The 57,671-nt window shown below is 37.4% G+C and carries 54 protein-coding genes, 2 pseudogenes and 1 other annotated feature (1 of these 57 running past the window's edge); of the genes and pseudogenes, 18 read left to right on the top strand and 38 right to left on the bottom strand.

Annotated features, from left to right (window positions below; translation table 11 throughout):
• The 4 genes from JFU50_RS15730 to JFU50_RS15715 form a co-directional block, all read left to right on the top strand.
• Positions 1-858 carry the 3' portion of an MFS transporter gene (locus tag JFU50_RS15730; protein WP_201223268.1) on the top strand. It extends 375 nt beyond the left edge of the window, so only the last 858 of its 1,233 coding nucleotides appear in the window; the start codon falls outside the window, past its left edge; its stop codon occupies positions 856-858.
• A 118-nt stretch (positions 859-976) separates the two neighbouring features.
• Positions 977-1,357, top strand: coding sequence for a VOC family protein (locus JFU50_RS15725; RefSeq protein ID WP_201223266.1), 381 nt, complete (start codon positions 977-979; stop codon positions 1,355-1,357).
• A gap of 267 nt (positions 1,358-1,624) precedes the next feature.
• Positions 1,625-2,305, top strand: a complete 681-nt coding sequence (locus JFU50_RS15720; RefSeq protein ID WP_201223265.1) for a copper homeostasis protein CutC — start codon at positions 1,625-1,627, stop codon at positions 2,303-2,305.
• Between the two features lie 381 nt (positions 2,306-2,686).
• Positions 2,687-3,559, top strand: a complete 873-nt coding sequence (locus JFU50_RS15715; protein WP_201223264.1) for a DMT family transporter — start codon at positions 2,687-2,689, stop codon at positions 3,557-3,559.
• Positions 3,560-3,638: 79 nt separating this feature from the next.
• Here JFU50_RS15715 and JFU50_RS15710 read toward each other — a convergent pair whose 3' ends face one another.
• Together JFU50_RS15710 and JFU50_RS15705 are read right to left on the bottom strand one after the other, a co-directional pair.
• Complete coding sequence (locus JFU50_RS15710) at positions 3,639-4,097, bottom strand: VOC family protein (RefSeq protein ID WP_201186423.1); 459 nt, start codon at positions 4,095-4,097, stop codon at positions 3,639-3,641.
• 158 nt (positions 4,098-4,255) lie between these two features.
• Entirely contained in the window at positions 4,256-4,762 is a 507-nt protein-coding gene (locus JFU50_RS15705) for a GNAT family N-acetyltransferase (RefSeq protein ID WP_201186424.1), read from the bottom strand.
• Between the two features lie 204 nt (positions 4,763-4,966).
• Here JFU50_RS15705 and JFU50_RS15700 point away from each other — a divergent pair, with 204 nt between their 5' ends.
• From JFU50_RS15700 to JFU50_RS15690, 3 genes are all read left to right on the top strand, one after another.
• A complete protein-coding gene (locus JFU50_RS15700) occupies positions 4,967-5,533 on the top strand; it encodes a sigma-70 family RNA polymerase sigma factor (protein ID WP_201223263.1) in 567 nt (188 codons plus the stop codon).
• Positions 5,530-6,669: a DUF4179 domain-containing protein gene (locus JFU50_RS15695; protein WP_201223262.1), complete on the top strand. Its 1,140-nt coding sequence runs from the start codon at positions 5,530-5,532 to the stop codon at positions 6,667-6,669. Before JFU50_RS15700 ends, JFU50_RS15695 begins: the two co-directional genes overlap by 4 nt.
• Positions 6,670-6,905: 236 nt before the next feature.
• Positions 6,906-8,294: an L-cystine transporter gene (locus tag JFU50_RS15690; protein ID WP_053347509.1), complete on the top strand. Its 1,389-nt coding sequence runs from the start codon at positions 6,906-6,908 to the stop codon at positions 8,292-8,294.
• Positions 8,295-8,471: 177 nt separating this feature from the next.
• On the opposite strand, the gene JFU50_RS15685 is transcribed toward JFU50_RS15690, so the two are convergent.
• The 14 genes from JFU50_RS15685 to JFU50_RS15640 form a co-directional block, all read right to left on the bottom strand.
• A complete protein-coding gene (locus JFU50_RS15685) occupies positions 8,472-9,149 on the bottom strand; it encodes a phosphatase PAP2 family protein (protein ID WP_201186427.1) in 678 nt (225 codons plus the stop codon).
• A gap of 296 nt (positions 9,150-9,445) precedes the next feature.
• Positions 9,446-10,795, bottom strand: coding sequence for an amino acid permease (locus JFU50_RS15680; RefSeq protein ID WP_053347511.1), 1,350 nt, complete (start codon positions 10,793-10,795; stop codon positions 9,446-9,448).
• A gap of 58 nt (positions 10,796-10,853) precedes the next feature.
• Positions 10,854-11,089: a binding site (T-box leader), on the bottom strand.
• 160 nt (positions 11,090-11,249) lie between these two features.
• Positions 11,250-11,945, bottom strand: coding sequence for a cupin-like domain-containing protein (locus JFU50_RS15675; RefSeq protein ID WP_201186429.1), 696 nt, complete (start codon positions 11,943-11,945; stop codon positions 11,250-11,252).
• 13 nt (positions 11,946-11,958) lie between these two features.
• Positions 11,959-13,032: a TldD/PmbA family protein gene (locus tag JFU50_RS15670; RefSeq protein ID WP_201223261.1), complete on the bottom strand. Its 1,074-nt coding sequence runs from the start codon at positions 13,030-13,032 to the stop codon at positions 11,959-11,961.
• Positions 13,029-14,267, bottom strand: a complete 1,239-nt coding sequence (locus tag JFU50_RS15665) for a UPF0489 family protein (protein WP_201186432.1) — start codon at positions 14,265-14,267, stop codon at positions 13,029-13,031. The genes JFU50_RS15670 and JFU50_RS15665 overlap by 4 nt, the downstream gene beginning before the upstream one ends.
• Positions 14,257-15,051: a hypothetical protein gene (locus tag JFU50_RS15660; RefSeq protein ID WP_201186433.1), complete on the bottom strand. Its 795-nt coding sequence runs from the start codon at positions 15,049-15,051 to the stop codon at positions 14,257-14,259. Before JFU50_RS15660 ends, JFU50_RS15665 begins: the two co-directional genes overlap by 11 nt.
• On the bottom strand, positions 15,036-16,001 hold the full coding sequence (locus tag JFU50_RS15655; RefSeq protein WP_201186434.1) for a multinuclear nonheme iron-dependent oxidase: 966 nt from the start codon (positions 15,999-16,001) through the stop codon (positions 15,036-15,038). The genes JFU50_RS15660 and JFU50_RS15655 overlap by 16 nt, the downstream gene beginning before the upstream one ends.
• A 25-nt stretch (positions 16,002-16,026) precedes the next feature.
• Positions 16,027-17,913 carry a B12-binding domain-containing radical SAM protein gene (locus JFU50_RS15650; protein ID WP_201186435.1) on the bottom strand — a complete coding sequence of 629 codons (1,887 nt, stop codon included), beginning with the start codon at positions 17,911-17,913 and terminating at the stop codon, positions 16,027-16,029.
• Positions 17,914-18,008: 95 nt separating this feature from the next.
• On the bottom strand, positions 18,009-18,143 hold the full coding sequence (locus JFU50_RS31480; protein WP_274607074.1) for a hypothetical protein: 135 nt from the start codon (positions 18,141-18,143) through the stop codon (positions 18,009-18,011).
• 55 nt (positions 18,144-18,198) lie between these two features.
• Positions 18,199-18,333, bottom strand: coding sequence for a hypothetical protein (locus JFU50_RS31475; protein WP_274607075.1), 135 nt, complete (start codon positions 18,331-18,333; stop codon positions 18,199-18,201).
• Positions 18,334-18,388: 55 nt separating this feature from the next.
• Entirely contained in the window at positions 18,389-18,523 is a 135-nt protein-coding gene (locus tag JFU50_RS31470; protein WP_274607075.1) for a hypothetical protein, read from the bottom strand.
• A gap of 55 nt (positions 18,524-18,578) precedes the next feature.
• A complete protein-coding gene (locus JFU50_RS31465; protein ID WP_274607075.1) occupies positions 18,579-18,713 on the bottom strand; it encodes a hypothetical protein in 135 nt (44 codons plus the stop codon).
• 71 nt (positions 18,714-18,784) lie between these two features.
• Positions 18,785-20,176 carry an MFS transporter gene (locus JFU50_RS15645; RefSeq protein ID WP_201186436.1) on the bottom strand — a complete coding sequence of 464 codons (1,392 nt, stop codon included), beginning with the start codon at positions 20,174-20,176 and terminating at the stop codon, positions 18,785-18,787.
• Positions 20,177-20,257: 81 nt separating this feature from the next.
• Complete coding sequence (locus JFU50_RS15640; protein WP_201186437.1) at positions 20,258-20,395, bottom strand: hypothetical protein; 138 nt, start codon at positions 20,393-20,395, stop codon at positions 20,258-20,260.
• 168 nt (positions 20,396-20,563) lie between these two features.
• Between JFU50_RS15640 and JFU50_RS15635 the strand changes: the two genes are divergently transcribed.
• Together JFU50_RS15635 and JFU50_RS15630 are read left to right on the top strand one after the other, a co-directional pair.
• Entirely contained in the window at positions 20,564-21,469 is a 906-nt protein-coding gene (locus JFU50_RS15635) for a helix-turn-helix domain-containing protein (RefSeq protein ID WP_201186439.1), read from the top strand.
• Between the two features lie 595 nt (positions 21,470-22,064).
• Complete coding sequence (locus tag JFU50_RS15630; RefSeq protein WP_201223260.1) at positions 22,065-23,228, top strand: MFS transporter; 1,164 nt, start codon at positions 22,065-22,067, stop codon at positions 23,226-23,228.
• 195 nt (positions 23,229-23,423) lie between these two features.
• On the opposite strand, the gene JFU50_RS15625 is transcribed toward JFU50_RS15630, so the two are convergent.
• From JFU50_RS15625 to JFU50_RS15600, 7 genes are all read right to left on the bottom strand, one after another.
• A complete protein-coding gene (locus JFU50_RS15625) occupies positions 23,424-24,065 on the bottom strand; it encodes a response regulator transcription factor (RefSeq protein WP_098175634.1) in 642 nt (213 codons plus the stop codon).
• Positions 24,058-25,104 carry a sensor histidine kinase gene (locus JFU50_RS15620; RefSeq protein ID WP_053347519.1) on the bottom strand — a complete coding sequence of 349 codons (1,047 nt, stop codon included), beginning with the start codon at positions 25,102-25,104 and terminating at the stop codon, positions 24,058-24,060. The genes JFU50_RS15625 and JFU50_RS15620 overlap by 8 nt, the downstream gene beginning before the upstream one ends.
• Positions 25,101-25,487, bottom strand: coding sequence for a cell wall-active antibiotics response protein LiaF (gene liaF, locus JFU50_RS30810; protein WP_242489055.1), 387 nt, complete (start codon positions 25,485-25,487; stop codon positions 25,101-25,103). Before liaF ends, JFU50_RS15620 begins: the two co-directional genes overlap by 4 nt.
• 44 nt (positions 25,488-25,531) lie before the next feature.
• Positions 25,532-25,846, bottom strand: coding sequence for a hypothetical protein (locus JFU50_RS30805; protein WP_242489054.1), 315 nt, complete (start codon positions 25,844-25,846; stop codon positions 25,532-25,534).
• A 161-nt stretch (positions 25,847-26,007) separates the two neighbouring features.
• A complete protein-coding gene (locus JFU50_RS15610) occupies positions 26,008-26,643 on the bottom strand; it encodes a PspA/IM30 family protein (protein WP_201223258.1) in 636 nt (211 codons plus the stop codon).
• A 19-nt stretch (positions 26,644-26,662) separates the two neighbouring features.
• Positions 26,663-27,007 (bottom strand): lmo0954 family membrane protein, encoded by a 345-nt coding sequence (locus tag JFU50_RS15605; protein WP_053347522.1) that lies wholly within the window; start codon positions 27,005-27,007, stop codon positions 26,663-26,665.
• A 780-nt stretch (positions 27,008-27,787) separates the two neighbouring features.
• Positions 27,788-28,402, bottom strand: a complete 615-nt coding sequence (locus JFU50_RS15600) for a TetR/AcrR family transcriptional regulator (protein ID WP_098175631.1) — start codon at positions 28,400-28,402, stop codon at positions 27,788-27,790.
• Positions 28,403-28,569: 167 nt separating this feature from the next.
• On the opposite strand from JFU50_RS15600, the gene kynU reads away from it, so the two are divergent.
• The 5 genes from kynU to JFU50_RS15575 all read left to right on the top strand — a co-directional run bounded on the left by kynU (position 28,570) and on the right by JFU50_RS15575 (position 34,058).
• Positions 28,570-29,856 (top strand): kynureninase, encoded by a 1,287-nt coding sequence (gene kynU / locus JFU50_RS15595; protein WP_201223256.1) that lies wholly within the window; start codon positions 28,570-28,572, stop codon positions 29,854-29,856.
• A gap of 150 nt (positions 29,857-30,006) precedes the next feature.
• Positions 30,007-31,428: an amino acid permease gene (locus JFU50_RS15590; protein ID WP_201186451.1), complete on the top strand. Its 1,422-nt coding sequence runs from the start codon at positions 30,007-30,009 to the stop codon at positions 31,426-31,428.
• 75 nt (positions 31,429-31,503) lie between these two features.
• Entirely contained in the window at positions 31,504-32,349 is an 846-nt protein-coding gene (kynA, locus tag JFU50_RS15585) for a tryptophan 2,3-dioxygenase (RefSeq protein ID WP_201188021.1), read from the top strand.
• 76 nt (positions 32,350-32,425) lie between these two features.
• Complete coding sequence (gene kynB / locus JFU50_RS15580; protein WP_201186452.1) at positions 32,426-33,052, top strand: arylformamidase; 627 nt, start codon at positions 32,426-32,428, stop codon at positions 33,050-33,052.
• 373 nt (positions 33,053-33,425) lie between these two features.
• Positions 33,426-34,058 carry a LysE family translocator gene (locus JFU50_RS15575; protein ID WP_201223254.1) on the top strand — a complete coding sequence of 211 codons (633 nt, stop codon included), beginning with the start codon at positions 33,426-33,428 and terminating at the stop codon, positions 34,056-34,058.
• Positions 34,059-34,265: 207 nt separating this feature from the next.
• Here JFU50_RS15575 and JFU50_RS15570 read toward each other — a convergent pair whose 3' ends face one another.
• Positions 34,266-35,117, bottom strand: a complete 852-nt coding sequence (locus JFU50_RS15570; RefSeq protein WP_201186456.1) for an MBL fold metallo-hydrolase — start codon at positions 35,115-35,117, stop codon at positions 34,266-34,268.
• A gap of 453 nt (positions 35,118-35,570) precedes the next feature.
• Positions 35,571-37,004 carry a phospholipase D-like domain-containing protein gene (locus JFU50_RS15565; protein WP_201223252.1) on the bottom strand — a complete coding sequence of 478 codons (1,434 nt, stop codon included), beginning with the start codon at positions 37,002-37,004 and terminating at the stop codon, positions 35,571-35,573.
• Positions 37,005-37,272: 268 nt separating this feature from the next.
• Here JFU50_RS15565 and JFU50_RS15560 point away from each other — a divergent pair, with 268 nt between their 5' ends.
• Complete coding sequence (locus JFU50_RS15560) at positions 37,273-37,719, top strand: hypothetical protein (RefSeq protein ID WP_201223250.1); 447 nt, start codon at positions 37,273-37,275, stop codon at positions 37,717-37,719.
• A gap of 98 nt (positions 37,720-37,817) precedes the next feature.
• Here the strand turns inward: JFU50_RS15560 and JFU50_RS31460 are convergent, their stop codons facing one another.
• The 4 genes from JFU50_RS31460 to JFU50_RS15545 form a co-directional block, all read right to left on the bottom strand.
• Entirely contained in the window at positions 37,818-37,949 is a 132-nt protein-coding gene (locus JFU50_RS31460; RefSeq protein WP_274608350.1) for a hypothetical protein, read from the bottom strand.
• 1,057 nt (positions 37,950-39,006) lie between these two features.
• Positions 39,007-39,705 carry a polysaccharide deacetylase family protein gene (locus JFU50_RS15555; protein WP_201223248.1) on the bottom strand — a complete coding sequence of 233 codons (699 nt, stop codon included), beginning with the start codon at positions 39,703-39,705 and terminating at the stop codon, positions 39,007-39,009.
• 197 nt (positions 39,706-39,902) lie between these two features.
• Entirely contained in the window at positions 39,903-42,494 is a 2,592-nt protein-coding gene (locus JFU50_RS15550; protein ID WP_201223246.1) for a polynucleotide kinase-phosphatase, read from the bottom strand.
• Between the two features lie 2 nt (positions 42,495-42,496).
• Positions 42,497-43,843, bottom strand: a complete 1,347-nt coding sequence (locus tag JFU50_RS15545; protein WP_201223244.1) for a 3' terminal RNA ribose 2'-O-methyltransferase Hen1 — start codon at positions 43,841-43,843, stop codon at positions 42,497-42,499.
• 253 nt (positions 43,844-44,096) lie between these two features.
• Between JFU50_RS15545 and JFU50_RS15540 the strand changes: the two are divergent.
• Positions 44,097-44,640, top strand: a pseudogene (locus JFU50_RS15540) (ATP-binding protein).
• Positions 44,641-44,952: 312 nt separating this feature from the next.
• Here the strand turns inward: JFU50_RS15540 and JFU50_RS15535 are convergent.
• The 6 genes and pseudogenes from JFU50_RS15535 to JFU50_RS15510 all read right to left on the bottom strand — a co-directional run bounded on the left by JFU50_RS15535 (position 44,953) and on the right by JFU50_RS15510 (position 50,854).
• Positions 44,953-45,741: an alpha/beta hydrolase gene (locus JFU50_RS15535; protein ID WP_242485384.1), complete on the bottom strand. Its 789-nt coding sequence runs from the start codon at positions 45,739-45,741 to the stop codon at positions 44,953-44,955.
• 3 nt (positions 45,742-45,744) lie between these two features.
• Positions 45,745-46,542, bottom strand: coding sequence for an ABC transporter ATP-binding protein (locus JFU50_RS15530; protein ID WP_201186464.1), 798 nt, complete (start codon positions 46,540-46,542; stop codon positions 45,745-45,747).
• 9 nt (positions 46,543-46,551) lie between these two features.
• A pseudogene (locus tag JFU50_RS15525) lies at positions 46,552-47,548 on the bottom strand (FecCD family ABC transporter permease).
• 28 nt (positions 47,549-47,576) lie between these two features.
• The gene (locus JFU50_RS15520) at positions 47,577-48,584 is read right to left on the bottom strand and encodes a FecCD family ABC transporter permease (protein WP_201186468.1); all 1,008 of its coding nucleotides are present in this window, start codon (positions 48,582-48,584) and stop codon (positions 47,577-47,579) included.
• Between the two features lie 22 nt (positions 48,585-48,606).
• Entirely contained in the window at positions 48,607-49,599 is a 993-nt protein-coding gene (locus tag JFU50_RS15515; protein WP_201223242.1) for an ABC transporter substrate-binding protein, read from the bottom strand.
• A 352-nt stretch (positions 49,600-49,951) separates the two neighbouring features.
• The gene (locus tag JFU50_RS15510; protein ID WP_057219855.1) at positions 49,952-50,854 is read right to left on the bottom strand and encodes a LysR family transcriptional regulator; all 903 of its coding nucleotides are present in this window, start codon (positions 50,852-50,854) and stop codon (positions 49,952-49,954) included.
• Between the two features lie 123 nt (positions 50,855-50,977).
• Between JFU50_RS15510 and JFU50_RS15505 the strand changes: the two genes are divergently transcribed.
• Positions 50,978-52,981 (top strand): YhgE/Pip domain-containing protein, encoded by a 2,004-nt coding sequence (locus JFU50_RS15505; protein WP_201223240.1) that lies wholly within the window; start codon positions 50,978-50,980, stop codon positions 52,979-52,981.
• Positions 52,982-53,163: 182 nt separating this feature from the next.
• Here JFU50_RS15505 and JFU50_RS15500 read toward each other — a convergent pair whose 3' ends face one another.
• Positions 53,164-54,612: a DHA2 family efflux MFS transporter permease subunit gene (locus JFU50_RS15500; RefSeq protein ID WP_201225098.1), complete on the bottom strand. Its 1,449-nt coding sequence runs from the start codon at positions 54,610-54,612 to the stop codon at positions 53,164-53,166.
• A gap of 258 nt (positions 54,613-54,870) precedes the next feature.
• Between JFU50_RS15500 and JFU50_RS15495 the strand changes: the two genes are divergently transcribed.
• Positions 54,871-55,782, top strand: a complete 912-nt coding sequence (locus tag JFU50_RS15495) for a TetR/AcrR family transcriptional regulator (RefSeq protein WP_201223238.1) — start codon at positions 54,871-54,873, stop codon at positions 55,780-55,782.
• A 317-nt stretch (positions 55,783-56,099) separates the two neighbouring features.
• Here JFU50_RS15495 and JFU50_RS15490 read toward each other — a convergent pair whose 3' ends face one another.
• Together JFU50_RS15490 and JFU50_RS15485 are read right to left on the bottom strand one after the other, a co-directional pair.
• Positions 56,100-56,780: a hypothetical protein gene (locus JFU50_RS15490; RefSeq protein WP_201223235.1), complete on the bottom strand. Its 681-nt coding sequence runs from the start codon at positions 56,778-56,780 to the stop codon at positions 56,100-56,102.
• A 151-nt stretch (positions 56,781-56,931) separates the two neighbouring features.
• Positions 56,932-57,657, bottom strand: a complete 726-nt coding sequence (locus JFU50_RS15485; protein WP_201223234.1) for a sulfite exporter TauE/SafE family protein — start codon at positions 57,655-57,657, stop codon at positions 56,932-56,934.
• Positions 57,658-57,671: the final 14 nt, after the last annotated feature.

The raw sequence follows: 57,671 nt of genomic DNA, 5'->3' as shown, positions 1-57,671 counted from the left end.
ATGAGTTGGCTACATTGTTTTTGGGGAGTTGGGGCTACACTTGGTCCCATCATTATGTCTCAGTTTATTTCAGAGCAAAATTCTTGGAGACAAGGATATCTTACTATTGCTGGAATTCAGTTCGCATTAGTTATAATCCTATTCTTCACTCTGCCTTTATGGAATAGGGTCGCAAGAAACAGCAATGTTACTTTAAGTGAAGAGCCGGAAGATTCAAAAAGTGTATTTAATGATGAAGATGCTAAAGATATAAAACCTTTGAAGATTAGGGGAGTTAAGCTAGCTCTGATATCTTTCTTGTTTTATTGTGGTGTTGAAGCAACAATGGGCCTATGGGGAAGTAGCTTTCTGGTAAATGTTAAGGAGTTACCCGTAGCGGTAGCTGCACAATGGGTTTCCCTATATTACGCAGGAATAACAATTGGCAGATTTATTACAGGCTTTATTACTTTAAAGGTCAGTAACCGTACTCTCATTCGGTTAGGCCAAATAACAGCATTAGCTGGTGCGGTACTTCTATTCTTACCATTGCCGTCTAGTTTCTCACTTGTAGGCTTTATCATGATTGGATTAGGATTAGCACCGATATTTCCGTGCATGTTACATGAAACACCAGCACGCTTTGGAAAGGAGCATTCTCAGACAATTATGGGCTATCAAATGGCAGTTGCCTATACAGGTAGTACGTTCATGCCTCCTCTTCTTGGTTTCATTGCATCTCAATCAACAATAGGAATCTTCCCGTTTTTTATTGTTGTTTTTGTTGTAGCAATGATACTTGGTTCAGAAAAATTAAATGTCTTATTGAAAAAAAAGGATTTTTTTAAGGGGAAAAATACGAATTCTAAAGTACTTTAGTGATATAGAGTTTGCATTGATAACTAAGTTGCTTATTTTTATATTAATGAGAATAAAGATTAGTAGTTGTTTAGTACGAAAGCTGATAAAGAGAAAATAAACGAATAAGGTGAAGATGATGAAAATTGAACATGTAGCTATTTGGGTGAATGATTTGGAAACAATGTGTGCTTTCTACACGCAGTACTTCAAGGGCACAGCCAATCGTTTATATCGTAATACGGAAAAGCAATTTGAATCCTATTTTATCACTTTCGAAACTGGAGCACGTCTAGAAGTTATGCGACAGAAAGGAATACAAGATAAAATGACTACCCCAATAACAGGATATGCTCATATCGCTTTTTCTGTGGGAAGCAAAGAGAATGTCGATCAATTAACAGAAACGTTAAAAGCAGCAGGATACCCTGTGTTGAACGGCCCACGTATCACTGGGGATGGTTATTATGAAAGCGTAGTAAACGACCCTGAAGGAAATCAGGTAGAGATAACAATCTAACAGAAAATCAGACCATGATAAAATTGATTGTGACTGTAGTTACATAGAAAGCTGATTTCGTTTCAAAAAAACCTCCCCTTTTTTTGAAAATGAAATGCTTATTCTTTTGTAATGAAACTTTCTTTTATAAACCAGTTTATTGTCACTGTTCTTCTGACACTTAAATTGTTTTATCCAAAAATTAATCAACAGCAACAAAATGATATACTTTTATTATTGTGATTCCTATGAAGGATACCAAAGAACTTGTCAAGAAAGGAAAATCTAATGTACATTGAATTTATTGCCACAACCATAGAAGATGCCCTTTTAATTGAAAAATCGGGTGCAGACCGTATCGAGCTCGTTTGTGCTTTAACTGAGGGCGGTTTAACTCCCAGTTACGCCCTGATAGAAGCTGTCGTCAGTTCGGTAAGCATTCCAGTCAACGTGATGGTAAGGCCTCATACCCAATCATTTCAGTATTCTCCTGATGATCTGAGTATTATGAAGAATGATATAAAGATTATTTCCTCATTGGGGGCAAACGGCGTCGTATTGGGTGTATTAAATGAAAAAAATGAAATCAATCAAATATACCTGGAAGAACTATTAACAGCATGTGAAGGTTTGGAGATTACATTCCACCGAGCCATCGATGATACTCCTGACCCAGTACGAGCTGCTGAAATGCTAGCACAGTATCCGGAAATTACAACGATATTGACCTCCGGTGGACATGGTGATTTCCCAACCCGCATGCAAACCATTCACCAAATGAAAAAAGCCTGCGGCGACATCTCGATTTTAGTCGGCAGCGGCTTAAATAAAGATAATATCCTTTCTATCCATTCCGAACTAAATACCGGTTACTATCATTTTGGTACAGCTGTTAGAAAAAATAGCAGCTTAATTGAAGGAGTTCAATTAGATAAAGCGAAAGAAATTGTAACCATGCTAAAGATTTAATGAAAAGATTCTGTTAAAAAACAATAGGAATGGGACCATTTCTTTGGTCCCTTTTCTGTCCCTTATTGAAGTAAAGTACACGTTTGTTGCATAAAAAAGGGCTGATCGTAACAGCTCATCTTGGTTCGTTACTCATATTTATTTTTCTTCATACTCCTCTATATTGATTAGTACGAATAGCCAAATTGCTGAACAGTTAATATACTTAATTCCACCAATTATTGTATGATTAAGAAAACATTATGAAAGTGAGCTGAAATCTGATGATGTATTCACCACTATTTGAAAATGATGTACCTGTAGTTATTCTCCCTTAACGGTAGAAAACTACAACTCCGTTAAGGACAGTATTATTTGTCTAGAGAAAACGGAGGGCACAAAATGAAAAACACCTTATTAGGTTCTTTATATTTATCACTCGCTGCTAGTATTTGGGGCGGGATGTATGTTGTGGTAAAGGTTGTGGTAGACTCTGTTCCACCACTTGAATTAGTATGGTTCCGCTATGTAATTGCTATTGTTGCATTGCTAATTATTGGCGTTGTAACAAAACAATCATGGCGTATTGAAAAACGAGACTGGCTGCTAATTTTCATGATTGGGCTTACTGGAAATACAATTTCCATTGTAACCCAAGAAATTGGTACGATGCTTTCTACCGCACAAATGGGTGCTATCATTACTTCAACCACACCTGCATTCATGGTGCTATTTGCGCGAATTATTTTAAAAGAAAAAATTACGTTTGAAAAAGCACTTTCAATTATTCTAGCTACAATTGGTGTCTGTATTATAGTCGGAAATGCGCATATCAATTCATCTAATCAACTTGGTGCGGTATCGTTACTTATTGCAGCACTAACATGGTCGCTTATGTCTGTTCTTATTAAGCGTGTCCCCGGGCAATATTCACAAATTGTGGTAACAACCTATGCTATTCTTGTTTCAATTATCTTACTTACGCCTTTTACAATTAATAGATTAGATAAACTCGACTTCCAAGCCATGATGCATCCAACTATTTGGGGCGGCCTTTTATACTTGGGAGTCATTTCGACAGCATGTGCCTTTTTACTATGGAATCGCGGATTGCAAATGCTTAATGCTTCAAGTGGCGGATTATTTTTCTTTTTCCAGCCTATAGTCGGTACCTTTTTAGGGTGGTTATTGCTAGGTGAGCAAATTGGCCTGCCTTTTTGGATAGGTACTATATTAATCTTTATTGGTGTTATATTTGTTATTCGAGAAGAATAAGCATCAGGAAAAAGCTGATTGGTGTTATTGCCGATCAGCTTTTTATATAACTTTGGCATTTTTATTAATAGTTAATTAGTCACTTAGTAAGTAATTCTTCCCATTCTTCAAGTGAAAGTTTATTGGTCATATGCTTATATGCATCAGGTACTTCTATTGAACACATAAGCTCCAAACTATTACCATCTGGATCATTAAAATAAACGGAAGCGTTCCCTTGATGGGGACGAACAAAAGGTTCAATGGACGTTCTTTTTCCAAAAGGGACAACTTGAATTTGCAGGGATTGAAGCCAAGTCAAAGCATTTTTCATATTTTCATAAGATACTCGAAAAGCGATATGCCGTAGTGAAGGGTGATATGGAGTTTGATATTCTTCCCCTTCCCACAGACCTACCCAACTTTTGTTTTCCTCGATCCAAAAGAAGGCAGTATCTTCATCCTTCCATGCCATTTTCAAGCCTATTTTCTTATAAAATTCCATTGAAATGGCTAAGTCTTTAACAGGTAAATGGGCTTCATATAAACCTTCTATCATAGTAGATTCTCCGTTCTCGTTCAAAGTAATGAAAGCTTTTACTATTCTTGCGAAACATTCATGCCGGTAAAATATTTTGGGAATGTTGTATGTTCTATCATTTTTTTCATTGGTTCATCTCCTAAATATCTCAATCGCCTATTTTTCAGTCCGAATTTTTATATTGTCCTACAATAATAGATAAACGTTTCCTTTTGACCGTGTTCATTTTTTTCCTCATTAATAGAAATCCGTATAAATCCGTTTCTTTCTAAAACTTTTTGAGAGGCAATATTGTTACTTGTTGTTTTCGCATGTATCTGGTTTACACTTAATTCTGCCGCTGTGTTTACTAATAGCTTTAATGCTTTATTGGCTATTCCCCTTTGCGTATACTTCTCTCCAATTCTATAACCCACATGTGCCGAGCCATTGGTATTATCAATATCCACCAAGTTAATTCTTCCGACAATAGAGCCTGAGTCATTCTTAATGAGATAAAAATATGAGATATTTTCTTCTTGTTCTTTTAATAATTCCCTATGTCTATTTTTAAACGTTTCGAAGGTATAATAATCATCTCCACGACTTGGGACCGTTTGTTCAAAAAACCTTCTATTATTGCATTCAAATGTAAATAACTCTTCCGCATCTCGTTCATTTAGCCTATCAATAAATATTTCCATCACTACTCATCCCTTTCCAAAACACTTGGCTCATCTTTACAAAGTTTGATAACTTCAATACCCTATAATTCAAGAAACCTATTTACATATCCTTCCTGATAATACCTGCCCTATCAAGTTCCCAAATCTTTTTGAGAATAAATATTTTTCCATACGTTGTATAAGGTGTAAAAGCTTTTACAAAAAAATAAGGGGAATCATTACATGAAGTCTACTGATGAAAATTTTATACAACGGCTGCAGCGACAAGAAGAAGACGCATTAGAATTTATAGTTGATAATTACTTGCCATTGATTAAGGGGATCACATTTAAAATTCTTTCCCCCCTTAAGAACGAAGGAATTATTGAAGAATGTATCAATGATATTTTTCTCTCCATCTGGAACAATTCGAAAAAGTTCCATGGCGATTCAACAGATTTCAGAAAATGGATTTGTGCGATCGCTAAGTTTAAATCGATTGATTCCTACAGAAAAGCTACTAAGAAAGTGGAATTTACTTCAAGTTATACCGATGTGAATCTAGAAAAATCAGCAGAAGACGAACTGATTATGATGGAAGATAGAACGGAACTACTTCAGTTAATCGAGCTTTTAGAGCCTGTTGATCGAGATATTTTTATCTTGAAGTTCTTTCTAGGTTTTAAGAATGAGGATATTTCGATAAAACTCGGGTTAACCAAAGCTTCGATTGACAATCGAATTTATAGAGGAAAGAAGAAACTAAATCAAAAAGCTACGAATCTTAAGTTAGGAGGCAGCGTAGTATGAAGGATATTTATGAATTATTAAATGATATAGACATAGACGAAACTGAATTTGAGGAAATGGAAGTTACTGAACTAGAAAAAGCTAAAGTCAAAAGAACTCTTAAAAAATCAATAAGCAAGAAGAAAAAAATGAAGGGTTGGCAAAAGAAAGTTCTGGCTGCTTCCATTATATTAGGATTATCCACCGCAACCATTGGATTATCATTCACAGCTTCTGCTAAAAGCATTCCTTCGATTGGAGATATTTTTAGCTTTTTTGGTAATGGAAATACTGGTCTCTATGATGATATCAAGAATGATGGAAAGGGTCTTTATAGTGATTATAAGAACTACTCCAACGAAATTGGCCTTACCGAAGAAAGCAATGGCCTTACTTTCACGATAAATGACGCCATTTATGATGGAAAAACAGTAACCATCACTTATACCATTGAAAGTGAAGAAGATTTGGGTGACGGATCATTCTATATTCCCGGCCCACAAATAAAAGAAATGAAAGCCCAAGCAGGATCAGATGGAATTACAAAAGTAGCTGATAAAAAATATGTAGGCTTACTAACGGCTAGTAATTTAGATGAGCTTAAAGAAAATACGGTAAATATAGACTGGGATATTAACAGCATTAGTATTACCGATACGAATAAAGAGATAAAAGGAAATTGGAACTTTGCATTCTCTCTAAAAGCAACGGAAAGCAACGAAAAGGTTATTAATAAAAGTGTAGATCAATATGGAGTAAAGGTGTCCGTTGAAAAAATCGCGATATCACCGATGTCCTTTGTCGTTCATTACAATCAAGAAGTTTCCGACTTAGTTAAAAACAAGTGGGATGAGGTCTATGTTGAATTGACTATTAAAGATGACTTAGGAAATGTGTACGCTGGACAAGGCAACGGAGGAAAAGGTTTCGGTTCTTATAATATGAGCTGGAGTAAAACCTTCCAAAAAATTGATCAGAACGCTACGAAACTGATTGCAACTCCTCATTTGTCCTTACGTAATTTCACTTCAGAGAACCATGGGGAAGTAACCATAACGGAAGATGGTAAAGAAAAGGTGTCATCCTTCCCAACAAAACCGAGTAGTGCTCCCAAAGAGTTGGTATTGGATGATATCGTGATTGATTTGAAGAAGTAATAATTGTATCTATGAGAGGTATACTGAAACCCTGATCCGTGAGTGGAGAAAGGTTCATGTATACCTCTCTTTTATTGTTCCTTCTTATTCAGTTCTTGAATATGGATAAATACATGAATTCCTCTCCAAGTCAAAAATAAATAATTTTCTTCTGGTAAATAAATAAAAAATGATGTATTATAATTTCAGATATTAATTAATCTTATTTGGTTAATCGGAATTGAGGAGGGAAATATATGATTGGTTATGTATTTTTAAATCTTGCTATTATGCTCGTACTTTTAGGCGTTTTATTTTATATGAATAAGAAACATGTTTCTTTTACAAAAAGGGTCTTTACTGGACTTGGATTAGGGATTGTATTCGGTCTTCTTTTGCAGTATTTCTATGAACCTCAGTCAGAAGCGATTGTTAAATCAGTCGATTGGTTTAACATTGTAGGTTCAGGCTATGTTAAGTTTCTGCAAATGATTGTTATGCCGCTTGTCTTCATCTCTATCTTGTCCGCCTTTACAAGGTTGAAACTAACTAGCAATATCGGAAAGATCAGTGTCCTGATTATCGGGATCTTGCTTGGAACGACTGCGATTGCAGCAGCCGTGGGGATTACATCCGCAACTGTGTTCAATTTAGAAGCCGTTCAAATTGAGCAAGGAGATGCAGAGTTAAGCCGTGGGGATCAAATAACGGAAACATACGGTACCATTCAAGATAAAACGATGCCGCAACAAATCCTTGAATTGATTCCGTCAAATCCGTTTCAGGATTTAACGGGAGCCCGTCCGACTTCAACTATTTCTGTTGTGATTTTTGCTGCATTTCTTGGGATTGCCTATTTAGGGGTCAAAAGGAAGCAGCCTGAACATGCTGAGTTTTTTGCTAAAATAGTAGATACATTGCACAGCATCATCATGCGCGTGGTAACGTTAATTCTACGTTTAACGCCTTATGGAATCTTGGCGATCATGACTAAAACGGTAGCGACAAGTGATCTGGACGCTATCCTGAAATTAGGAAAATTCGTGGGAGCCTCTTATGTCGCCCTAATTGTCATGTTCTTGATTCATTTGTTATTGTTGACGCTTGCCGGATTGAATCCAGTGGTATATTTGAGAAAAGCTTTCCCAGTATTATCGTTTGCCTTCACTTCAAGAACAAGTGCGGGTGCTCTGCCATTGAACATCCAAACACAGAAACAATTAGGAGTGTCTGAAGGAATTGCCAACTTTGCTGGATCCTTCGGTTTGTCGATTGGTCAAAACGGCTGTGCCGGCATCTATCCGGCCATGTTAGCCGTCATGATCGCTCCAACAGTGGGTATTGACCCTCTAACACCATCATTTATTGCCATGTTAATTGCCATTGTAGCCATTAGCTCTTTCGGGGTTGCTGGCGTAGGTGGAGGAGCAACTTTTGCTGCTATTCTAGTATTGTCAGCAATGAACTTGCCAATTGCCTTGGCGGGACTTTTGATTTCCGTTGAGCCATTGATCGATATGGGAAGAACGGCTGTGAATGTCAGCGGAAGCATGACTTCAGGTATTCTAACAAGTAAAATAACGGGTGACCTGGATAAGGAAAAATTCAGCGAAGAATCATCATTGAAAATAGAAGCTGAAATGTAAAAGCAAAAGCACCAATCTTCTTATTTCTTGAAGATTGGTGCTTTTCTCATTGATTGTAAAATGTATTTTACTTAAGAAGCCTATATAAAATGCCACTGTAAGATATACGCTCCTAAGAGCTGGTATCTTACAGTGGCATTTTTCTTGTAAACGGATCAAGGCATTTTCTCAAAATACCTATAGATCCGTATTTTTTATTTCTTTTTTTATTTGTCTCCCTGCATAATGATTGGTCCGATAGGCTGATAGTGCTTGGAACATATACTGTATCGAAACATACACCCCACATGCAAGGAGTATTCCTGCTAGTACATCTAAAACAGCATGCTGTTTCGTAAATAGCGTGGATAAAATAATCAGTGTTCCAAATGCAGTGACACTAGCAAACTCCCATTTATGCTGGTCTTTCCGTTTATACACAACGATCATCATAATAAATGTTGTCAGTACATGAATACTAGGTAAACAGTTAACAGGTTGATCATGACTATAAACAAGTCGAACTAAATTGGCAAAGATATCGTTCCCCACCACTTCTGGACGTGGTACGGTCGTTTGCCAAAAACAATATACAATAAAACAGAGAAGTTTTCCGCTAACCAAACTACCTAATGCAACAAAATAATGCTTGCGGTCAACAAAACAGTAATAAATCATCAATCCATATATATACGGATACCAAAGTAAATAAGGAACGACAAATTCTTTAATGAAGGGAATCTCCCCATCTATTAGAGTCGTAACATCGACAGCATGACCTGTTGATTGATTGATGATCGAGTAAATAGAACTAGTAAGTACCAAAAGTAATAAATAACATACTGGGTGAAAAGAGAAAAGAGTATTGTTTTTCATAGTTCGCTCCGGCTTTCAATATAATGGTTATTTTCCAAAGATTATTATACAACATTTAGCACTCAATTGGACTCATAACATGCTAGATTTAATGATTCCCAGGAACTATTAAATGATATCTTTGACTCTTTCTAATAATAGACCTTCTCATGATAAAAAAAGCCATGGTATGTTAATATATACCATGGCTTAAATAAGTTGCTTTATCCAACTCTCTCATTCGTTCGATAATACTTTTCTTGACCATATGAAACTGGAACTACACTATAAGAGAAAAAGGGTAGCCCCTCTTCCTTCTAGATTTTATTAAAGCGTCTTTTCCATACATAAGTTAAGGTAATAAAGAAGTAGATGCTAAGTGTAATAATCGTTACGATGATGGATGTCGTGAAAATGATTCCAATCAGGATCGTTATTAAAGCGATGATCGCAGCCCAAGTTGTATAAGGGAACCATTTAACCGAATAGGCACTTGTTTTTTCAGGATGTTTTTTACGTGATTTCAGATGAGCTATAGCTATGATTAACCAGATAAATAATACGGTATATCCCAGCGATCCCATTAGGAAATCGAAGGTCTTGCTCCCAGCAAATAAGGAAATCAGTACACCGCCATATAAAGCTGAAGTACACATTAATATTGCGTAAACAGGAACTTTCTTCTTGGATAAACGTGAAAAGATTTTCGGAATGCGACCGTCCACGGCTTGTGTATACAATACGCGAGATGAACCATACAGTCCAGAGTTCATCGATGAAATGATTGCTAGTAGAACAACTGCGTTCATAATATGGTCGGCACCTGGAATCCCTATCATTTGAAAGACCATCACAAACGGACTTTCAGGCACCCCGTTTACTTCGTTCCAAGGAATTAAACTAACGATGATGAAAAATGGAATGATATAGAAAGAAATGATCCTGACCAATGTACTGCGAACGGCTTTTGGAACCACTTTTTCGGGATTTTTCGTTTCAGCTAACGTGACCCCAATAATTTCAGTACCACCATATGAATAGATCACAACAAGCATCGCAGTGATTAAACCTGTTGATCCATTCGGAAAGAAACCACCATGGTCAGTCAAGTTAGAGAAACCGACGGCTGTATGATCACCAAAAGTTACGAGCAGTAACAATAATCCAGCCATGATGAACACAATAATGACGGTAATTTTAATTAACGCAAGCCAGTACTCCGTTTCAGCAAAAACCTTTACCGACAGCAAGTTAATCGCTGTAACTAACACAGAAACAGCTAATGCCAGTATCCAAATTGGATATCCAGGCAGCCAATATTGAATGAAAATCGCTGCAACGACGGATTCTGCCGTTATGTTCAATACCCACATTTTCCAATAAATCCAATCTAGAAAATAGGCAGGATACTTTCCTAGGATCGATTGAACTAAGTCCCTGAATGTTCTTGCACCGCTATTGCGGACCGCCATTTCAGCTAAACCTTGCATAATGAATAATAAGATGATTCCACCAATTAAGTACGCAATAATTACGGATGGGCCTGCCATATCAATGGCTGAACTGCTTCCTTTGAATAAACCTGCTCCAATAGCACCGCCTAATGCCATCATCGTAATATGCCGTGAAGTCATTGTCCTCTGTAAATTTCGTTTGTCCGTTTCCATATCATTACCTCCCAAAATCAAAAAAGGCATATCGTCTCTTCCTTCATAATCAAATGAAGAAAGAGACGATATGCCTTATGCTTACCGCGGTACCACTCTTATTGGTTCTTTTGAACCCTGCTTTAAAAACCTTGTAACGAAGGTTAATCGTTAAAACAAAGAGAATAGGTTTGATCTATTCTTTTGCTTTACCACTCCCAGGCAAGTTCAAAGTATTATTGGACTGCGTTACACCACCCCGCAGCTCTCTTTACCGAATAATTTGCTTTTACTACTCCTGATCTTTGCGTTTTGAAAATTATATCTGAATATTTTTAATAATATCCAATACTATACGGATTCGATGTAAATTTGTCAATAACTTTTTTAAAATAACATTTTAAAAGAAACAAATCTTAGTGAATTGTGAGTAAATACGAGTTTTCATCCTGTACACTTAAAAAGGAATGAAGAATTATTCCTTTTCATCTTTATACCAAAAATTCTCACTAACTGAGAAAGAAGTTTTGATGTTTCGAACGGCATGCCACCAATTTTTAGGTGTGTACATTAATTCTCCTGAAAACTGTTCCACAATGTAGGGCTTGGTATATTTGAAATTTGAATCCTCCTTTAAATCCAAATCGAATAAATCATGCTTAAATTCTTTCACATACTCAGTATCATCAGGACTGAAGAAAATCCACTTTTTTTGGCCAAATACTACTGCGTTCCAATTATGTGATTTCTCAAAATCCTGGTGTAGTGGGGTTCCTGTTCCAACCGAACCAAGGAAGATCCATTTTAATTTCTTGTTGTTTTTTGTCTTGATTGTATTATGGTTGAATAGAGATGGGGTTTCAAAATAACTCTCTAAATCCTCATTGCCCATTATGGAAAAAGGCCAGTCACAATACAATTTTTCGGGGTTATCATTTAATATACCAATGAATTTACCAAGTTTTGATTTGTAAAATTTTTTTTCTTGTTCGTATCCTGATTTCCTTATGATTATTTCCCTTTCTCCATAATTTGACTGTAGGTAGTCTGTATCCCAATCCCTAGAAGGCCATAAATCTACTAATCCAGTTATTATCAGTGGCTTTTTACCCGCATAATTTTCTTCAAAATTCATTAGTGATAATTCTTTATAGTGTATCTTTTCTATCAATTCGCTCATCCTTTCAGAGTACGGGATACAATGTTAGATTTTCAAAATGAATATGAGGTGAACCTTGGGTGACGCTAAGATTATTTTCACCATTTTTATTACAACCGAAAACCGGATTAAAAAAAAGCAGTTCCTTGCTAAGGGACTTAATAGCTTTAGCTGAATCAAGTTTGTTTCCTTTAATATCAAATCTTCTAAGTATTTTATTGGTTAATTTCCCATTTTTAATGACCAAACCATATGATGGCCTGATTACAAAATTCAAACCAAGTGATCCCCCACCCCAGGCACCTCTGCAATAAATACCATTTTCGATTCCTGAAATTATCTCCTGTACTTCCATATTGCCAGAATCCAAATAAGTTGTTGACATTCTGGGCATCACAATTGAAGATTTGTCAACGCTTCTTGCATTACAGGAAGATTGTAAACCTAGGAGCTTACAGGTTTTTGCATTATGCAGCAAACCTACGTTTATCCCGTCCTTTATTAAGTGAGTCCTAAATGTTTCATTCTGTTCCGCATCCAATAAATAACTACCATTTTGCCTAGGAATGGTCGGATCATCGAATACGTTAATTTTATATTCTGACCATTTGTATCCCATCGTTATTCCATTTGGCTTTAAATACTCTAGGTAATTATCTGCTTCTAAAGTATGACCAAAACATTCGTGTACATAATGAGATCCAGTCCATGGCTCAAGCACAATTTGTGTTTCAATCTTGCGTTCAAGTTGCTGACCATATAAAGCAGCTTCTATTTCCGCTAAAATAACTTCAAAATGATCCATTAATTCAGTACATGGTGACTTATTAGTTCTTGTTTGCCATAATACTGGAATAATAGATGTTGAAGTCTCTATTAAAATCATTATAAGGATGGAATACTTTAATTCATTACTGCTCAATCCAATACGAAGTTTAAAAGACTTCCAATGTCTTAAGTGATCATAGCTATCACGTTCAATGAATTTTAAACAATGATTTAATTCTTCTTGAAGAAACTTATTCTTTTCATTATCGCACCTTGGTGAAACAACCCCTTCAACAGTTGAATCATATGATATTAAATATTCATTGTTCATGGTTTCGTATCAGCTCGACTAATTATTAATTGCGAAGGATCGTAATGGATCTTGCCATCAAAATCCAGTAATTTCATTCCTAGTTTTGATGCGAATACTTCACCCAATATATAACCCTCTATTCTCATGGGTAATAATTCGATGCACTCTTTTGATAAATAATATCCTTTTTGATACAGCTCCAAACGAAGGCAACAAATTAAACTTAATATTAGGCCATGTGCCTCGATGGTATCCACTATATTTCCAGTTTTACTAAACCAATTTAAAGCCTCTTCATAATTACTATCCTTGAAAAAGTGAATTCCTAAAACATAGGCAGCCCAATATGAATCATCACCTGTTTTAGTCGCTATTTGATAGCAATTCTTAGCAAGCTCAATTTCACCAGATTGGGTATAGAGAATGGATTTCAATTTCCACCCTATTGCTCCTAATGGTTTCAATTCAAAGTTTAAATCATCTATTTCTGCTAGACTCAACTTTTTATTTGATGAAATTTTCTCCATCGTTACCTTAGGGGAAATCTTATCTTCCTTGGAATATACAATTTCCCTCCCCATTTGCCCGGCTATATATTCCCCTATCCACCTGAAACTTTCAGGTAGAAACCCACTTTTGATTGAATAGGTCATTGTTTTCACTTGATTAATGAGGCCTAGATTGTTCAATACATTTAAGGTTTCGTCTATATCATTGGATAAATCATTAGTCTTGGGATCATAAAAATAATCCAAATCAATATCTACAATAACCTGTTCATTAATTATGAATTCTCCCAGATATTCAATAGTCGTGACATGTAACTCAATATTATTTAATTGTACAGAAGCAGAATTTTTCCCATTTCTAAAGCTTGATATGAATTCTTTCCCATGATTTGGCACAAGAGATAAAAGCCCCCAAAGTAATTCACTAAATCCTTTTTCTCCTAACATATGAGGGTATACCCATATAATTTTCCGAAAAAGACCCTCTTGTATTGCGGCGTACAAAAAGTCATCAATTCCATAAGAATATCTTCCATCTTCCCGACAAGGAATATCTTTTTTTAATTCATCAATACACAGACCCTCTTTAATGAACTGACTAATTCTGTTCATTTTTGAATTTTCTATGAACTTTAAATCTAAGTGTTGATCTAAATAAACCAAGGTACTATTCCTAGGAATTTCATTGACCCAATATGAAAATACTTCACTATGTTCCTCATATACATATATTTTATCCATCATTCTTGATTAATCCTAAGTTTAGAATCCAATTTATCTGGTCTTGATTGAACTTTTGTTGGCGGTTTATTTCCCTTGAACCTCCTATTTCTACCATTTCTAATATACTTGGGTGAATGGGGCCCCTAATTAAATTTTTTTCGGTCGCTGCATATAGCCATATAACCTTTTCGGAATCACTAGCTACTTTTTTTCCACTTAGTGCCTCGGATATTTCTTTAGAATATGTTTGATACGCATAGTAAATATGACCATTATTTTTAACAAGGTCACTATCTATTCTAAAAAATGGGTGTTTATTGACTGTTAGTATAGATAAAATGGCATTTAAAAATTCGTGTTTTAATAGTAAATGATTATTATCAGCCGCAAGGATAAACTCTTCGTTTTCAGACAAATAATTGTAAAACGCTTCCTCGATACATGTCCCTTCCCCTGCATAGGGCAATTCCATGTAACACTCGAAATGTTTGGACGCCAGGAACTTATGCATTAGCATCGTTATATCGGTTTCACGGAATTCTAAAGCCTGAAAAACACCGGGAAAAGAAGTTCTTAAACCACCTTTATGTTCAATATTTCCACTCATTAAATTTCTTACAATCGTTGTAGCCGTCGCTACAAGCTCTTCTTTATCTATTGTTTTTATGTGATTTAAATTATCAGCTGATAAATTCAATTCATTAAATTCATCATTTAAAAAGTTATTTCTATACTGGTAATCATATAATAAATTGTAAAGTAACTCGTCTAGTGAATAATTCTTTGGTTTTAAACCATTTGCCATTTTTCAACTGCCTCCTTCATCCTTTGATAATTTTTCTGTGACTTCGGAATTAATATTCCTTCATCTGTATATTTAGGGTCTTCATATGTAATGGCTTTTAAATTAGGGCATAAAGGAAGCAAGTAATCTAAAAGCTGGATTTGTTCATCCATTAAAATTCCATGATGCAGATCTCTGAATTTCCCTTTGATAATTTGACAACCTGAAAGATGCAATTCAAAACAGTTTTCAAAAGGCAATTTTTCTAAACCATTGAACATCTTTTCATTTGTATTCCCTAACAACCATTGATAACTAAGGATATGACCAATGTCTATAGTGATAGGGGAGTTTGTCTCCTCGACCAATGTTCTGAAATAATCAAAGCCATTTATTTCTCCAATAAAGAAGTTAGTACCTTCAGTGAATCCAGGAAACTCAACTGAAACTGGAACAGCCAGTTCAGATTGGTATTCGTTGATGTTCTTTATACAAGCTTCCAATCCTGCTGGTGTCATATATGGTGGTAAGGGGAAAGGGACGGTTTTCCCTTTTATTGACCACAGGCCAAGATCTTCTACAATCCATCTTATGTTATATCTTTCTATAATCTTATTAGTAAATTCTATGATTTCAGATTTTTTGTAATATTCGGTAGCCCCCATATTTAAAATCGTTTGATGGAATGCTCTCGCCTTAAGATGTGGATTGGCTTCGAATAATCTATCATAGGCATCAAAGTAATCCTCGGCTTTTAACACACTTCTATTTTTCGGTTGAAAAGCAAAGAAAATATAGTTAAACTCGTCTTTATAATTTTGAAAAAAGCCTTTCATCTTAGGCGTGATGTCGTCATGGTCCCCTTTGCTGGAAAAACCTATATCTTCCCCCCAAGGTAAATCCATGCCTAAACCAAGTCCAAGCTTTTCCTTTACATTTGGAAATTTTATTTTCTGATAGACTGTGCTCATTAGTCTTTCCTCCCCATAAGTTATTTTATTTAAGGCTAATCACACCTTTTTCGACAAAATACTCTAGGTACTTTTTATCGTCTGCTTTGCTCATTATCAGTGTGTTTCCGAATACTTCTAAGGATTCTGGCACTAAGAAGATTCTTTGCCATACAAAATCCATGATATACGTTTTATCTAACTTAATGATTTTAGTCCATGGGTTTATCAATAAGGTATTTGAAGTGATATCCGGTCCTTCCTTTTTGTATTTATCAGGAGGAAGCTCATCATTTTTTTGTGGGTTGACATTTTTATGCAGTTGCAAGAATCTATTCAGCTTTTCTTCAAACGTTATTCCGTCAGAGTATTGAAATGTAGCGCCCATTCTACCCATCCCATAATTGAGTAATTTGTTCCCTCTTAGATTTTTGCTTGATTGAATATGGATATCAGGATTATTTGTATCTTCATAAATATAAGTACCGGGTTCTAAAACAAGCATTTGCATGACGTCGATGCCAATTTTATCTTGATTTTTAAGTAAAAATTCCTCAGAACATTCAATTTCATCCTCGGTTTCACCAGGTAAGCCACCAATGATAGACATTCGCAGCGTAATGTTGGCATTATGTAAATTATCTATTATCTGTTGATAGTTACTAGAATGCACTCCTTTATCCAAGGAGTCTAAAATCCTTTGAGAATTGGTTTCATAGCCAACAGACATTAAAATACAACCTAAATTACTTAGTTCAAAACAAAATTCAGCGTCTAACAACACATTCTCAAGACGGTTTCGTGTACTGAATTTAATTTCATAACCTCTAGATTTAAGTATTTTGACTGCATTGACGACAAGCCGCAAATTAGTATTCTCATCTATGAAATTAATTCTATTAACCCCATAATTGTTAATGATATCCTCGCACTCGCTTGCTACTTGCCTTGCCGTTTTCTGCTGATAACTTTTTTCTTTTCTTGATCTATTACCATATGAACAAAAAGTACATCGTCCCCAGTAACACCCCACACATGTAATCAAAGACATATGCACTTCTTCATCTAAATAGTTTTTGTACGGTAAATCAGAAAAATCAGGTGGTAAGGCATCGGTGATCCTATATGCAGACTTAGATGGGACATTTTCAACATTTTTTTCATTAAGCCAAACAATATCCGGCACCTCCCCGATTTGGCAATCGTTTTTCAAATACCTGTTTAACATGAATAATGTTTCTTCACCGGCTGATATTCCTAATGAATCCACAAATTGATTTAATCCATTTAGGCTAAAGAAAGATGATTGACGAATCATGATTTGTTGCCCACCCATAATAATGTGGGTATTAGGGGAAAGTTCTCTAATCCACTTGCATATTAAAAGGGAAGGTAATATTTGGCTATAGTAAGCGATAGAAAGCGCGAAGATTTTGGGCTTATCGTTAAGAATTTTTTCTTTGATATTTTCGTATAAAACCTTTGTTGCTATATCACTTTTTTTCCAACTAAAATTCCTTACCGATTCAAGGATTTCTTCCAATGAGGTAATCTCAAGTTTTAAAAATGAATTTACTAGTAGTAGCTCTATGCCTTGTCTCACCAACCGAACGTCATACTTCAATGAATCAGACGATCTTTTCTCAATAAATACATTATTGTAAAGTTGCTTTTGTTCTTTGAATAAGTATTTAGCCATTTCGACTTTATATATCAATTTTAAGTCTTTACTTCCATTTTCATTGATACTCACATATTCAGCTAAACAATCTTCACTAAATAGGGTATGGCATAATTCAATATTTAAATCAATTTGACTTACACTCATTCCCTTGTTTCTCAAAAAACTAGTAATCATAGGTAAACTTAAATAAGGAAAGAGCCTGGCTTCAGTTAGAGGAGGAAAAACTACCATAGCATCTGAATTTTTCATCTAAAGAAATTCTCCTTTTATTTATCCAAAGAGAGTGCTAGTTTTTAAAAAGCTAACACTCTCTTTGAATCACCTTTATGGATTTAGGATCTAACTTATTTTTCTGCGTCCGTCACTGTACTGAAACGGAACGCATGAAATGCACTCCCTACTTCTAGCTCTTTAGCTTCAATTACTTCAAGGTTTTCCACTAGCTTTTCCGCTTGTGTTTTTTCCACCTGCTTAGTCATATGTTTCACCTCCTTAACATTTGTAATGGATTGCCTGTAACTCCTAGGCTTTAATCTATTTTTCTGCGTCCGTCACTGCACTGAAACGGAACGCATGAAATGCACTCCCTACTTCTAGCTCTTTAGCTTCGATTACTTCAAGGTTTTCCACTAGCTTTTCCGCTTGTGTTTTTTCCACTTGCTTAGTCATATGTTTCACCTCCTTAACATTTGTAATGGATTGCCTGTAACTCCTAGGCTTTAATCTATTTTTCTGCGTCCGTCACTGCACTGAAACGGAACGCATGAAATGCACTCCCTACTTCTAGCTCTTTAGCTTCGATTACTTCAAGGTTTTCCACTAGCTTTTCCGCTTGTGTTTTTTCCACTTGCTTAGTCATATGTTTCACCTCCTTAACATTTGTAATGGATTGCCTGTAACTCCTAGGCTTTAATCTATTTTTCTGCGTCCGTCACTGCACTGAAACGGAACGCATGAAATGCACTCCCTACTTCTAGCTCTTTAGCTTCGATTACTTCAAGGTTTTCCACTAGCTTTTCCGCTTGTGTTTTTTCCACTTGCTTAGTCATATGTTTCACCTCCTTAAAATCACTTCAAATCTGTCTCTTCTTGGTATATTTCACTTTCAGATAAACGAGAATTATACTTCTTCTTTCAAAGACAATTTTATATTGCTCTTTAGAAGCCTTTTATCATAAACGACTGTTCCTATAGCCACCAAATATAATCCTATACAAATGATTAACACGTATGAAAAACCAACTTGGGAAAATTCACCTTGGTCAGTACCATAGTCCAGAAAAGTGTTGAATACCCCCGCAGCGAAAGCCCCAGTTCCAAACTGTACCATCTGGAACAAACCCATATAAACCCCTGTTTCTTCCTCAGGAACGGACAACATAGCAATTTTATTTTGTGTGGGCATGGAAATGACACCGGCCAATCCAAAAAGGAGAAATGCAAATATAAAGAAAATTAAGCTGCCATTAAACATTGTCAAAGTAAGGTTTACCATTCCAATTATGGAAATCGAAATAGATAAAAGTAAAAGGTTTCTATTGTCTTTTAAATCTGCAAGTTTACCGGCATACCCAGATAACAAAACCGCCAGTATCGAATCTGCCATAATGATATAGCCAACAATATCTGGTTGAATATTGTGTACATCCCGCATGTAACTTGGAATGTAAAGCACTATTACATTTGTGATGAGAAAAAGAACGAATATTCTTATGATTGAAGAGATAAAAATGGTGTTTTTTATTGCCTTTCTTGGAAGCAAAGAAGTATTTCCGTGGTTTGCCCGTTCATAAAATATAAATAAAATTAAACTCAATATCGTAACAACAATAGAAAGCGACCGTTCCACTACACTAATATCATCATTGAATATGAATTGAAAACTGATTACCATAACTAGTAAAGCCAAACTGTTTTTTAAAGGTAAATGAAGGTTTGCCGTGATTCTTTTTTTTGATTTGGGAGTTACCATTAATACAAGAATTAAGGATATGCAACTTATGATAATCAATACTCCAAATATCATTTGCCAAGAGTAATATTTTATTACCAAACCACCAACAGCTGGTCCAATAAGTGTGGCAGTCGCTAAAACTCCGGAAAACCATCCAAAAGCCCACCCTAATTTATTATCCTTAAAACTTTGCCTGATTAATAATACCTGTGCAGGTACTACCATTGCATCTGCAATTGCCTGAAGCGTCTGGTAGAGCAAGAACAAATTCCAATTATTTGTGGTCCCACTAAGAATGGTTGATGTGATGAATAGCGATAGGCCAAATATCAACAATTTTCTTGCGCCTAATACATCCGCCACTTTACCAAAAAGCGGAATGAGAAATGCGAAAAAAGAAAAGAATAGAATATTTCTAATTTGAAGCGTGGAATAAGAAATATTAAAATAGTCTACAAGATTAGGGAATGCAATCGTCAACATGGACGTAGACATCACACTAGCTATAACACATGAAGAAATGGTTATAATCAATAATTGATCCTTATTTATTTTCATATATATAATCCTTTTTTTATTTATTTTATTTAAATTCCCCTTTAGGCATCTTCCTTTTTTAACATAGGTTCATATTGGTATTTAAATCTTTTCATGCTGATTCGGCAGATCATTTATTGTAGGCCGATCATCTACAGCCAATTTGACGCTTGAATCGAATTGTAAAACCATTGCTAGCATTAATAGAATGGAGAACCCAGATACTAATATTTTTTTCATATACCTTAACCTCCCGATATTGATTGATACAACTAGTATAAACCATCCAAATATGGTACATTTTTCTTGCGTGACTGCTACAGGGTATTTTTTTCGATATATTTTTGGTGTTTCCAATGAAATACATAAAAAAATATAAAAGTATTTATATTTTTAGGAGTTGATAAAATGGATGCAAGTATTCCTTTTAAGCTTGGAAATGTTCTCTACACTTTAAGAAAAAGGTCAGGTATAACACAAAAAGTTATGGCAGAGGGAATCATTACTCAAGCACAACTAAGCAACATAGAGAAGGGGAAAGTCATTCCATTAGCGACTACTTTATATGAGCTCTCATTACGTTTAGGTATCAGCATTGAAGATATACTTTTAGAAACTTATTCAGACCGAATGGAATATAGTGAGGAAGTGAAATCTCAAGTAAGGGTTTCAATTAGAAATAGAGAGTATCGGCAGGTAAAACGGATTCTCGAAGCAGAACAATACCATGCAGATTTCCAGTCATCTATCAATAAACAATTCATCCTCTGGCATTTGGGGATCGTAGCATATTATTGTGATAGTGATATATTGAAATCCCTAGATTTTTTAGATCGAGCCTTAGACTTATCTACTCATTTTCATATTTTTTCTGCTCAAAAAATAGAAATTTTGAATAGCAAAGCCATTATTTATAACGAAATTACTGAATATAAAAAGTCAATTGCCACTTACGAAGATGCCCTTAAGCAATTTCAACAACTTCCAAAAACTTCAATGAATTATAGAATTAAAGTCCGGATTCATTACGGATTGACAAAATCCTTACATAAGGACGCACAATATTATGAATCTATAAAAATTTGCTCTGACGCTATTCAAATTTTAACCCGGGAAGAATCTATGTACCTATTGGGAGAAGTTTTATATCAACGTGCCCAATCCTTGCAGTCAATGAACAACATGGAAAGTGCCACAAAAGGGTATGAAGAGGCAAGGAATATATTCTTATTGCAGCAGAATTACGAATTTGAGAAAGTCGTTCAGGAAAGACTCTATGAGATAAAGAAATCTCTTAAAGTGTATAAAGATTGAAGAATTCACATAGCAACACAATGCTGTACTTTTTTGGTTAGTATAATGTCACTGATATATTCTAGTTAAGTCCTTTACAATAATTTTTTTAGAGAATGTGTCCGTCTTGGAACGTAAAAAGACTGCATATCATTATTACCGATAATCAAGCACGAGAGTTAAGGGAAAACGGTTATGGCATATCAAAAGGAAAGCATTCAATTCAAACTGGAAATTTCCATCTAAAAAAAGACTTTTATATTTTCAATCAAAAATAGCCAAGATTTATCGAGGTACACAAAAATCAATAACCCGTACTAAAAAAATCCCAAGAAACCACCTTTTTCAAACCATTCAACTAGACGTCATGAACAGGACTAACAAAAGAAACCTAGCTCATTCAAGCTGGAAAGCAAAGGATAGCATAGGGGAATTCCTCGATGTCATTTTGAAAGGCATCTTACCCTCATGGGTCCAGAACCTCTCGAAACCAACTCTATCTGTCTATTTCCATCCATAAAAATAAAATCTATTTTTTCAAAAACTGTCATCAATGTTACAATAACAAAGTTGAAATTAAACCAATCTATAGAACACGTGAGGTATCATACTTTTTATGAAAGCACTACGATTATTAAAAAGTTTTAACTTTTTATATTTTGGACTGCTTGCCATTTTCATTCCGTTTCTCCCAGTCTATCTGGCTGATCAAGGTTTGCGTCCAGCCCAAATCGGATTCATCATTGGTACAGGAGGTTTTGTCACCCTCATTACCCAGCCTTTATGGGGAATGATCAGCGACAAAACGAGGACTATACGTAAAGTCCTGTTGTTACTTATCTTTTTCTCGAGCGTAATCGGATATTTTCTATATGACTCAAGCAGTTATCTTCAACTCATCCTGTTTGCCATGCTGCTATATTTCTTTCTGATGCCGATTGATCCCCTGACGGAAAGCCTCAACTTTACGATTGCGGAAAAATCTGGGATCAGTTATGGTTCCATCCGGACATATGGTGCATTGGGTTATGCGGTCATCTCGCTGATCACTGGCTATGTTATGTCATCTTTCGGAGCAAACAGCCTGGCCTTCCTTTTTGCCGTCATAGGTTTGATCAGTTTCATTGTCAGCTGGATGATGCCTGATGCACCCGTTTCAGGGAAACCTGTCACCTTAAAGAGCCTTAAGCATTTTTTCAGCAATAAAGAGACTCTTCTTTTCCTGTTATTGGTCTTTATCTGTGCTGTTCCAGCAAGGATGAATGATACTTTCCTCGGAGTATATATCCGTGAACTTGGAGGAAGTGCCAAGCTTGTAGGCTTGACCTGGTTCTTAGCAGCAGGAAGTGAAATTGTTGTTTTCGCCTTAAGCTTCTGGTGGTTGCGTAAAGGTAAGGAAATCATTATTATTTCGTTTGCAGCTGCGTTTTTCTTTATTCGTTACTTCGTCTCTGCCTGGATTACCGATCCACATCTATTAGCTTATTTGCAAGTCATGCAGCTATTGACTTTCCCGATCTTCTACTCTGCTGCCATTCAGTACCTGTATCGGATTGTTCCGGTGGAGTGGCGTGCCACAGGCCAGACCGTACTGGCGCTATTGTTCTTTGGAGTTTCGGGAATCATTGCTTCTTATATAGGCGGAGCAATATATGGGGCTTTCGGAGGCAAGACTCTTTACCTGTTCATCTCCTCCATCTCCTTTATAGGAATGGTATTTGCCTTGGTTCTTTATCGGATATATGGCAAGAGGCTCGATACTGCAGAGGAAGCTGTATAATCTGAAAACATAACTGTATAAAAAAGAGCATGTTTTGATTAAACTTAATCAAAACATGCTCTTTTTGCATTCCGTTAGCGAAATAAGGGGCAGCCGTTAACATTAGCATGGAGAAACAAATTAGGGAGTACTTGTTTTGTTCGTCTTGTCTATCATTTTTATAAATCCCTGAAAATTGAAGCCGGTTTTTCAATATCACTCTTCTTCTTGAACGAGCGAATGTTTAAATGCGTAAATCACTGCTTGGGTGCGGTCCTGCACCGCAAGCTTACTTAATATATTGCTAACATGTACTTTGGCTGTTTTCAGGGCTATGTATAGTTCATCCGCAATTTCCTGATTCGTTTTCCCTTGTGTCATCAACAATAAAATTTCCATTTCACGATTTGTCAATTGTTCATGAAGCTGGGTTTTCTGAGGGCGACGTAACTTTTCCATCATTTTCCCGGTCACTTCAGGTTCAAGTACACTTTGCCCTTGAAAGGTGGAACGGACGGCTCTCGCAATCTCGCTCGCCTTTGATGTTTTCAACATATAGCTTGTCGCCCCGGCTTCCAATGCCGGATACACTTTTTCGTCATCTAGGAAGCTTGTCACAATGATGATTTTTGCTTCAGGCCATTTTTCAATAATTCGCTTAGTCGCTTCTATGCCGTCCATTTCTGGCATAACCAAATCCATCAAAATGATATCTGGACGCAACTCCATCGCTAGTTCAACAGCTTTCAAACCATTGTCCGCTTCACCAATCACTTCGATATCTGCCTGTGCGGATAAATAGGCAGATACCCCTATTCTTACCATTTCATGATCATCGACAAATAATACTTTAATCATCATGATCACCTCCTGTATTTAATAATGGGATTTTCACTTCAAGTTGTGTTCCTTTATTCGGAACACTTACCAGTTTCATCGTTCCGCCTAATTCAACAGCCCGTTCATGCATGTTTTGCAGACCATATGATCCGGTTTTCGACTCCTCGACGTTAAAGCCGATGCCATCATCCGTAATCCGTAAAATGATCAACTCATCACGAACGATCAATAGCACTTCAAGCGAGCTCGCTTTTGCATGTCTTAGTGTATTGGAAATCGATTCTTGTAAAATCCGAAACAGATGGTCCTCAATCCCCTTATCCAGAGTAACGGGCTCCATCTTCCAATTTATATCCATCGTCACTTTTTGGGCCAATTCCTCGAGGAGCTCCTTCATTCCTTCCTGCAATGATTTTCCCTTTAACGCAACGGGTCTCAGGTGCAGCAATAAAGCCCTCATCTCGAGCTGAGATTGATGGATCATCTCTTCCACTACCTTGAATTGTTTCATTTCCGTTTTTTCCATATTAGATTGTGACTCTGTAATGGCCGACATGAACATCGAAGCGGCAAACAATTGCTGGCTCACTGAATCATGCAGTTCCCGCGCCAAACGGTTTCGTTCCTGTGAAACAATTTCCTGGATCTGTTTCTCCTGATCAATGGCCTTTTCATTCGCCATTTTTTGAGATAATTTTGTCTGCTCATTGATATGCTTTTGGATCTGATTCATCCGTTCAACCATTTTAGCCATCTCTTGGACTGGATACATTTCCTGCTGCGAAGGTAAGCGGCCTTGTTCAAGTAAATAAAGCCCTTCATCCATCCTTTGCAGCTGCCTCTTCCAAAACATCCCTGAAACGACTCCATAGATCAGCCCTACCGTAATGACCAGACTTGGCAGGAATATGACGAAGGGTAACCCCATGACCACTTTATCCCACAATAATCTCCAGTCAGATAAAGGAAAAACAAAGAAAACCGCTGCCGGCAAGGCAAGGGAAAGGACGAAAGAAACACAAAGGGCACTCAATATCTGACGTGTCAGTATACTCATACCCGCTTCACCTCTAAATCCCCAACTAAGATAGAAGTGATGATATGAACCTTTTGATCCGTTTCATTGAACCCTTCCGTTTGATAGGAATAGATTTGATTAAATACCCTGGATTCAGGCTTATTTTCAAAAATCCGTGCTCTACCTGCAATGACCGAATGATGGACTCTGATTTCAATACCATACGGTACTAGAATTGTGATATTACCAACTATATTTCTGATGGAAATGACAGCGTCGTCTTTCGGTAAAATCGTCCGGCTTAAATCAATAACTGTATCACCGACCCCACCCTGAACATTTACGGAATTCCATTCATATACATGTTCGGACGTTTGTTGATGACCGAACAACCTATTTTGAAATAGATAATTGGTTTTCAATAATCGCTCTTTATTGATCCGCTCTTCGTCAAACCCCTCATTGATTAAAACGGGATTGATCCAATCAGGATTTTTTTCGATTGATAATAAAGAAGTAATAGATAAATAAGAATTGCTATTAGGAAAAATCTAAAGACGAACATATTCAGGACAGTAATAATAAGAGATATTATTCCTATAAAAAAAAGGATTTTCCCGATTGTCCGTTTTGAAAATTTCCTTCCTAAATAGATAAGTCCAATTGAAAATGCTAGGGAAAAAAGGAGACCTCCACCCTTAAATGAAATCTCTAAAATAAGCAGGACGATTCCGATGAGAAAGATCCAGCCCATATAATCCGTTTTCATTTTGTTCAACATCGGTTCGCCTCCTCTGTAAATTGTCATGATATTCTTAAAAGGCACAGGAACCCGTGCCTTTTAAGAATACCATGAATATATCACGTTCTAACAGACTGTTTTCCCCCACCTTCGATTCCAAGCAGTTGGGGGATAACAGCAAAGCTTTAATAAAAAATCGACTAAGCTTCTTTCTGTTCCATTTCCTTTTCAAGCTGGACAATCCTGGCATCGATAGTATGTCGATTATAATCTGAATGGACTTGATTCTCAATACGATCGATATATTGCTCCATTTCATCAAACTTCGCTATCGGTTTGGCATCGGAGCTACCAGCATTCAAAACCCGATTGATCCGGTGGTTTGCCCGGGCAATATTCTCCCTGCCCATCAGTTCCATTCTCTTAAGATGCATATCCTTGAGCTTATGCTTCATTTCTTCATATTTCCGCTCCAGTTCATCTAACTGAACTTCTGCACTTTTTTGCGCTTCCTTCAAACTTAGCACCCGATCTTCATAGTGCAGGTTTTCCTTTAAGGCGAATTCCATTAAATCAATTTCTCCAGCCTGCTTAGCAATTTCAGCCTGATGTTTACGCTTTTCGGCTAGATTTTGCGCTTGACTATATTCACGAGTAAACTCTTCTTTCAGTAGATATTGACGTTCAACCAGCTTTCCGACCTTCTCTGCCTCCTGCTCACATTGACGCAGATATTGATTTAACATTCCAATTGGATTTTTTTGCTCCTTTTTATCCAACAAGTCGTGAAAATCCGCTGAAATCGTTTGTTTCATTCTTGAAAATAGATTACTCATTCCAATTCCATCCCTTCTCCTAGTTTTTATTTAACTCTTTCCACTCTCTTTCAAAATTCGAGAATGGGTCTGTTTCTTTCGATACAATTTCATCATTTTCATTCCATTTTTTATAGACGAGGTAAAGAACGTAAGCTGCTACTAGTCCTAATATCGCTGGGATATGAGAAACAGCAACTATTAGCACGATAAGGGAGATTGATCCCCAGGCAATTTTGGCTCCTGTCGATTCGGACTTCATGAACTGTTTGAATCCAAAATATAGAATAGCCAAGCAAATCGCCAAGCTGATTAATGGACCCACATTCGCTAGCAAGATAAATAATGCGATCAGCCCTACAATAAATAAACCAAATTTCTTCATTGTTTTCGTCCTCCTTTCCTTGTTTCTATCTTATCTAGTTTTGCAAGTTCGTATAATGAGCCTTAGCTATATTTTTAAGTAAGACTTAAGGCGTAGTGGTACTAAGCCTCACACTAATGAGGGCGTTTTGTTCCTGAATTTGAGAGGTTTACTCGTGAGTTGGGTTGTTTTACTCGTGAGTTTGAGATGTTTACTCGTGAGTTGGGCGTTTTACTCGTAAATTTGGGAGGTTTACTCGTGAGTTTGGAGTTTTACTCATGAGTTGAGAGTTTTACTCGTGAGTTTGGCGTTTTACTCGTGAATTTGGGAGGTTTACTCGTGAATTTGGGAGGTTTACTCGTGAATTTGGCTGCTTTACTCGTGAATTTGGGAGGTTTACTCGTGAGTTTGGAGTTTTACTCATGAGTTGAGAGTTTTACTCGTGAGTTTGGCTGCTTTATTGAATTTGAGAGGTTTACTCGTGAGTTTGGCGTTTTACTCGTGAATTTGGGAGGTTTACTCGTGAGTTTAGCTGCTTTACTCGTGAGTTTGAGAGGTTTACTCGTGAGTTTGGCTGTTCTCGTGAATTCAGTCGTTTTACTCGTGAATTCAGCTGGTTTTGGTTATAAGTGGTTGTATAAGAAGTTTTCCGATAAGAGGTGTGTAGTGGGAAAGCCTTTAAAGTAGCTGTATAACCTTGATTAAATAAAATAAAATCTTCCGACTGTAAAACCGGAAGATTACTTGACATGCATGCTTTTAGTAAAATATATATTCATTGCTTATTGTCTAAAAATAAAGTTATAGATAAAGACCTTCGACGTAAACAGACGTGATGGTTTTAGCAATTTCTTCGACAGAACTCTGATGTTCGTTTCGGACAATTTCCCAAAGATACATTTCATTTGCGAAAAACCAACCTCTTGCAACAAGCTCATGGTTTAATTCAGCTCTTGCTAGCCCATTTTGCTGTGCATAGGCAACGTCCTTTGAAATTCGCTGTATAAACTTTACACGGATTGCCTTCCATTTATCAGAGATAACAGTTGAAATCCCAATAGCCTGCTCGAAAACTTGCATCATATTGCGTTCAGCCTCTGCCATTTTTAAAAAAGCATTAGCTTGTTTATTTATAATACGTTCTGCTTCGTCCTTCGATTTTGGAAAGAAAGAGGTCTCGGCAATTTCATAAAATTGCTCCATAACATTCTCCATTAATACAATTAAAAGATCCTCTTTTCCTTTAAAATGAACATAGGCCGTTCCATACCCGATGTTTGCCTTTTTGATCATTTGGGAAATAACCGCAGCTTGAAAACCTTCTTCAAGAAATATTTCCTTTGCAGCTTCTAATAACTTTTGACGTGTCATAATTGAGCGCAAATGTCGTTTATCCCCTACTTTACCATTATCCATTCCTATTCCTCCCCTTATCTTCTAGCATAAAGGATTTCAATAAAAATAAAAAACATTTGAATAATTTAATGTTTAAAATTTTCTGAATTAACTTATTGACATCGTGTCACATTCTTTGGTACGATTCTCCTAGAATTATAAGAAAAATAGAATAAGGGAGGATAATTATGCTTTCAAACGGCTTTCAACACACATTAGATTACGCAAAACAAATGGATAAAGAAGATACCCTTCGTTGTTATCGTGAAGAGTTTTATTTAAAGCCAAATTCGATCTATATGGATGGAAACTCATTGGGGCTTCTTTCGAAAAGAGCTGAACGTACTCTTTTGGAATCCTTAGAAGATTGGAAAGAACATGGGATTGATGGATGGACACAAGGGAATCACCCATGGTTTTTCATGGCAGAGAAATTGGGCGCGAAGATTGCCCAATTAGTGGGAGCTTCTCCTGAGGAAGTTATTGTAACAGGCTCGACAACTGTAAACCTGCATCAACTTGTAGCTACTTTTTATAAGCCTGAAGGAATGCGTACAAAAATTTTAGCAGATGAATTAACCTTTCCGACTGATATTTATGCTCTTCAAAGTCAGCTTCGTACACATGGAAACGATCCGGAAACCGATCTCATCCGCGTGAAAAGTCGGGATGGCCGATTTTTAGAAGAGGATGATATTATCGAAGCAATGACCGATGATATTGCTTTAATCATCTTGCCAACAGTACTGTACCGCAGCGGTCAAATATTGGACATGAAACGATTAACTGATGAAGCTCATAAAAGAGGAATATTAATTGGATTTGACGGATGTCATTCTATTGGAGCGATCCCGCATTCATTCAGTGAATGGGATGTTGACTTTGCATATTGGTGCAATTATAAACATTTAAATGGCGGTCCTGGCGGTGTTGGCGGCTTATATGTAAATCGAAAACATTTTGGAACGATGCCTGGATTGGCTGGATGGTTCGGGTCTAGAAAAGATAAACAATTCGATATGGAACATACATTAACACCAGCTGAATCAGCAGGCGCTTATCAAATTGGAACGCCACATGTATTAAGTTGTGCACCTTTGATTGGGTCTTTAGAAATGTTTATAGAAGCTGGTATAGAGAATATTAGGGAAAAATCTCTTAAAATTAATCAATATTTAATAGACTTAATCGAACTCGAGTTGAAAGACCTGGGGTTTTTCATTGGAACTCCTAGAGAAGACGTACGTCGCGGAGGTCATGTGAGCCTCGAGCATAAAGAAGCTGCACGCATTTGTAAGGCATTGAAAGAAAACGGTGTGATTCCGGATTTCCGAGCACCAAACATCATTCGTCTTGCTCCAGTTGCACTCTATACTTCCTATGCAGAAGTTTGGGAAGTTGTACAAATTCTCAAAAAAATCATGACAAAAAAACAATATGAAAAATTCAAGAATGAGCGTGAAGTGGTCGCATAACATGGAATTCCACCAGATGAGGCTCATCCCTCTAATGGTTAGTGTCGAATCAGTCGGTTATTATATTCGGTTAGCCTACGCTTAAAGAGGTGGAAACTCACTGCCTATTAGGGTAGGATAAAATCTTTTTGGATAAAAAGGGGATGAACTATGGAGAACAAAAATACTCAATTGAACTTTAAAGATGGGCCAGAGAAAGGGTTAAAACGTGATTTAGAAACAAATCAGCTTTCCATGATCGCGATGGGCTGTGCCATCGGGACAGGGCTATTCCTTGGCAGCGGGCTTGCAATTCAAGCGGCAGGGCCAAGTGTATTGCTCAGCTATGCACTCGGGGCGTTCATTGTTTTGCTGTTGATGGGCTGTTTAGCCGAAATGACGGTTGCCCATCCTACTTCCGGTTCTTTTGGAGCTATTGCTGAAAAGTACATGACTCCTATGGCAGGCTATCTTGTCCGCTATTCCTATTGGATTGGCAATGTTCTGGCAGTTGGGGTTGAAGTAAGTGCAGTCAGCGTGTATATGAATTATTGGTTTCCGACCGTGCCGGGAATCGTATGGATTTTGTTGTTTGCAGGTGTCCTGATTTATGTAAATGCTACCAGCGTGAATACATTCGCTACTTTTGAGTATTGGTTCTCCTTTATTAAAATAAGTGCCATTGTTGGTTTTATTCTCCTTGGAGCCTATGTACTATTCGGTTCATCCGAACAGCCACATATAGGGCCGGAAAACTTTGTGAATGAAGGAGGTTTTTTCCCATTTGGTTTAAAGGGAATGTGGATAGCCGTATTTATTTCTTTATTCAGCTTTCTTGGAACTGAAATGATAGCGGTTACATCAGGAGAAGCAAAAGATCCAGATGCAGCTGTTCCAAAAGCATTGAAAGCGACTGTCTTCCGTTTATCCACCTTCTATGTGTTGACAATTGGAATCATGTTGATGATCGTTCCGTGGAAAACGGCTGGGATCGAGGAGAGTCCATTCGTAAAAGTGATGGAAATCTTGAACATTCCAGGTGCATCCGGGATCATGAACTTTATTATTTTAACGGCTGCTTTATCTGCCATGAATGCTCAGCTCTATGCTTCAACTCGTATGATGTTTTCATTGGCGCGTGGAAAACATGCACCCAGCTTTTTAGGAAACCTAAACAAAAGGGGTGTTCCGGCAAAAGCACTTGCTGTCTCTACAACCGGGATTCTTATTGCTGCAGGCGTTCATGCGTTACTTCCTGGTTCCTCCTATGCATTCATGATGGGAATTTCCATGTTCGGTGCTATGTTCACATGGCTTATCATCTTCATTTCTCATTTGTTTTTCAGGGTGAAATGGGAGAAAACAGGCGGACGCAAATTACCGGTAAGGATGATCGGTTTTCCCTATTTAACGATACTAGGAGCCGTTCTTCTATTTAGCTTAATGATTACGACATGGTTTACAGATTTCAAAATTATGCTTCAATTCGGGATTCCTTGGTTACTATTTTTATCTGTCGCTTATTTTGTTTCGAAAAGAAGAAATAGTAATCATAATGTAGTGGAGGAATCTCTGGAAGAGAAGATAGAATAGAATGACGGAATAACTAGTATGGAGAAATCACAGTTTTTTGAATATGAAAAGTGAGGGGATTGCGGAATGAAGAATATGGATACCAATGAACAAACAATAACTGGTCTAGAGAAAGAAATTCAAACCGATTTTCAAAAATCGATGTCTTACGGAGATTATCTCCACCTTGATAAGATTTTAACTAGTCAACATAGATGTTCCGATCATCATGATGAAATGCTATTTATCGTTATCCATCAAGCGAGTGAATTATGGATGAAGCTCATTTTACATGAGTTGACAGCTGCTACTCAGTGTATACGCCAAAACAATTTGGAACCCTCGTTTAAAATGTTGTCACGCGTTTCGAGAATTCAGCAGCAACTGATTCAGTCATGGAGTGTCCTTTCAACTTTGACACCGGCTGAATACATGGAGTTTAGGGATAAACTAGGACAATCTTCTGGATTCCAATCTTATCAGAATCGTTTGATTGAATTTGCACTAGGTAACAAAAATGTTCATACGCTATCAGTCTATCAACATCAGACAGATCTATACGAGCAAATGCAGCAGGCTCTTCATAAGCCAAGTATTTATGACGCGGCGATTAATGCTCTTGTGGCCCGTGGACTACCTGTTGATCAAGAAGCTATTAATAGGGATTGGTCACAAAGATATGAACCAAATACCAGTGTAGAAGAAGCGTGGCTGACAGTTTACCGCGATGTCGAGCAATATTGGGACTTATATGAGTTGGCCGAGAAGTTAGTGGACATTGGCAATCAACAGCAATTATGGCGTTTTAATCATATGAGTACTGTGGAAAGAATTATTGGTCATAAACAAGGAACTGGTGGATCATCAGGTGTTACGTATTTAAAAAGAGCTCTAGACCAACACTTTTTCCCAGAACTATGGAGTCTAAGAACGAAGCTATAAGAAGAAATTAAGTAGGTTATTCTTTTTGAAAAAGCGGCAAAGAAAGCAATAGCCTGAAGAGATGGAGGTAAGATGCATGGGTACATGGATTGATATTTCACAACGTCTGGATGAAAATGTCGCAGTCTGGCCTGGAGATACACCTTTCTCATACAAGGTCAATTGGAGTAAAGAAGAGAGTGGATCTGTCAACGTAGGTCAAATCAATATGAGTATACACACTGGTACTCATATTGATGCACCTTTTCATTTTGATAATGATGGAAAAAGAGTGATTGAACTGGATCTCGATTTATATATTGGAAGTGCCCGAGTCATCCATTTACCAAACAAGACAAGCATAGGAGTCCATGAATTATCCAGTATAGATTTAGAAGGAGTGACCCGTCTGTTAATTCGCACAGATGCCTGGAAGGATCGTCGTGTGTTTCCACAAACTATTCCTCATATCCAACCAGAATTAGCGGCTTATCTTTCAGAACTCGGTGTTCGTCTTATTGGTCTTGATTTACCATCAGTAGATCCATTAGATAGTAAAGAACTGTCTGCCCATCATGAACTTGCTGAGCATGGAATTCACATTTTGGAGGGGCTTGTATTAGATGATGTGTTACCGGGGGATTATGAATTGGCAGCCCTCCCACTTCCATTAGTTGAAGCAGATGGAAGTCCGGTACGTGCGGTGTTGAAAAAATTACCCTAAAAAGAAATAGATTTTCACTAGGTTTAAATAAAAAAACAAGCCGAGTCACAAAAATGATTCGGCTTGTTTTTTATCTTTTTTAATTAAGCTGCCCATGGAGAATTGCTATTCATCCCCTACGTATAGAAAATTTCCCATAACATTTTTATCTCCTCCCTTAGTTCGGTAAAAAAAAATCAAAATCATAGATAGATTTCAGTCCATTCTTTATTTAAGAGGTTATTTTATGCTGTGTTTCATAGTTTTTTCACATGATCACAACTACTACTTACAGGAATTCGGCTTACTTATTTACCTCCCCAAACTACGTTCATTTATGTTAAATTAAATGTAACAATTTTTAGAATTTTCATCTTTGAATGGAGGTCCATAAATGGAAAACTTTTATTTGTTTGTGATTACGTGCATTCTTCTCATTATTCTACCTGGTCCAGATACAGCAATAACAACAAGGAATACCGTTACCGTTGGGACAACGGGAGGTTTCAAGACGATGTTTGGTACGTGTTGCGCACTTCTTATTCATACATCAGCTGCAGTGTTTGGCCTTTCAGCAATCATTGTAAAATCCGCTTTATTATTTTCTATTTTCAAATACGTCGGTGCCGTTTACTTGGTATATCTAGGCATCAAGACGTTATGGGGATTAAAAAACAAGGAAGTGGCAGCAACCACTGAAACGGCTGTCAAAAATAAGTATGAAAACCAGTCTTACTTTAAGCAAGGGTTCCTTACCAACCTGCTGAATCCTAAAGTGGCAGTTTTCTTCTTAACTTTCTTGCCACAGTTTGTTGACCATGGAACCAATACATTTTTACCGTTTCTTATAATGGGTTTAACGTATACCGTATTAACATTAGTGTGGTTTGTATTTTATATCTATTTATTGAATCAGATTAGTGCTTTTATGAAAAAGCCTAGAACACAAGCGATTTTTGAAGGACTAACGGGTGCGATACTGATAGGTTTTGGGATAAAACTAGCTCTAGAAAAAGCTCATAATTAGATGGATGTTTAAGCCCCTTCGTTGATAAAACGAAGGGGCTTTTATTGAAGGATAATTAGATGACTTAGAGATACACTGACTTCAAGTTCTCTATGAAATCTCCCATCTAATCATTACAAAAAGCAATCGGCCGTAACGTCGGACAAAAGCGATTGTCTGGCCCTTGGCATACTCAGCACCATATATAGCCGCTTTTAGTCCTCGTAATTATTCAGCATATCCGTTTACAAAAAAACCAACTGTTTCGAGTTCACTTTCGGTTAATTTCCGGTTTAGCTGCTTGGCCAATTCCTGCTCCATTAAATCACGATTTCCCTGATAGTTGACGACAAGCCTTGCACAATCTTTCATTAGCTTTAGCTCGGTCTCCATTTCCTGCTTCGTGCTGGGCTTTTCGTGATGGGAGAGTATATATGTATCGGCATCATAGGCTTCAATCTTCTTAATGAGCAGCAAAGCTTGTTCAGCCGTATAATTCCATTTTTCTGCATAAAGATTGGCATAAAGACAATCTCCTAGAAATAATGTTTTTTCCTCCGGAACATAAATGATACAAGAGTCTGCTGCATGATCACCGCCAACGTGTTCAATTACACAGGTTATATCGCCAAGATCAATGGTAATCGCTGTTTCAAAGATAATATCGGGCAACGGCAGGTCAATATTTCTCTTTGTCCCGAGTTCCAATTTGATTGCATCGGCACAAAATGGAATCTCAATCCCTGCTTCGACCCGTTGATCAAGATCGTGATCTTCCCATGAAAGCTGCTGCATATCCTTAATATTGTTGTAAGTTTTCTCCTGACAAATTACCGGTATTCTCACATTCTCCAGACCAAATACATGGTCCCAGTGGGAATGGGTAAGAACAAGAAAATTCCCGCTTATATTAGCCTGTAGTAATTCGTCCTGAAAAAGCTGTGCATGCTGGACAGAGTTACCGGCATCAATGATGATAGTTTTCTTAGCTCCAGAAACGGCGGCGAGAATGGGCCGATCAGTTTCTCCCACTGGAGTCAGGTAGACAATATGTTTCGATAGATGCTGTAAAGTTTGCATGTTTCTGTTCTCCTTAGGATAGTTTAATTATCTGACCAAAACATCAATCAGCTTGCTTAAGTATAGCAAAATTACACATCTGTTGATTAGCTAATTATCCCCATAAAAAATTTACCTATTCTGTTACGATGATAAGCGTTGAAATCATCCCCTTTAATTAGCAGGCACACCACCTTGTAACTTCCATGTTCTAAGCAACTTGATTTGTGGATTAAACTTCTGAATCAATTGTTCAATCTTTCTATCACATTCATTTTGACTCATAAATCTCCTCCTATACATATATTTTCAGAAACTCATTTTATAGCGTTAGCTTTATTTCTATCATTATAATAATTAAGGTTTCCAATATGTTGAATTTTACATAATTTTCTTTCGTTCCATCAAGCTTGGTATACTATTTCTCCAAACTAAAAGACAACAATCACTGGATTGCTGTCTTTTCGTCATCATTCAAACGAACCTTTTCCAATATACCGTTATTTTCGAAAGGGCATTTAAAAAGGTCGCTTTAAAGAAAGATTCTTCCTTTTTCTGATCTTCAGGTGGTTCTATATATCTTTTATTATCCGCGACGAGTGTACTATCTGAGATTTTCGACTCGATGGCCCCTATCAATTGCGCTGCAAATTCTTCACCATCGATTATCACTATCGATTCTGTATTTAAAAAGGCAGATCGCGAATCCAGATTGAAGGAACCAACTGCACTTAATCGCTGATCATAAACAGCCGATTTACCGTGCAATGAATAAAGCTTTGAATATTCATAAAGCCTTGCCCCTGTCTCAACGATACTATCCCTAAGTGCCAAGTAACTGGAAAAAGCTATCACATTCGGGGTTGATGTCACCGAGTTGGTAAGTATGGTCCAATCAGCTTTTGAATCCATATTCTTTGGTACATATTCCTTCATGGCATCCGCAGGAACAATATAGGGACTCTGGATAAGTACCGACTTATTGGCGTTCGCAGCAATATCCACTAGAGATCTCCACACAAAAGGGTGTTTATTGAAACGTTCGATTGGATTATGAATGAAGGACACTTTTTTAGTAGGTGTTGTAGACTTGCTCCAATCGATGGCCGGATTAACGAAATCGGCATTATTTTGATTAGCTTTACTGTATTGATTTAATAATGTATCTCTGACGCGTTTTCCTTTTTCCTTTTGCCTTTTCGAAAGGTCCGCAAAGACTTCGCTCGTATACGGATGAGTCCATAATTCATGTATATAGTCCTTCATTTCAACGATAACACTATCTTTCTCCTGTTCAGCATTGAAAATGAGTACATCCCGGTCATAGACATAATTCTTGGGCGGCGGATTGCTTGCTAAATACTTATCGGCGATATTCCTTCCTCCGATGATGCCTAACTTTCCATCTGCAGTGATTATCTTGTCATGGAGGCGGTTATGCCAGGTCCAGGGCTTAAATGGCTTAAAGGTTTCGTAGTACCTTAATTCAATGTTTTCATGTGATGCCAGTGCATAACGGACACTGCTTAATTGACCTCTGAGTCCATGAGAAATTCCATCCAGAAGGATTCTAACTTTGACACCCCGGTCAGCAGCTTCGAACAAGGCTCCAAGAATAAGTTCAGTAGATTTTCCTTTTCCAAAAGCGTAGTAGGCAATATCGATTGAATGCTGGGCTTCCTGGATCATTCGCATTCGGGCTAGTCCCGATTCATAACCATCTTCAAGAAGCAGGACACGATCCACGGTGGATTCCTTCTCCCCCATATATTCACTTATATGTTTAATCGGCCTATCTTCTTCTTTTTCCTTGAGGAAGTAGAAAAGGACCACTGCCGTCACCACTATATACAGGAAATATAATAGAAGAACGAGCAGAAATCCTTTAATCATCGTTTGTGCAGTCATAGCGCTCTCCCCCTTTACATTTTATTACTATTCGTAATAAGTACGGACTCTATTCAACATCTTCAAGCTTAAATAAATCCTCCTAAGAATAAACCCTCTGACTAGTTAGCCAGAGGGTTTATTTCATTTCGTATAGTGACCATTTACCTGTCTTAGGACCGAAAGCATGATCCTGGGTGGAACTTGGAACATTTATTTTTCTTTTAAATGTGACAGAGTCGTGAACATGAAAGCAGTTGCATAATATATATATAGAAGGAGGGATTTCATGCTTAAACGACCTGATAAGATAAGTATTTTCAATTATTGTTTTGCATTAGGTGTTTCCGAAGTGTTCTTTTTATCTAGCTTTTATCTTTCCATTCTAGACGTTTCATTATTTGCTTTAGCTTTACCATTTTCCGCTTTATTTCTATTAGTCTCCTTATACCTATTCCTTCGAACAAACAAAGCTGCAAAGACTTCACACAATCAAGAAGAACGAAGAAGTGAAATTTATGCTTTCTATCATCAATCTTTCGGGATCTTCACAATCATTTTTTTCGTTTTGCTCTTTGTTGCTTTAGCGTATATCCCCTTGCTGCAAAACGGAGGACATGTCTATATACTTTATTGTTTACCCATGGCGCTATTTTGTTTGATTCCTTCGATTACCTCGTACAAGGGAATGAAATTATACAAACTGGAATCTGACAAGAACTTAACAAAAATCTAATCTGGTTATACATGGCCCTAAAGTGGATCCTCTTGAAATCCGAAAGCTTTAGTGCTTTTTTTATTTCACTTCAGTCATTTTACCAAGCCTTCAAGTTCCTAGATACGGCTTGGATAACGGGCACCGGCGGCAAAGCCTTTCGTTTTCCGCAAGATCTGCTTTGAAATAACTTCAAGATTTAATGAAAATGAATTGAACTTCATGTCCGTTACAGTTAGGCCTAACTCCATTTGCCATGTTTTTTAGTTGAATGTATAGGTAAAATGAGGATATAATAAAGATAACTATCATATATAAAAAAAGACACTGGTAAAAACCAGCGTCTTAATGAACAGCAAACTGCATAAAGAGCAGCGGCTTTCTGTGGTAAGTCAGTAGCTACTCGATCAAGAAAGTAACCCTTTTCCTACATACATCTGGCCGGATGGTATGGAGGGGGTTACTTTTTTAATGTAACCGCGATTACTGCGACGATTAAAGAGGCGAATGAGATCATAAGCATCAAACCGTCCATTATAGAAATCACCAGCGACACCCCCTTTCTTAAAGGAGTCACCGCTGCCCACTATACCAAATTGCTGTCCATTTACTATTATATCTGTATTTACTTGTTATTTATAGAAAAATATAGATATATTTAATTTCAGTATGTTTTTTTAAAAATCCCACTAAAGAACAAATTTCACCTGATTTACCCCTTATTCTTCTACTACACGGCCATCTTTATAAAGTGTCTTTTTGTCGATGTCTTAATGTAACTAACCTGGTTCTTTCGTTACACAACAAAAAGGTTGCCGCGACAACCTCACTTATTGATGGATAGTACCTTCTTCTCCATTAAATCCTGGTTACTTATAACCTTTTAAAAAAAGAATAACAATAGTCAAAATTATTACCTAAGTAATAAAGGTCCGATGCCTGAACTATACACGAAGTATATAGTAATGTGGCGGAAAACGATCACAACAAGAAATAAGAGTAACAGGATACACAAAATAATGATTAGAGCGGCATTTTTATTCCGATACAAAGTAACCAGCCCCATTTTCAAATCTTTATTTATACTAAAGAATAGGAAAATCAAACCATAGTAGATATTAGTAATAATTAGAATAAACAATACAGATTCATTCCGTTAAGAAACAATATGCCACCCACATTTTGTACTATTCTGTGAATATTGAAATATAACTTGCCCAGAAACCATAATAAAAAGGTTGCCGCAGCAACCCTGATTTTTGAAGTGGTTCATTCAGGTGGTAAAAAATACACTATTAGCTATATAACTTAAAAACTCTGAAGCTCATTAACAGTTACAAATGTATATCCTTCGTTTGATAACAATTTTAATACACCTTCAATCGCTTGAAGTTCTTTACCCGTATCATCATACATGGGATGCATTAATATAATCGAACCTGGTTTAATATGATCCTTCACATAATTTACTTTGTCAGAAGCAGAATTGTAATAGCTATCTGGCTCAATATTCCAGGTTATAGTGTCCCTATCATTTTTATTTAAGTAATAAGGCAAGCCTACAAGTTTTTTTCCGTTGGGTGGTCGAACGTCAATTTCACCCTTATATCCGAAGTTTTGAATTAATTTATCCGTTTTCTCGATTTCCTCTTTGATATAGGAGGACGATTTAAAAACCATTCGCTTGTGAGAATAGGTATGATTTCCAATTTGATGTCCTGCTTCTACAATTTTTTTAGCTTCCTCTGGGTATCTTTCTATTTCGTTACCGATTAGGAAGAATGTAGCCTTTACATTGTATTTATCTAATAGTGGTAGAATCTGATTTACATTCTTCGATGGACCATCATCAAAAGTTAGAGCAACCACTTTTTGATTTGTCTCGACTTTTGCTGTTAACCCTCCGAATAATTGGTGTGTTCTAGAATTCATTAATTTATATGTACTAAATAATAGAATAAAAACTAACAGTATTCCGATTCCAATAAATATTAATTTCTTTTTCATAATTACAACCTTTCTTTCTAAAAGTTTTTTTAATTATTTATTATAACAAAAACCGTTCCCCCACTTAAACAGCTATTTTTAATATCTAACCTTCTTTAGTTCAAAAAGAAAAAGGTTGCCGCAGAGCAACCCCTCTTTTTAAACTCAAGTACTCCTTAAGTAACGAAGAACCTGAAAAACATACTTCCACTTACCTATCACAATCTGGGATCCACAGGATCCGATTCCATGGCCAATGTTCCTAGAACACATTCATGGACTCTCTCTATCGATTCACCTTTTACATATCTTTGAATGCCTTCGATTCCCAGCGAAAATTCTCTCAGCGCTAGTTTTTGCTTTTTGCCTGTATTCCTGCTTTTCAGCCGCTCAAGATTTTTCGGTAGCAAGTAGTCCATTCCATAAATAATGTTAAGGTACTTTCTTCCCCTTACTTTAATTGCGGGCTGCAATAGCTTGCCTTTATTTCTTGAAATGTAGAATTCCGGCTTGATTACAATGCCTTCATGGCCTTCGCTTGTGATATCCTGCCACCATTTAATGACATCTTCTTCACTTGCTTCACTCGTGATTAGTTTGTATTCCGTTTCTATAAATAAACTAGAACGGATTGCAAACTCCCTGTTCATCTCCATATGCCATGTATGTGGCTGATCAAAAAAGGTTTCATTGCTATGAGCAAGCACGTGGAATGGAGCGATTTGTATAGAATTTATATCTTCAATCTCCCAGCAATACTTTTGAAAGACTTCTTTAAAAGTATAGGCATTTTCAAGTTTTTGCTCATACTCTTCCAACCATCCTTTTAACTCCATATTCTCACGAGCTGCTTCCGCTATTTTTTCCTTCAGCATCGTTCGATCAAGAATCGCATTTTCAGAAACGTGGGCATATTGGCTGCTGATGAGCTCTTTTGCCTTCAGGTTCCAGGGCATGATTTCAGCGTCCAGGAGCACATAGTCCGTATCGTACTTTTCAAAATAGCCGCTTTCATGCAAATCTTGATTGATTTTCAAGACCAGTTCTTCCTCCGTCGCGACGTCAAAGAAACGTCTGCCCGTTCTGGTATAAATAACTCCCAAAGATTCGATACCTGTATGCTTCTTAGCGGCTTCAGTATCTTTAAATAGAAAAAGAATCGCCCGGCTCCCCATATGTTTCTTTTCAGCAATCATGGTTTGAATCCCATGGCTTCTGTAATAATCGATTGCCTCTTTGGGATGCTCTAAATAATTTTCCAAAGAGGAGGGACTTGGTGTTGGACTCATTGTAGGCGGGATATAGATTAATTGTTCAATCGGTATCGTGAAATGTGATACCGTATCAATCGCAGGCTTTACAATATCCTGATGAATTTTAATCTCACCCATTTTTTCTGTCAATACTGAATACCCATTGATGAACTTGCCAATATTCGGCGGATTCAAACGGTTTTTCTCCCATTCTCTTAGGGGATTGTCATCGGCTCCTGAAAAATCTTGACTCGCTTGTACCGAAATGAATTCTCCCTCCGGATAGCGTAAAGCTGTTAATGCTCCGCCAAAGACAACACCTTGATCGATGTTGATGGTATTGTTAATTAGCAGCGGTTGTGGCTTCGGATCATGTCCCCAGACAATCAGCGAGCTTTGCTTATGAGAAATATACCAATCTTTACGCACTGGCTTTCCTTTTTCATCAAATCCATTCGTATCACCGTAACGGCAGAAGTCACGAACAGCTTCAGACTGCTTTCCGATGAAAGCATCTTTGATTCCGGCATGAACACAAACTAAAGACTGTACATCATTCTTGGTAAATACATAATGGGAAGGAGCTTGAAGGAGGAATTCTTTAAGTGTCTGTTTCGTTTCCTCTGCTTTTTCGCTTCCAAACTCCTCTTCGTACGCTTTAAATTCTTCTTCCACTTTTTCATCGCCATGATTTAATGTTACGTCTCTTCCATCTAGCCATCTAGCAATTTTCCAGCCGTGATTGCTGTCAATCATATAGGCAACGTCCTTTTGAACATGTTCATAGAAAAAGAGCATCGTTTTAAGTGACTCTGGTCCTCTGCTCATGACATCCCCAATGGAAACAAACTTCCGACCTTCGGGGTGAAGATAGAGGCCTTCCTCATTTTTTTGATAGCCTAGTTTTTCAAGGACGAGGATCATTTCCTTATAGCAGCCATGAATATCCCCAATGATGTCGATCCCATTCTGGATGTCTTTTTCAATTGGATTTGTACGTCTGCTTACCTGAATATCTTCTGTTCCCTTTAACGTGTAAAGAGACGAATACCCTTCTTTTTTTAGGACGCGCTTTTCCCTTTTGAACGTCTGGTATTGCTGTTTAATACGTCTTTTTCCGCGTGGATGTTCTCTTTGTTCATCTCTGACAAGCAGATCCTCTTCAGGTATATCCAGAACAATCGATAGGATTGGGACATTATTTTTTTGAGCTAAAGAGATATATCTTTTCCGATCATCTGGGTGAAGATTGGTCGCATCAATAAAGGTTAATTTATTTAATCGGCATCTTGCTTCAATGACGGAATCCATCATGGAAAATGCTTCGCCTGAAATGGACTGGTATTCATCCATCAGATTGTCCGCTTCATCCTTTGGTCTGCCCCGCCAATCAATAAATTCAATATCACTCACCAATACCCGAAAGGCATCTGAACTAACGACCTCTGAAGGCAGAATCTCTTCTTTTTCAATCATGCTTTTTAACCATGTTGACTTACCGCTATTGGATGGTCCAATCAGCAAGACAATTCCTGCATGGGGCAATACGATTTGCATAGTTAGTCCTCCTTTCTTTCAAACACACACATTTGTGTCGGATAACCATATGTATCATGCTCTTCACCAATTCCTTCAAATTTAAGGCTATAGATATCAGAGTGATTTCGCTCTGTACACCACTGACGAAATTCAGCTCTTGTCCACTCAAAACGATGATCGTTGTGTCGAAGAACATCCTCCATATCGTATACCTCGTTATATTCACGGTTTGGCGTTGTAATAATCAGGGCATTCGGTTGATAGTCATGTAATATCGTATCCAGCACCTTAGGCAGACGGTACTCGTCGATATGCTCGATGACTTCGCACAAGATAATGACATCCTTGTTCTTTAATCTTTCATCATAGTAGAAGAGTGAGCCCCATAGTTTTTCAGGAACCACAAATTTCTCTTTATTTTTCACTTTCTCGAATCGTCCTAAGGCTTTAATGGCAGCAGTTTGGGACGGCTCAACAGCCAGGATTTCTTTTATCCCTTCTACAAAACCAAGGCGTACTGAAAGTTTCCCTTCACCAGAGCCGAAGTCCACGATGCTTCTTGGATTCATTTGACTGACTGTATCAACGATTTTTTCATAGCGAAGATCATTCAGCCGAACCTTGCTTTCTTTTTCTTCCTTCTTCTCTTCAGGTTTCCTGTTCTCGACGATGCTGTATACTTCCTTAAATCTAAGTGATTGGCGATAGATATAATCTCGCATCGGATGATCCTTCAGCCACCCGTCTCCATATCTCTCAAGCTTTTCAATTTCTTTTTCATCAATGTAGTAGTGCTTATAGTTATCGATGACCGGAATCAATACAAACAAATGCCTTAACCCGTCTTGTAGTGTTTTCATTCCTTTTAAAGAAATGGATCTTGCCGAGCTTTTATCTTTAATTTGGAAAGAGTACTCAATTTCCGGACGGGTAATCATCACTTCATAACCAATCGGCTCAAATAAATCCTTTAATTGGTTATCAGAAAGAGAAGAAACCACAGGGCCAAACTCGAACTGAAACGAAAACGGATGATTCACCCACTCTGTATGCTCTTCCTTCGGCTGACCGTTCAAAGCTGTCCCCAGTGCAGACCTAATCAATGAACAAAAAATGCTGCTTACCGCAAACTCCCGATCATTTATGTAATGAGTAATGTCATAGGAATTGGAATTGCCTTTTACCAATTCGATCGGGTCAGGTGTAACAAAAATCGTCGCTTCCAGTTCTGTTTCTGTAAACTTGCTATAAAAAAGGCGCACTAAATGGCCTTTATGATTTCTCTCATATAAATTACTCGGGTTCTTAGACAATAAATAAGATATAGCTTGTACATTGTCGCCTGAAGCCTGAATCGTTAACTGCATTTGGAACACTCCTTTCAAACACTTCATTCATTAAAAAAGCTAAAGTAAAAGTCTTTCTTAATTTCCTATTATAACAACTAATATTACCACATAATGAAGACTTATCAGCTTCAACTACGACATTATACTCTGATAGGGAGCATCTTTTAGAAGCATGTAAAAATAGGCTCTGGTCATGAGGAAGGAATCTTTTATTATATAATGGAATATTTATTACCTATCATAAAAAAGATTCGGAGTTGAAGAGAAAAGAATGAAAAAAATACATATTATCGGTGCTTCAGGTTCAGGAACTACAACTCTCGGAAAAGCATTATCAAACTCCATATCGACAGTTCATTTTGATACAGATGATTATTACTGGCTGCATAAGTTTAGTGAAAAAAGAGAAGTAAAAGAAAGAAAACAAATACTCCGAAAAGATTTATTAACTTATGATGATTGGATACTATCGGGTTCGTTATGCGGGTGGGGTGATGAATTTATAGGTTATTTTGATTTAGTTATATTTTTATGGATTCCAAAAAATATAAGAATAGAAATGCTTGCAGAAAAGAGAGGCACAAAGGTATGGCAAGGAAATTTTAGTTGGAGGCGACCATTTCGATCAATATAATAACTTTTTAGAGTGGGCCTCCCTATATGACGAGGTTGGAATGGAAGTAAGGAGCAAGCATTCACATGAACAATGGATGTCAGGCTTAACTTGTCCTTTATTAAGGATTGAAGGAGATTATACAGTTCAAGAACGGGTGGAAATTGTTTTAGAGTATGTGCAAAATCTGCGAATGAATTAATTCGTCCTTCAGAAAGATAATCCGACCGTTGCAGGATAATTCGGCCTTTGCGCCATTTATTCGTCCTTCAGAAAGATAATTCGACCGTTGAGCAGGATAATTCGTCCTATCATCCTTGTAATTGAACAAATAATCCCCATCTACTTAACAGAGGGGGATTTTTATTTTTCATAATGCCTTTATTCACTTTACTGTGGCTGAGACTAAAAATTTGATACTATATGAAAATATGTAAGGAAGAAAGAATCCTATAACGAATGGATCCGTCACCGATATACATATAAACTCTTAATAGTATCCATAGCCCCCTCCTTACGTATTGATATATCGAAATGCTCTACTCATTATCGTTGGCACTACTGAAGCGTGATTTTCCTCCGGTGCTATATACAGTTTTACTTCTAATTGTTCCATCGATTGCAAACTAATAAATAATTGATTTGCATCATCCACCATAAATGTCTCTTCACTTCCAACAGTGATTAACAGCTTCCTATTCTCATGTGTTACAGCGTTCTTATAATATTGCTCTGCATACGTGAATAGCTCGTGGTCATTCCACCAGATCGAAGGGCTCGATGCTAAATAATATTGAAAAAGGTCTGGACGTTTAAATAAGGTCCAAAGTACAAACAAGCCTCCTAACGAATGGCCAAATAACGCCTGTTTTTCTACGTCCACTTGGTATTTTTGTGTAACTACTGGCATTAATTCTTGTTCCAAAAAAGCAAGAAATCTTTCAGCACCACCATGTATCCCAATATCTCTTCCTTTTAGTCGCTCTGGGTAAATATATTGTGCTGCTGGAGGAGTGAATTCATAAAATCTTCGCTCGTTTACCTCTTCATTTACTCCATGATGGCCAATCCCTATAACGATGGCCGGTGAAATAAATGTTTTCGGTGCATTTCTCGATTGTAGCTTTACAACATCACGTCCAAATTGAAAATACGCATGACCATCCAACAGATAATAAACAGGAAATCCTTTTTCTGGTGGGGCTACTTTCGGTAGAGATACTTTCACGTCATACGTATATTCCATTATTTTTGATTCTATTTGCCAAAGTTCTGTTTCGTCTAACTGAATTTTATCAGCCAACTCTCATTCCTCCATTAATGTTTCATATCCATAGCAAACTGGTGAGCCATTTTCCTCATCGATCATAATTTTCGCATCAATCTGGAATACTTGTTTCATTACTTCTTGTGTTAAAATCTCTTTCGGTGTTCCAACAGTAATAATTTCCCCATCCTTCATGGCAATAAGCTCATCTGAAAACCGAGCTGCATGATTTATGTCATGAAGAACCATCACGACTGTACAATGATGTTTTTTATTAAGTTTATCCACAATTTTCAGCACTTCAAGCTGATGGGACATATCTAAATAAGTTGTTGGCTCATCGAGTAGCAAAATGTCTGTTTCTTGTGCTAAAGCCATCGCAAGCCAAACTTTCTGTCGTTGTCCACCTGACAATTGATTGATTTCTCTTGACCGAAATTCACTCGTCTTCGTTATCTTCATCGCCCATTCAATGACTTCTAAATCTCTTTTCGAAAGAGTGCCTGCTCTTTTTCGGTGCGGAAAACGGCCATATGATATAAGCTCTTCCACTTTTAATTGCGGTGGAGCTTCAGGGTTTTGTGATAGCAGTGCTAACTGCTTGGCAATTTCTTTTGTTGAGATTGCTTGCATATTTTGTTCCTGCAAAAATACTTTACCACTTTTTTGTTTTAGGATTCTTCCCACCGTTTTTAATAGCGTAGATTTCCCACATCCATTTGGCCCGATAATGGTAGTAATTTTACCTTCTTGTATCGATGTACTCAAATTCTTGAAAACGGTTTGCTTCTCATAACCAGAACATAATTGTTCTACACGTAATACAGCGTTTGTCATTGGGACCTCCTATACTCTAGATCTCGCTAATAAATATAAAAAGTACGGAATACCAATAATGGATACAACAATTCCAACAGGCAGCTCTGATGGCTCAAATAATGTTTTTGCAAAAAAATCTGAAAAAACAAGTAAAAACATGCCAACAGCTGCACTTGTCGGAACTACATAGCGGTGGTTAATTCCGACTAATCTTTTGGCAATATGCGGTGCTATTAATCCGATAAAACCAATACTTCCTGATACCGATACACAAGCACTTACAATTCCAATACTGCTTAACAGCAAAATGGATTTTTCTTTTTCGACTCTTATCCCTAAGCTTTTTACACTAGATTCCTCTAATTGAAAATAATTGAGCAAGTGACTTTTTTTATATATTACAAATCCCAAAATCGCAATCCACGGTATGATAGAAATAACAAATGACCAGTTGGCACTATAAATACTACCTGCGCTCCAAACTGCCGCCATTTCATAATCCTGAGCTTTCATTTTCAGTGAAATATATAGTGACAATGCACCAAAACCACTGCTTATAGCAATCCCTGTTAAAATGAGTCTTTGCATATCTAAAACGCCATTTCTCCATGAAAAAAGATAAATTAATCCCGCCGCTGCAGCCCCGCCAACAAAGCCAAAAAGTGGCATTATCAAAATAGAAAACCAGCTATCTCCTAATCCATTACTATAAGATATTTGAAAGAAGAACATAAAAATAACGATCGCTGCCCCAGCACCTGCATTAATCCCTAAAATACCTGGATCTGCTAAGTCATTTCTCGTTACGCCTTGCATTACAGTACCTGCTATACCTAGTCCAATCCCTACCAATGCTCGCAATGACAATACGAGGCAAACGAAATTCGAAAATAACTAAATCATATTTTTCATTTATATCTATCCGAAGAATTGTTTTTATAATATCCATTACGGACATATCAAATGCTCCGTTGGTAATATGAAAGTAAAAGGCAATACATGTTAATCCTATAAAAACGAACATCGTTGTGATGAAACGACCTAATTCCCCTTTACCCATGACGTTCTCCCCCTCTTGTTCGAATTAAATAAAGAAAGAAAGGGACACCAATAATAACTGTTACTACACCAATAGGCGTTTCAAACGGGAAATTAATAAATCGACTGATTACATCACATAATGCTAGAAAGGTGGCACCTATTACTGCCGAACATGGGATAACAAAACGGTAGTCCATACCGACGATAAAACGTGTAAGATGTGGAATGACTAAACCAACAAAAGCAATTTTCCCGACTAGTGCAACCGCCGTTCCAGTCAAACATACAACAGATAACATACTGATTATTTTCACCCATTTTGTTCGCTGCCCTAAACCAACTGCAATATCATCACCTAACGAGGAAATCGTCACTGACTTAGCAATGCATAGAGCAAGTAAAAGCCCCAATATACCAAAAGGAATGGAAAGCCATAACATTTCAGGATTCACAGTATGTATTTTCGCGTTATACCAGACGCTGACGCTTTGTGAAACTTGAAAATACATCGCAACAGCTGTGGCAACACTACTTAAAAATGTCCCAATAATTGTTCCAATAATCGCTAGCCTAACTGGTGAGAAACCGTCTTTTAAAAGGGAAGCAAATCCGAAAACTAAACCTGCTCCAATAGCAGAACCAACCATTGATAATAAAATCATTTGATAATTCGGTAGACCAGGAAAAAATACCATTGCCAGCGTAATAACAAATGCCGATCCGTCATTTACACCCATTATCGATGGGTCAGCAAGATAATTGCGTGTAACACCTTGCATCACAGCACCCGAAATAGCTAAAAATGCTCCAACACATAAAGCAGCGATTACACGTGGTAATCGCGATGTTATGATAATATTGTGGTCAACATTACCCTTATCGAATTGTGTAATCGCATGCCAAACAGTTAATGCATCAATATCCTTTGCACCATATAAGACGGATAAAGCAATTGCCAGTACGATGAACAGTGGAGAAGTTATAAGAATAATAGAAGCTATCCAATTTGTTTTGTTCATTTCAATTCATCGCACCTTATTTTTAATTCAGTAAGTTTTCAATTGCAGCGTCTAAGAATTTCACTTTTGACCAAGCTGTTCCACCTTGTGCTAATGGGTCAATTGCATTCACAAATACTTGATCGTTTTTAACTGCTTCGATGTTTTTGAAAATTGGATTATCTAATAAATCATCAAGAGCAGTTAGATTGTCAGTATTTTCACTTTTATCAAACTGTACGAAAACATAATCTGGATTAATATCGGCTAAAGCTTCTAATGATAGCTCTGCCTGTGCCTTTGTTTGCGTAATAATTTCTGGAACTGTTGCACCTAAGTCTTCATAAATAACTGGATTTAAATATACATCTGCTGGGTATACACAAACACTTCCTGCACGAATACGCAGCACTAAGATCGTTTTATCTTTCAATGATTCCCCAATCTTCTCTTTCGCCTCAGCAGCCTTTGTATCATAGTCGGCAATGATGGTATCCGCTTCTGATTCTTTCCCTGTTAATTGACCTAATAACTGCAAATTCTCCTTCCAATTAGTAGAAATATGAGAGTATGGAATCATTGTCTCTATTTTGTTTAATTGTTCCGAAACATCCTCAGTGAATTTAGATGAGCCTAAAATAACATCCGGATCTAATGCTAAAATCGCTTCATTATTCGGGGCAAATTTATCCCCTACTAATGCTGCACCATCTAAGTCAGTTGCTAAATAAGTTGGAATTGCATCTGCAATAGCTAATACCCCGGCAGGCTTCACACCTAAAATCGCTGCATCCTCCATCGATTCAAGACTTGCTGCAACAATATTATTTACTTTTGCTGGTAAAACATAATCTTCCCCAAGATATGTAATTGTTTGTTCAGTAGCATCTTCTCCTTGTGCTGATTTCTCTGTACTTGCAGTCTCCTCTGTTGTAACCGAAGTTGTAGCTGCTTCCTCTTCCTGTTCACCACATGCCGCCAAACTTAAAGCTAAAAGTGTTGATGCCCCAATCAATCCATACTTTTTCTTCGTCATTGTAAAATCTCTCTCCTTAATAAAATGATAGAATTAGGCCTAACTAACTTTTTATTGATAATGATTATCAATATCAATGATAATCTAAAGATGACCGTTCCGCAATTATATTTTGAAAAAATAAATATTCTAATACTTAACTAAAAGTATTAAAGGCGTTGTTTCATGTAATAAAATTATAAAAAGTCACAACAAAAAGAAGTGAAGATGCAATCAGGTTATGACATCTTCACTTCTTTTTTGTTTGTTTGTGTGTAAATTACTTAGCTGTGCAAACCACCTTCTACCTTCTCTTTTCACTTAACATGTAGTTTCTCTAAAAATAATCAACTATATAGAGGCTAGTGTTCATCTACAGTGAATCCTTAAGCTCCTTAGAGATAGTAGAAAAATAATCCATGACAAATAAGCGAAATTGCTTAGCAACTGGTGTAAAGTATCGCTTTTCCGACCATCCCAATCCAATCGTCCTTTGGCAAGCAGGTTCTGTTATTCGAATTTTATGTGACAGCGACCCGGTTTGGTGCAGCCAAGTTAACTCTGATACAAAAGCGACACCTAAGCCCCTTCTGACAAGGTCTGAGATAACAGCCGGCTCATCACCTTCAAATGCAATATTCTGAATAAATCCAGCTTCTTGGCAAAATTGATCCGTTAAGTTGCGGAATCCAAAACCTGTGTTCATGCTAATGAACGCTTCGTCTTTCACTTCATTAAGATGAATGCACTCCCTCCCTGCTAGTCGATGATCGGGAGGCACAATCAAAAATATTTCTTCCGTTATCAGCGGTTCCCACTTAATATCGGGGCCTTCAATCGGAACGGACGAAATGCAATAATCAATCTCCCCTTCAATAAGCAATTGTTTCATGGAAGATACAGATTTAAGAAATTGTTGAAAACGAACATCTGGATATTCTGATAAAAATGTCCCCAGCAAATCAGGCAGCACTCTTGGAATGGTAACAGCCAACGTAATATTCTTTTGATCCTGGTCCGCTAATTCCACAATCTCGCGCCTTCCTTCATTTAATTCTGCAAAAGCTCGTTCGACACGGTTCAAGAATATCCTTCCGGCCGCATTCAACCTTATTTTCCGATGTTCCCGATCGAACAACGCCACTCCCAAATCTTCTTCAAGACGAGAAATGGTTTTACTGAGAGACGGCTGAGCAATTTGAAGTTGCTCCGCAGCCTTCGTCATATGTTCTAGGCGTGCTACGGTTTGAAAATACTGCAGCTGTAATATTTCCATTTTTATCACTCGTTTCGTATAGATTCAAATCTATTATTATATAACTAATTATGTATTATACAGTATTTAAAAAAGCCCTTATGATGAAATAATCTCATTTAGTTAGAAAGGGCAGGCTCATTAATGAAAGGATTACAACTCGTACTTCAAGACATAAAAGCAATGTGGAAACATAAACACGGAAGAATCGCCTTGATTTTTCTTTTAGTCGTTCCATTGATTTACTCAGGTTTCTTTTTAGCAGGGTATTGGAATCCTTACGGTAAGTTGGATCAGCTACCTGTTGCAGTGGTCAACCTCGATACAGGATCCGAAATGGACGATAAGCCAATCGAGGCAGGAGATGACTTTGTTAAACAATTGAAGAAGCAGAAAGAATTGGACTTTCACTTTGTATCGGCAAAGGCGGCAGATACAGGGCTTAAAGAGGGTACCTACTATATGGTTGTCACGATTCCAGATGATTTTTCTGAAAATGTCACCACTTTAATGGATGAAAAACCGGAAGCCGCTAAACTTTTATATAAAATTAATCCGGGTAAAAACTTTGTTGCCTCACAAATTAGTACAACTGCAGTTGAAAAAATGACCACCAAAATCAATGCCAGCATCACGAAAGGCTATTCAGAAGGCATCCTTTCCAAATTCCAAGATGTTTCTAAAGGCTTAGCAGACGCCGGAAATGGAGCCGAGGAGCTTCATCAAGGAACTGTCGATGCGAAAAGCGGCAGTGAGAAATTAACAGATGGAATTCAGAGACTAAATGATGGTGCCCAGAAGTTACGTACAGGAAGCACCCAGCTTTCGGACGGACAAGAAGACTTATCTACTGGTGCGGAAGGTCTAACATCAGGTTCCCAGACCTTGTATACCGGCATGAAACAGCTAACAGATGGACAACAAACATTAGAAAATGGTATGAACAAGGTGAGCAAGGGAGTTAAAGACTTGTCAGCTGGCAATTCAAAATTGGTTCAAGGACAGGAACAGGCGGAAAGTACAGCAAGTACCCTTAAGAAGCAATTGGATGCATATGCCCAAAGTCATCCCGAAGCAAAGCAAGATCAAAACTTCAAGCAAATCCTTGCCTTATCTGATGGATTATCCAATGCGGCCACTACTTTAACCGCTGGGCAAAAACAACTGGGACAAGGAGCGGAAAAAGTGGCAGATGGTCAAGTCGCCCTGCAAGCTGGTATGAAAACGTTTGGTGATAAAATGGCGCAGGCTACCTCAGGTGCTAAGCAATTAAACGAGGGAGCAAGCCAATTCACAAACGGATTTACAAAATGGACAAGTGGCTTTTCCACTCTAAACACCGGAATCACTTCACTTGCTGGCGGAAGCAGTCAACTAGCCAGTGGATCAACGGAACTTCAGGAAGGACTTGCTTCACTAGAAACGGGCTCAAACAAGTTATCTTCCAAACTTAATGACGCCGCGGATAAAACAGCAAGCATTCAGTACAGCGATTCTACCACTTCGATGTTCTCTGAACCTGTACAATTGGTCCAATCCAATCTTTCGGAAGTTCCAAACTATGGAACCGGAATCGCTCCTTACTTTCTGTCTCTAGCCTTTTATGTAGGCGGCATTATGGCTTCCAATATCCTGCCGCTAGGCCGCAGACAGAATCTCAAGGTTACCGGAACCGTTCATTTTACGAATAAATTAGGGCTAGTTTATGTAATCGGCTTGATTCAGGCACTTCTCGTGGATGCAGTTGTGCTCCTTGGATTCCATTTACATGTAGCTAGCGTTCCTGTATTTATTCTATCAAGCATCATCGTTTCATTTACCTTCATGACTTTCATACTTATGCTGGTAACCGTATTCGGAGTCGTCGGCAAATTCGCAGCCGTGACCCTTCTTGTATTTCAATTAGCTACTTGCGGTGGAACATTCCCGGGTGAACTTGGAATGTCGCTATTAACACAAATCGGTCAATTTTTACCTATGGCTCATTCCCTTCAGGAGCTACAAGAAGTCATTTCATTAGGCGGCTGGTCAAACTTACAGACCCAGATTTGGATTTTACTCGCCTATCTCGTTTCTGCAGCAGTAATTGGCTGGATTACGAGTCATATCCAGCATGCAAAGGTGAATTCAGAAGATATAGCGTCATAACCTAAAAAGCAGTGCCATTCGATTAGAAATGGCACTGCTTTTTTATCTCTCCGCTTTTACTTGCAAAAAAAGCATGATCACAAGCATATTCCGAAAAGAAAACCGCTATGACCATGCTTTAATCTATAACCTATTCTAAAATTATTAACTGCACCATTTAGTCATTCAGACATTACTTGTGATTAAGCGGTCTGATCAGCTTTTTCAGCTGGCTTATCTTTTGCCGGCCATGCACGCTTAATGAATAATGCCAAAATCAGCGCCACAGCTGCGATAAAGGTAGACACAAAGAAGGAAAAGTTAATTCCATCCAACATGGCCTGCGTCCCGATTTGGGCCTGCATTTGATTCATCATCTCAGTAGTAGGCTGACCTGTTAATTTGCTCATCGCTTTAGTCATAAGATCCTCACCAGTCGAAGCTGACCGGTTAGACATGACCGTAACAAGTAGTGCTGTACCGATTGCTCCGGAAACCTGGTTCAGCGTGTTATTCATCGCTGTACCATGCGGATTCATACGGGCTGGGAGCGAGTTTAAACCATTTGTCATGATAGGCATCATTGCCATCGACAACCCGAATGACCGGATTGAAAACAATAGTACTATGTGTGTATATGATGTATCCATTGTCAGCTTACTGAAGAAATACGTCGTAATCACCGTGATAAGCAAACCAAGAGAAGCAAGAATACGCGCTCCGAACTTATCAAAGAGTTTGCCTGTTATTGGTGACATAATTGCCATTAAGAGAGCACCTGGAAGCATCAATAATCCCGAATCGAACGGGGAAATACCTCGGACCGTTTGAGTGTACAACGGCATTAAGATCATCGCTGAAAACATTGCCATATTTAGTACGATCGAAATGGTTGCAGATAAAGCAAACATTGGATGTTTAAAAATCTTGAATTCAAGCATCGGTGTTTCCATTTTAAGCTGGCGTGTAATGAAAAGGACCAGTGAAACGGCACCAACAATTAATGTTCCGTATACCAAAGGGCTATCCCAGCCCTTGCTGCCTGCTGAGCTAAATCCATACAACAGGCCGCCAAAGCCTAAGCTTGATAAAATGACAGATAGAATATCAATTTTGATATCAACTTTTTCTTTCTTGTCTTTAAGTTTAAAGAAACCAAAAATTAGTATAAGTAAAGCAAGAGGAGTAATAAAGTGGAAAAGCATTCTCCAATCATAGTGTTCGATAATCCAGCCTGAAAGCGTCGGCCCGATAGCAGGAGCAAACATCATGACTAAACCAAACAATCCCATCGCCGAGCCGCGTTTTTCAACAGGGAAGGCAGTTAAAAGAACGTTCATTAATAATGGCATCATAATCGCCGAACCAGCAGCCTGAACCATCCGCGCGCCTAATAACAGCGGGAATACGTGTGCTACACCTGCAACAATCGTCCCGATTGAAAATAACAGCATGGCTGTCAAGAACAGATTACGCACCGAATATTTTCTTATTAAGAAGGCGGTTGTAGGAATCATGATTCCGTTCACCAGCATGTATCCTGTTGTCAGCCATTGGACCGTAGACGTCTCAATTCCAAGGTCTGTTTTAATTGATGGTAGTGCAATATTCAAAAGGGTCGAATTCAGTATGGATATAAATGCCGCGACCATTAAAATAATCAGGATACCATATGAGCCCTTTTTTTCAGTAATTTGAGCAGTACTCACTTTTTATCTATTCCTCCATTCAAACTAATAGTTCATTTTATTGTACGACTGGTATAATCCAATCTGCATAAAATCTATAATATACCTCTAGTTCAATTTTTGCAATAAAAATTTACTGGTTTAAATAAGGGTTTGTACTGTAATAGAAAATAGAGTACGATTACATTTATACAGGCAGTATAATGGAAATTAGGTGATTTGATGAATAATCGAAGACAGAATGTCATCGATACAGCTCATAAGCTGTTTATTGAAAAAGGATATCAAGCCACGTCCATCCAGGACATTTTAGACGGCAGCGGCATTTCTAAGGGTACATTTTATAATTATTTCCCTTCGAAGGGTGAATTATTTATAGCTATATTCCGTTCCTACCATAAGAAGATTCACCAAGCCCGTGAAGAACTATTAATTGGTCAAGATTTAGCCGATATTGAAATCTTTATTAAGCAGTTGGAACTGCATATGATGGTGAACAAACAAAGTAAATTACTTATCCTGATCGAAGAAGTGCGTGTGTCTAACGACGATGAATTAAAACAATTCATCAACCGAATCCAATTATTAAGCATACGCTGGGTGTATAGTCGGTTCCTCGATATATTTGGGGAAAGCAAAAAACCGTATCTGTTAGATAGCGCCATTCTCTTTCTTGGGATGACGACCCACTTGAATCATTTTAATTATAAAGCCAAAACTATCAGTTCTCCGGAAATAAAAGTCATCCGTTACTGCATGAACCGAATCGTCCATATAGTCAATGAGGTAGCTGAAAGCGGAGAGCAGGTTCTTGACCCAGAGCTAATTGATACATGGATTCCTAATTTCAGGTGCAATCTTCATACCAGCCACAATGATCTGATGCAATCCACCTTGGCATTGAAAAAAGCAACAAACAAAGCTCTACCTTGCAGCGAAGATCGAGCCAAAGCAATTGAACTGATTGATTTCATCCATGAAGAGATAACGCAATCCAGCAAACCACGCCAATTTTTGATAGAAAGTTTGCTGAACACCTTAAAAACCCAATACGCAACAATTGCCCAGCAATATGTTGAAAATTTCGAAGAAAATATCAACTTCTGCTTGAGCCAATTAGAACAAGAAATATAAAGTCTGATGAAAATGAATGGGCTAACCTAAAAACTAAAGACAAAGAAAAAACAGTATGTTATTGAACACATACTGTTTTTTCTAATTTATGAAATGATGGAAAGTCGATTTATTTGTAACGACGGACGAATTATCTCTCTGAAGGTCGTATTATTCCTGGCCACGGACGAATTATCTCTCTGAAGGTTGAATTGTTCCTGGCCACGGTCGAAAAATCGGAGGTGTTTTGCATGTGCAGAAATTGTGCATTCATGTGAAGGAAAATGGTCAGTTGTGGATATCACTAAAACCAGTTTTCATCATCTGTAACCCACTTGCTATAAATTCCGTTTTCTCCATACACTCAGATACCCAACATTTTCCCACCCCGCTGCCACTGCTGCACTAAGATTTTCATCCTGCTCATAACCGACTAAATGCTTGCCTACATGATTTTGACTGATTACATGAACAATATCTCTCCATATGGATGCAGCAGCATTTCCAGAGGAAAAAACATTTGATACGCCAATCGTGTCTCCACTGCCATTAGCAATAAAACCAGCAGTTATTTCATCTCCTTCTTTTGCATATACAACAACATCAGGCTGAAATAAGATATCCGGTAACAGAATGCCGTTTAAACCGGAAACCGATGTCCAGCACTGAAGTTCCTCTTCTGAGATGATTCTCCTGTATGCTGCCTTTTCAACATCTTCAACAATTGCAGGTTTATGGTAAATCCAACTGGCTTCATATAAAAGTTCAAAGTTATCTCCTAGTTTTAAGGATGAAAAACTGTCTTTAATAAACTCTGCTTGTGAGTCCTCTATAAAATTAAAGAATTCATCGTTACATACATCATTACTCAATGTAATGACATCGGGATAATAGGTCGGAGCTTTTTTATCCAAACCCCAGAGGTTATTTCCACTCCTAATTCGACATCCATGAAGTTTACTTATAATTCCGCACCAGACAACATTGTTCATTACAGCTAATTCTTGTTTTGATGTCAACATAACCCTCCTCTTTATCTTCCTCTGAACAAACTACGCTTAATTATATTCGCTGTTATACATCGGAAAATCCTGTCAAACTCATATGTATAAAAAAAGTGTCGATCACTCTACCAGATGAAATTTAGTATAAAAATAAGGACGCCTACTTCTATAACGCTTTTAAACTTTCCAGTAAAAGATAAATCCCTGTAAAAATTAAAAGGATATATGTAAATATTCTAAATACCCTTTGGTTTAGCCGTTTGAAAATAATTTGACCTATATACAAACCCAGAAATACAATTGGAATTGCATAAAGACTTGATTCCCATATTACTTTGTTGGTTCCAGTAAAGATTATTTGGGTTATGAGACTGATGAAATAAATAAAGAGATAAAATGCTAAGGTAGTTGCTCTTAACTTTCCTTTTTCAGTATCTGTTCCTGTAAAGTAAAGCAATAACGGAGGGCCAGGCATACCGATACTTGTCGTTAAAACACCTGATATCCCGCCAACTATGAAATCCCTAAATTGTGTTGGTTTAACCCTAAAATTGCCTATCAGTAACAATGTTAATATTAAAAGTAGTATGCTAATCCCTAATTTTAAAGCATTAATGTTAATTGAAACAAAGATTAAAACACCCAATGGTACGCCAACTATACTTCCTAATATAAATCTTTTTAATAGTATAAAATCAATGTCATTTCGTATCTTCAAAATTAATGATATTGAAATAACTAAAGATAAAATAATATTTATTTGTATGGCTTCTTGCGGTTGGAATAACATTAGTAAGAAAGGTGTCGCCATTATGGAAAAACCAAAACCTGTACTTGATTGCAGTATAGAAGCCACCAATACAATGCATATGAAAATTAGTGCAGTCCCCAAAGTACAAACCCCCT

Source organism: Peribacillus sp. TH14, assembly GCF_016651145.1.
In the GTDB taxonomy this organism is placed as follows: domain Bacteria; phylum Bacillota; class Bacilli; order Bacillales; family DSM-1321; genus Peribacillus; species Peribacillus butanolivorans.
Note: the sequence above shows the minus strand (reverse complement) of the source record. Positions and strands in the feature narration are given on the sequence as shown.

Coding starts and splice junctions, on each gene's coding strand:
- JFU50_RS15725 (WP_201223266.1), top strand. CDS start 977: ATGAAAATTGAACATGTAGCTATTTGGGTGAATGATTTGGAAACAATG.
- JFU50_RS15720 (WP_201223265.1), top strand. CDS start 1,625: ATGTACATTGAATTTATTGCCACAACCATAGAAGATGCCCTTTTAATT.
- JFU50_RS15715 (WP_201223264.1), top strand. CDS start 2,687: ATGAAAAACACCTTATTAGGTTCTTTATATTTATCACTCGCTGCTAGT.
- JFU50_RS15710 (WP_201186423.1), bottom strand. CDS start 4,097: ATGATAGAAGGTTTATATGAAGCCCATTTACCTGTTAAAGACTTAGCC.
- JFU50_RS15705 (WP_201186424.1), bottom strand. CDS start 4,762: ATGGAAATATTTATTGATAGGCTAAATGAACGAGATGCGGAAGAGTTA.
- JFU50_RS15700 (WP_201223263.1), top strand. CDS start 4,967: ATGAAGTCTACTGATGAAAATTTTATACAACGGCTGCAGCGACAAGAA.
- JFU50_RS15695 (WP_201223262.1), top strand. CDS start 5,530: ATGAAGGATATTTATGAATTATTAAATGATATAGACATAGACGAAACT.
- JFU50_RS15690 (WP_053347509.1), top strand. CDS start 6,906: ATGATTGGTTATGTATTTTTAAATCTTGCTATTATGCTCGTACTTTTA.
- JFU50_RS15685 (WP_201186427.1), bottom strand. CDS start 9,149: ATGAAAAACAATACTCTTTTCTCTTTTCACCCAGTATGTTATTTATTA.
- JFU50_RS15680 (WP_053347511.1), bottom strand. CDS start 10,795: ATGGAAACGGACAAACGAAATTTACAGAGGACAATGACTTCACGGCAT.
- JFU50_RS15670 (WP_201223261.1), bottom strand. CDS start 13,032: ATGAACAATGAATATTTAATATCATATGATTCAACTGTTGAAGGGGTT.
- JFU50_RS15665 (WP_201186432.1), bottom strand. CDS start 14,267: ATGATGGATAAAATATATGTATATGAGGAACATAGTGAAGTATTTTCA.
- JFU50_RS15660 (WP_201186433.1), bottom strand. CDS start 15,051: ATGGCAAATGGTTTAAAACCAAAGAATTATTCACTAGACGAGTTACTT.
- JFU50_RS15655 (WP_201186434.1), bottom strand. CDS start 16,001: ATGAGCACAGTCTATCAGAAAATAAAATTTCCAAATGTAAAGGAAAAG.
- JFU50_RS15650 (WP_201186435.1), bottom strand. CDS start 17,913: ATGAAAAATTCAGATGCTATGGTAGTTTTTCCTCCTCTAACTGAAGCC.
- JFU50_RS31480 (WP_274607074.1), bottom strand. CDS start 18,143: ATGACTAAGCAGGTGGAAAAAACACAAGCGGAAAAGCTAGTGGAAAAC.
- JFU50_RS31475 (WP_274607075.1), bottom strand. CDS start 18,333: ATGACTAAGCAAGTGGAAAAAACACAAGCGGAAAAGCTAGTGGAAAAC.
- JFU50_RS31470 (WP_274607075.1), bottom strand. CDS start 18,523: ATGACTAAGCAAGTGGAAAAAACACAAGCGGAAAAGCTAGTGGAAAAC.
- JFU50_RS31465 (WP_274607075.1), bottom strand. CDS start 18,713: ATGACTAAGCAAGTGGAAAAAACACAAGCGGAAAAGCTAGTGGAAAAC.
- JFU50_RS15645 (WP_201186436.1), bottom strand. CDS start 20,176: ATGAAAATAAATAAGGATCAATTATTGATTATAACCATTTCTTCATGT.
- JFU50_RS15640 (WP_201186437.1), bottom strand. CDS start 20,395: ATGAAAAAAATATTAGTATCTGGGTTCTCCATTCTATTAATGCTAGCA.
- JFU50_RS15635 (WP_201186439.1), top strand. CDS start 20,564: ATGGATGCAAGTATTCCTTTTAAGCTTGGAAATGTTCTCTACACTTTA.
- JFU50_RS15630 (WP_201223260.1), top strand. CDS start 22,065: ATGAAAGCACTACGATTATTAAAAAGTTTTAACTTTTTATATTTTGGA.
- JFU50_RS15625 (WP_098175634.1), bottom strand. CDS start 24,065: ATGATTAAAGTATTATTTGTCGATGATCATGAAATGGTAAGAATAGGG.
- JFU50_RS15620 (WP_053347519.1), bottom strand. CDS start 25,104: ATGAGTATACTGACACGTCAGATATTGAGTGCCCTTTGTGTTTCTTTC.
- JFU50_RS30805 (WP_242489054.1), bottom strand. CDS start 25,846: ATGTTGAACAAAATGAAAACGGATTATATGGGCTGGATCTTTCTCATC.
- JFU50_RS15610 (WP_201223258.1), bottom strand. CDS start 26,643: ATGAGTAATCTATTTTCAAGAATGAAACAAACGATTTCAGCGGATTTT.
- JFU50_RS15605 (WP_053347522.1), bottom strand. CDS start 27,007: ATGAAGAAATTTGGTTTATTTATTGTAGGGCTGATCGCATTATTTATC.
- JFU50_RS15600 (WP_098175631.1), bottom strand. CDS start 28,402: ATGGATAATGGTAAAGTAGGGGATAAACGACATTTGCGCTCAATTATG.
- kynU (WP_201223256.1), top strand. CDS start 28,570: ATGCTTTCAAACGGCTTTCAACACACATTAGATTACGCAAAACAAATG.
- JFU50_RS15590 (WP_201186451.1), top strand. CDS start 30,007: ATGGAGAACAAAAATACTCAATTGAACTTTAAAGATGGGCCAGAGAAA.
- kynA (WP_201188021.1), top strand. CDS start 31,504: ATGGATACCAATGAACAAACAATAACTGGTCTAGAGAAAGAAATTCAA.
- kynB (WP_201186452.1), top strand. CDS start 32,426: ATGGGTACATGGATTGATATTTCACAACGTCTGGATGAAAATGTCGCA.
- JFU50_RS15575 (WP_201223254.1), top strand. CDS start 33,426: ATGGAAAACTTTTATTTGTTTGTGATTACGTGCATTCTTCTCATTATT.
- JFU50_RS15570 (WP_201186456.1), bottom strand. CDS start 35,117: ATGCAAACTTTACAGCATCTATCGAAACATATTGTCTACCTGACTCCA.
- JFU50_RS15565 (WP_201223252.1), bottom strand. CDS start 37,004: ATGACTGCACAAACGATGATTAAAGGATTTCTGCTCGTTCTTCTATTA.
- JFU50_RS15560 (WP_201223250.1), top strand. CDS start 37,273: ATGCTTAAACGACCTGATAAGATAAGTATTTTCAATTATTGTTTTGCA.
- JFU50_RS31460 (WP_274608350.1), bottom strand. CDS start 37,949: ATGGAGTTAGGCCTAACTGTAACGGACATGAAGTTCAATTCATTTTCA.
- JFU50_RS15555 (WP_201223248.1), bottom strand. CDS start 39,705: ATGAAAAAGAAATTAATATTTATTGGAATCGGAATACTGTTAGTTTTT.
- JFU50_RS15550 (WP_201223246.1), bottom strand. CDS start 42,494: ATGCAAATCGTATTGCCCCATGCAGGAATTGTCTTGCTGATTGGACCA.
- JFU50_RS15545 (WP_201223244.1), bottom strand. CDS start 43,843: ATGCAGTTAACGATTCAGGCTTCAGGCGACAATGTACAAGCTATATCT.
- JFU50_RS15530 (WP_201186464.1), bottom strand. CDS start 46,542: ATGACAAACGCTGTATTACGTGTAGAACAATTATGTTCTGGTTATGAG.
- JFU50_RS15520 (WP_201186468.1), bottom strand. CDS start 48,584: ATGAACAAAACAAATTGGATAGCTTCTATTATTCTTATAACTTCTCCA.
- JFU50_RS15515 (WP_201223242.1), bottom strand. CDS start 49,599: ATGACGAAGAAAAAGTATGGATTGATTGGGGCATCAACACTTTTAGCT.
- JFU50_RS15510 (WP_057219855.1), bottom strand. CDS start 50,854: ATGGAAATATTACAGCTGCAGTATTTTCAAACCGTAGCACGCCTAGAA.
- JFU50_RS15505 (WP_201223240.1), top strand. CDS start 50,978: ATGAAAGGATTACAACTCGTACTTCAAGACATAAAAGCAATGTGGAAA.
- JFU50_RS15500 (WP_201225098.1), bottom strand. CDS start 54,612: ATGGTCGCGGCATTTATATCCATACTGAATTCGACCCTTTTGAATATT.
- JFU50_RS15495 (WP_201223238.1), top strand. CDS start 54,871: ATGAATAATCGAAGACAGAATGTCATCGATACAGCTCATAAGCTGTTT.